Source organism: Janibacter limosus, from assembly GCF_004295485.1.
Lineage (GTDB): Bacteria > Actinomycetota > Actinomycetes > Actinomycetales > Dermatophilaceae > Janibacter > Janibacter limosus_A.
The window spans coordinates 679,266-735,708 of record NZ_CP036164.1 but is presented as its reverse complement, the minus strand read 5'-3'; the positions used below and the strand labels follow the sequence as shown (position 1 = coordinate 735,708).

Sequence of the window (56,443 nt, the reverse complement as noted above, 5' to 3'; positions counted from 1 at the left end):
GCTTGGTGCGGGCGAAGATCACGGTGCGGCCGGAGCGGGCCGCGATCTTGGCCGTCATCTGCTTCTTCACCTGCGGCTCGATGAGGAGCAGGTGGTGGTCCATGGTCGTGACGCTGGCGCCGACGTCATTGGTGTTGTGGGTGACCGGGTCCGTCATGTACCTGTCGACGAGGTCGGACACACCCCGGTCGAGCGTCGCGGAGAAGAGCAGCCGCTGACCGCCGGGCGCGCAGTCGTCGAGGATCCGGGTGACGGAGGGCAGGAAGCCCATGTCGGCCATGTGGTCGGCCTCGTCGAGGACGGCCACCTCGACCTCGTCGAGCGTGAGCGCGCCGCGGTCGAGCAGGTCCACGAGGCGTCCCGGGGTGGCGACGAGGACGTCGACGCCCTTGTCGAGGGCCGCGGTCTGGCCGGTGTAGGACAGGCCACCTGCGACGAGCTTGATCCGCAGTCCGCAGACGTGGACGAGGGGCTCCAACGAGTCGCTCACCTGCATCGCCAGCTCACGGGTGGGGACCAGGATGAGCGCACGCGGCTTGCGGCTGCGGGCGCGACCCCCGGCGAGGCGGGCCAGCATCGGCAGACCGAAGGCCAGCGTCTTGCCGGAGCCGGTCTGGCCACGGCCGAGCACGTCCTTGCCGGCGAGCGCGTCCGGCAGGGCTGCTTCCTGGATGGCGAAGGGAGCGGTGATGCCGTCGCGGGCCAGCCGCTCCACGAGCACCTCCGGCACACCGAGTGCGGCGAAGCCGTTGTCCTGCGCGACCTCGACCGGACCACTCACCGAGGTGCGGGCGGAGGAGGTCCAGGTGTCGGCCTCCTGGCGCAGCGCCTCAGGGTCCTCCGTCTGGTCGTGGCGGGGTGCGAAGCCACGGCGGTTCTGCTCGCGCTCGAAGCGCGGCGCCGGACCGCGTCGGGAGTCGTCACCGTCGCGCTGCCAGCGCGCGGGGCGGCCACCGGTCTGCTCCCGGTCGAAGCGAGGGGCCGGACCCCGGCGGCGGTCGTCCGAGCCCGAGCGGCGCTCGACGCCACCACGGCGCTCGTCACGACGCTGATATGCGCCCCGCTCGTCACTGCGGTCGTCACGACGCTGGAAGCCACCACCACGACGGTCATCACCCTGGCTGTCACGACGCTGGAAGCCACCACCACGACGGTCATCACCCTGGCTGTCACGACGCTGGAAGCCACCGCGGTCGCTGGTGCGGTCATCACGACGCTGGAAGCCACCGCGGTCGTCGGTGCGCTCATCACGTCCCTGGTAGCCACCGCCACGACGGTCATCGCCCCGGGTGTCACGCCGCTGGCCCTGGTAGCCCCCGCGGTCCTCGCGACGCTCCCAGGTGCGCTGCCCGCGGTCCTCGGTGCCGTCTCGGCGCACCCGCTTGGGGCGCTCGCCGCCGGTCGCGTCCTCCCGCTCACGCCAACGGTCCTTGGAGCGCGGCGGTGCGTCAGTGGGCGCCTGGCCTCGGTGGTGGGCCTTCTTGGGGCCCTTGGGGTTGGACTTCTTCGCCGTGTTCTTCTGGGCAGTGGTCCAACGGGGCTTCTTCTTCGCAGGCACAGGTGATCCTTCGTTCTTCTCCGAAATGGGTAAACCCGCACACAAGGGCGCGGGCGACATCTCAGGTCGGAAGCGAACGTGCGAGTTTCTAAGTGCGGCGACGCCGGAGTCGCCGAACCACTAATAGTACCCCTATTGACGAGAGCCCGACACCGACGAGATCGGCCACGACGTCCCACGGGTCCCCCGACCGGCGCGGCAGCACCACGTGCTGGATGACCTCGCTCACAGGTGCGTGCACCGCGACCAGGAGGGCGACGACGGGCCACCACACACGCCGTCCCAGGCCGGCGACGAGCACCGGTAGCGCGAAGACGAATGCGTGAACCACCTTGTCGCTGTGCGGGATCGGCGACGGCGGACCGGGAACCTCGGGCGCATAGAGGACGACGAGCTGGACGACGACGGCCATGCTCAGGGCTACGGGGACCAGCAATCTGCGGGTCGTCAGGGCAGGCACCGGGCCAGCACAGCACACCAGCCTTGGGCTTTCGTCGGTGTCTCGGCCTACAGTTGAGTTCATGAGCAAGATCACCGACCTCGATCTCGACAGCTTCCGCTCCGCCGTCACCGGCGAGGGGACGGTCATCGTGGACTTCTGGGCCAGCTGGTGCGGACCGTGCCGCCAGTTCGCCCCGGTCTTCGAGGCCGCCGCCGACAGCCGCGACGACGTCACCTTCGCCAAGGTCGACATCGACGACAACCCCGACCTGGCCTCGCTGGCCAATGTCTCGTCCGTACCCACCCTCATGGCCTTCCGCGACGGCATCCTCCTGCACCAGAGTGCTGGCGCCCTGCCCAAGGCCCAGTTCGAGCAGCTGCTCGACGCGGTCGCGGCCGTCGACATGGACGAGGTCAAGGCGCAGGTGGCCGCCAACGAGTCAGCGGGCTGACCTCCCTTCGCCGATCCTCACGTCGAGGGGTGGGGTGGCGCACCGGGCCGACCTGTGGTTGCGTGGTGGACCACCCACCAAGTGGTGGACCACCCACCAATCAGGAGGACTCCATGGGTATCGGTGACAAGATCGAGAACGCGAAGGACCAGCTGGCCGGCAAGGCCAAGGGCGCGGCTGGCGACGCGACCGACAACGAGCAGATGCAGGCCGAGGGCGAGGCCCAGGAGACCAAGGGCGACCTGAAGGCTGCCGGCGAGAAGGTCAAGGACGCCTTCAAGTGATCGCTCGGGGGCTCACGGTCGCGGCCGACCTGCGCCCCCGAGTACCCCCGAGTGATCAACGCTCGGAGCCTGCACCAAGGCACGCCGAAGGGCGGGACCGTTGCGGTCCCGCCCTTCGGCGTGGCCCCTGAGGCGGTTGCGCGGCAACCAGCTCGAAGGGTCGGTACGTGACGTGCCCACGATGGTGGAGGTGGCGGGAATCGAACCCGCGTCCACTGACAGACGAACAGGACTTCTCCGGGTGCAGTGCGCTGTGGATTTTCTCGGCCCCGGGGCTCGCGCGCACACGTTCCCCGACAGGCCCAGTCGCGTTGAAGTCCCACAGTGCCCCGCGACAAGACACTGCAGCAAGATCTCTAGCTGACGCTGGGAACTAGGTCGAGATCAAACCTAGGCCAACGGACTTCGGGCTCGCTCAGGCGGCGAGGGCGAAGTCGGTGCGCTTGGAATCGGCACCTATTGGTTTGCACGGAGCGTTTACGAGATAACCGTGCATCCTCGACCCGCTTCCCCTGAAGGACCGGCCAATGTCGAAACCGATCACCCCCATGGGGTGGACACGTCACGCTGTTGAGTTGTGCTCTCAGTATCCCCTCAACAGCGCGAGGGGCCAAACGCATTCCCGGGGCTACTCGCGACCGCGACCGAAGATGGCCCGGTCGGTCTCCCGACGATCCTGACGCTCACGCAGGGCATGCCGCTTGTCGTACTCACGCTTGCCGGTCGCCACGGCGATCTCCACCTTGGCGCGGCCGTTCTTGAAGTACAGCGACAGCGGCACGATGGTGCGGCCACTCCCTTGGACCTTCACCGCCATCTTGTCCAGCTCGGAGCGGTGGAGCAGCAGCTTGCGACGGCGGCGCGGGGTGTGGTTGGTCCACGTGCCCTGCACGTACTCGGGGATGTGCACTCCCTCGAGGTAGAGCTCATCCCCGTAGAAGATGGCGAAGCCGTCGGTCAGGCTGGCCCGACCCATGCGCAGCGCCTTGACCTCGGTCCCCATGAGCGCCAGTCCGGCCTCGTAGGTGTCCTCGATGATGTAGTCGTGGCGGGCCTTGCGGTTGCGCGCGACGACGAGCTCGCCCTGGGCGGTCTTCTTGGCCATGGTGCTCCCCCTTCGCAGGTCCGGTGTGCTGACGGGTCACGGTACCCCGTGACCCGTGCGGGAGTCCCGCCGGTTTGTCGCAGCGAGGGCTCAGAGCCATCCGCGGGGATCGACCGGCGTGCCGTTCTCCCGGGTCTCGAAGTGCAGGTGACAGCCGGTGGAGTTGCCGGTGGTGCCCACATACCCGATGACCTGACCGCGGGAGACCCTACCGCTGCGCACGGCGAAGGACTGCAGGTGGTTGTAGGTCGTGGCCAGCGAGCTGCCCCGCTTGACGCCTTGGTCGATGACGATCTGGTTGCCGTAGCCACCGGTGGACCCCGGCGGCAGCGCCGAGATGATCGTGCCGCTGTCGGCCGCGTAGACCGGGCTGCCGCAGTTGCCTGCGTAGTCGCGCCCGGCGTGCAGGCGCCAGGTGCGGTAGATCGGGTGGAAACGCAGTCCGAACTCCGAGCTGACCGGCGCATTGCTCGGCGCCTGCAGGACACCGCTGCTCGATGGTGCCGGCGGGTTGGGGTCCGGGGGACTCACGCTGGCCGTCGATGGATTGCGTGACGGGGTCGAGCGGGCGGCGCGAGCGCGAGCGTCTGCCTCCCGACGCTCCTGCGCCTCACGCGCCTTCTTGATGGCGGCCTCACGCACGCGTGCCTTGCGGGCGCGCTCCTGGAGGATCTTGGTCAGCTTGTCGGACTGGGCCTGCAGGCTGGCGACCCGCTTCTTGTCCTTCTGCTTCTCCCGGCTCAGCTTGGCCGACTGGCTCTTCTGGTCGCTCTCGAGCGACTCCAGGGCGGCCTTCTTGGTGTCTGCCTTGGTGCTGGCCCTGGTGGCCTCGGCGAGCTTGGTCTGCTTGGTGGCCTTGGCCGTGCTGGTCTTCTCGCGCAGGGCCTCGAGCCGATCCCCGGTGGAGACCAGGTTGGCGCGGGAGGTGCTCAGCTCCTCGAGGGCCGACGTCTGGGTGTCACCGGCCGACTGCGCCATGATCATCCGATCGATGAAGGCTGCCGGGGTCTCGCTCCCCACGGCGACGGCCAGGGTGCCCATCCCCTGCTGCTGGTAGAGCTGCCCGGCGAAGCCAGCGACCGCTCGACGTGAGGTCGTGATCTTGGAGCTGGTCGTCTTCAGCTGCTTCTCGGCCTTGTCCTCGTTGGCCTTGGCCAGGTCGTAGGCGGCGACGGCGTCGTCGTACTCCCCCTTCGCCGTGGTCTCCGCCCGCTCCGCCGCCGCGGCAGCACTGCGTGCACCCGGGAGCTTCTTGCGGGTGGCGGCGAGCTTGTCGTAGGCCGCGACCAGCTCCTTGGAGGTCTCGCGCAGGTCTCCCCGGGCGTCCTTGAGGTCCTGATCGACCTGGCCCTTCTGCGTCTGCGGGTCGGGGGTCGCCGCGAACGCGTGACCGACACCGGCGAGCAGGCACAGCGAGAGCGCCGCTCCCGTGAGTGCACGGGTGCGGCGGCGGGCCTGAGGAGGTGTGGGTCGCTGCATCGAGGACAACGGTAGCCACCAAACTGCCCTGACGACAGGACCCCGACGGGCTCGGCGTGCCCCGGTCAGACGCGCAGGTAGCGCCAGAGCGTCACGGTCGACGTCCCGATCGCGAGGACGACCACACCACCGACCAGGAAGGGGGCGATGACCCACACGTCCGCCGACGAGATGAAGGCGGTACCCGAGCCCTGCTGGGCGAGCAGGTACTTGTCGAAGAGTGCCCACGCCGTGACCCAGAGCAGACCGACCGCCATCACCGCCCCGATGAGTCCAGAGGCGACGGTCTCGATGATGAAGGGGGTGCGGATCGTCCGGTTGGACGCTCCCACGAGCTTCATGATCGCGATCTCCCGACGGCGGGTGAAGGCGGCCTGGCGGATCGTCGTGGCCATGAGCAGCACCGCGGACACGAGAGTGAGGACGGCCAGACCGATCATCACGCCGGTGATGATGTTGATCGCGCGGAAGAGCGGCGCGAAGACCTGGCGCAGGTTGGGCACGCTCGCGACGCCGGGCGCCCCCTCGAAGGCGGAGGCGACGGTCTCGAACTGCTCGGGGTCGGACAGCTGCACCCGGTAGCTCGGCGGGATGTCACCGACGCTGATGTTGCTGGCGAGCGGGGAGTTCTTGTAGTCCTTCTTGAAGCGGTCGAAGGCTTCCTTCTCGGACTCGTAGTAGACGTCCTTGACGAGCGGCTCCATGTCCTTCAGCTGGGCCGCGACCGAATCCTTCTGCTCGAGGGTGGCAGCGTCACCCGTGCAGTTGGGCTGCAGCGCGCCCTTGGTGCACATGTAGATGGAGACCTGGACGCGGTCGTACCAGTAGCCCTTCATCTGGTCGACCTGACGCTGCGCGAGCAGGCCGACACCGAGCAGGTACAGGGAGATCATCGTCACGAGGATCACCGAGACGGCGATGGACTTGTTGCGCCGCAGGCCCTCCCAGGCGTCGGCGAAGACGGAAGGCTTCATCGCAGCAGGTCCTCAGCGTCGTCGTCCCACTCGTCCAGGGCATGTACCTCACCGATCGGGCGGTCCTCGGGCGGGGCCCCGCTCCCTTCGTCGAGGTCGTGGTCCTGCTCCGCCGGGTACTCGTCGAGGTCGCGGGTGTCGACAGCCTTGGGCACGTAGCTGCCGCCCTCCTCGTCACGCACGATGTGACCGTGCTCGAGCTCGATGACGCGCTTCTTCAGCTCGTCGACGATGACGTTGTCGTGCGTCGCCATGACGATCGTGGTGCCCGAGTCGTGGATGCGGCGCAGCAGGTGGACGATGTCGAGGCTGGTGGCGGGGTCGAGGTTGCCCGTGGGCTCGTCGGCGAGCAGCACCGGCGGCTTGTTGACCACCGCACGGGCGATCGCGACGCGCTGCTGCTCACCACCGGACAGCTCGTGCGGCATCCGCTTCTCCATCCCGGCGAGGCCGACGAGCTCGAGGGTCTCGGGCACGAGGGCACGGATGGCTCGGCGCGGACGGCCGATGACCTGCAGGGCGTACGCGACGTTCTGCTGGACCGTCTTGTTGGGCAGCAGGCGGAAGTCCTGGAAGATCGTCCCCACCTGGCGCCGCAGCTGCGGCACCTTGCGCTGCGGCATCTTGCGCAGGTCGTGGCCCCCGACCAGGAGGCGGCCGGAGCTGACGATCTCCTCGCGGATGGTCAGCCGGACCAGGGTCGACTTGCCCGAGCCGGACGCGCCGACGATGAAGGCGAACTCTCCGCGGTCGATGTTGAGGTCGATCGCGTCGAGCGCAGGGCGGCTCTGGTTGGGATAGCTCTTGGTGACGTTCTCGAAACGAATCATCAGCTGCTCGGGGCCTCAGGGGGACGAAGGGGGTAAACGGCCGCCTGCAGGATATGCCGCTCCGCTGCACGGTCGTGACACCGACGTGACCTCGGCGCGTTATGCCTGCGGTCGCAGGGTCGCGGCATCTTCGGCGGACGCGCGGCGCTCCAGGCGCTCGACCACGAGGGTCGTGTCCGTCTCGAGCGAGCCCAGGTGGCCCAGTGTCCGGCGGGCGGTCTCGGCGATGTCGCGGGCCTGCTCCACCTGCTCGCTCTGCCATGAGGCGTGGACGGCATCGCGCCACAGGGTCTCGCTCACCGGCTCGGCGAGCAGGCCCTTGCGGGCGGCCCAGCTCGCTGCGTCGGGGTCGCCTTCACGCAGCGACCGCTGGGCGAGCTCGTGCGCGATGTCCGCGACCGCGGCACAGATCTCCAGTCGGTCCGACGCGGCCCAGCCGTATCGGTCCTGGGGCACGCCGTCGAGGGGCTGGCCCGTGACGAGCGTCAGGGCCGCGCGCACGCTGGCCGAGTCGGCGGTGGCGACCGCCGGCCCCACGAGGGTGCGCAGGCGGTTCCAGTCGAGCAGCGGCCCGCCGAGGTGGTAGTGGCCGTCGGCCTCGCGCACCACCGAGGAACCGTCCGAGCCGAGCCAGCGGTTGATGTCCTGCATGGCGGCCTGGACGGCGAGCGGCGGCAGGTCGAGGGCCGCGGCCAGCCCGTGGGCATCCGACCCCGGATGGAGGGACAGCAGGGTCACCAGCTCGGCCGCGCGCGACTCGTCGGCAGGCGCCGGTCCCGCTCCAGCCACCTGCACACGACCGAGGACGCGCACGTGGGCGGCGCCATCGACGGGAGGCGGCGAGGGAGTGGGCCGGTCGACCTCTCCGACCGGCGCGACACGGCGGCGGGGGACGGTGGCGATCGTCAACGGGTCGTGGTCGGAGCCAGCCGTCCAGGCCGGCCCCGGGACCGTCGGCCGAACGGCGGACCGCAGCAGCTCCAGGAGCTCGCCATAGCCCGGACCGGTCACGGCGGCCGGCCGCAGGGACATCCCCACCGGGGCCAGGACGGCCGAGAGTCCCTCGCGGTGGGTCTCGACCACCATCGACCAGTCGGCCAGGCCACGGGACGTGGAGACCACCGACAAGGCTCCTCGTCGAGAGGCGGCGAGCAGCGCGCGCAGGCGCTCGGTCTCATCGCGGCCGAGAGTCGAGGCGATGAGCAGGATCTGCGGGTCGAGCCCACTGCCCAGTCCCTGCTCGAGCCGAGCGAGGACCTCGGCCACGTCAGCGCTGTGGGTGACGCGGGGGTTGTCCACGGCCTCGACGAGGTCGGCCAGGGCGCCCACGACCGTCACCTGGTGACGGACGTGGTCCGAGGTCGCCAGGTCGACGGCGAGGGCGGTGAGGACGGCCTGCGACTCCTGGGCCCGTCCGTGCAGCTCGAGGGTCCCGATCTCCTCGAGGTTGACGAAGATCCGGGCTCCGGCCTCGTCCTCCCCGATCGTCACCAGAGCAGGCCACGGCGTACGGAGCGGCTGGTGGTGGGTGGGCACCTGACGGCGGCCAAGGATCCAGGTGCCACCGCCCGCCGAGATCCAGGGGGCGGGGAGCTGCAGGTGCTCCTCCACGACGTAGACCTCGATCTCGCTCTCACCGAGGCGAGCGGCACGCAGCGAGGGGAAGGACGCGGGAGAGCACCGGGCCGCGAGGTCCGACAGGGCGGCATCGAGGTCGGCGTGGCCGGGCAGGTCCGAGGCTCCGCGCAACCACCACTCGGTGCGGGTCGCCACGTCCGAGGGCAGCACCAGACGCCATCCGGGCCGCCGGCCCCTACGCTGCCGGCGGCGGCGAGCCTCGACGAAGGCGAGGACAGCGGCTCCTGCCACGAGCCCCAGTCCCGTGGCACTCGAGGGTCCGTGGCGGTCGCTCTCGCTGACCGAGTGGACGGGGCCATCCGGTGGCGCGGTGACCGAGCCGGCAGTGGTGGCGGCAGGAGGCACATCAGGAGCCGGTGCGGGGGCCGTGGTCGGGGCCGGCGCGACCACGTCCGCGTCGGCTGCCGATGCCGCGGATCCACCCTCGTTGCTCATCATCGCGTCGAGCTGTAGCGCGGCCGCCGAAGGTGCAGCCGGTGCAACCGGTGCAACCGGTGCAGCCGGTGCAGCCGGTGCAGCCGGTGCAGCCGGTGCAGCCGGTGCATGCGTGGGCGTCGGGATCATCACCAGCCACCCGGGTCGGATGTCGTCCGCTGCTGTCAGGGTCCCCCCGTCAGGTTGCGGCAGACCGGCCGACGAGGCGAGCAGCTCGGGGTAGCGCTGACCGTCGCCCAGCTCTCGGTCGGCGATGTCCCACAGGGTGTCTCCCGACCGCACCGTGACCACGTGGCCCACCGCACCGCCGGAGACGGACGAGGCCACGGCGTCGGCGCCCGTCGACGTGCTCGAGCCCGAGTCGTGCGCCAGGGCGTTGGCCCCGGAGTCGTGCGCCAGGGCGCTGGCCGGCGTCGCGCTGCCGGCACCCACCGCACCGATGGCCAGCATCGCGACCACCGCGCCGGTCATGGCGGCAGCGCGCCCCTGCTGCCACGACAGACCGGGCAGCCGAGGCGCAGGAACCCCGCGGATGGCGGCCGGGATCTCCACGAGGAAGGACATCGCGAGAGTCGCCCAGACGAGCCAGCCGACGACCGTGATGATGGCGATGATCAGGGTTCCGTCGTCCGGCCGGGTGAGCGCGTCGACCATCTCGCCCAGCGACGGGACCTCTGCCGGGAGAGGGTTGCCGCCGAGGACGATCAGCGCGACCGGCAGACCGACCAGGATGAGCACGATCCCCACGAGCGAGACGAGTCCTCGGAGCAGCACCCGCCCCCGGGACTGTCGCGCTGCCGGGGTCATGGGGCCACGCCCGGGTCGACCCGCTCCAGGTCGACGACAGAGGTCGCGGTGAGGGTGTCGGGCTGGAGCACAGGCATGATCTTGGGCGTCCACCCCTGGGAGGTCGTCACCGTCACGCTGGTGCCGCTGACGCTCACCTCTCCGTCGATGCCCGTGGCCGCGAGGTAGTCACGCGCCGCCTGCGCTGCCCGGGCGGGGTCCACCCCGGCCGAGGACCCGGCGATGACCTCGGGGCTGGCCTCCTGGGCCGCGGCCCGACCGGCCTCGTTGGCGACCATGGTCACGCGACGAGCCTCGTTGGCCTTGTCCGCGGAGTCGTAGACGACGCCGCCGGCCAGCATGAGGGCGCTGCCGATGACCACGGTCCACACGGCGACGTAGCCGCTCTCGTCAGCGAGGCGTCGGGAGAAGTGCGGCACCGCGATCACCGTCCTCGGAAGCGGTCGATGGGACTGACCGCCACGCCCGTGTACGTCCGGTCCCGCGTCGGGACGAGGGCGGCCAGGTCGGACAGCGGCACCCGGCAGGAGACCGAGGCGCGCACCTGGCTCGACGTCCCCACGGGTGCGGAGAACCCGCTCGTGTCGACGGAGACGGTGACGTCCTCGCACGCGAGGCCCTGCTGGTCGAGATAGTCGCGCGCGGCGGTCTCACCGGCGGTCTGCGCTGCGCTGCCGGATCGCTCGAGCGAGGCGGCCCGAGCAGCGCTGAAGGCCGCTCCGTCGACGTGCGAGTTGGCCATGGCAGTGCGCCCGAAGATGCCCACGAGGAGGAGCATGCCCACGAGGACGGGCGCACAGATGGCCATCTCCAGGGTGATGCTGCCGTCGTCGCCACGTCTCACGGACGGGTCACCCGCTCGACGGGGACGTTGATCTCGGACCGGACATCTGGCATGGGGACGATCGGCACGATCGCCGGCGCCGGCGCCGTCACCGTCGCCGTGACCGTGCCCCCTGACCTGGTGACGCTGATGCTGGCCTGCGCCATCGCATCGATGTCACCGAGGTAGTCACGACCGGCCCGCATCCCGTCTGCGTCCGTGGCCCCGCGCACCCGCGCCGTCTCGGCCGAGATCTGAGCGGCGTTGGTGGCGGTCGTGTTGGCCATGAAGTAGCACGCAGCCTGGACGATGATCATCGTGGCGAGGATGACGACCGGCGCCATGATGGCGCCCTCGAGCGTCACCGCACCCGTGTCGGCGCGGAGCCGATGGGGGTGATGCGTCACTGCTGGCCGTCCCGGAGTCACCGTCGTGCGCTCTCTCAGGGGCTCGGGATCTGGTTGGCCCAGCTCTCGAGGTTGCCCGTGATGACGGCAGCGACCGTGACCACGACCGCCAGGACGAGGGCACCGAGGATGACGTACTCGAGGGTGGTCAGGCCGGCCTCAGGGTCCTGGCCGCGTGCCTCGAGCGCGCGATCGAGGTGACGGACAGGTGCCATGCAGAGCATGGAGATGACGACGATGAAGCGAATCACAGGTTCCTCCTGGTGTGTTGATGTCTAGTGTGCCGAAGGTCGGATGGTTCAGCCCGGGGAGAGCTGCATGGCAGCGGGGATCAGCATGGCGATGAGGAAGAGGACGGCCAGAGCCGCGAGGGGGACGCCCATCGAGCTCGTGGCGGAGTTGGCGGCGGTCTGCTCCCGGGTGAGCAACCGGTCACGCATAGAGGCGGCGCGCGCCAGCAGGTTGTCGCTGACACTCGCCCCGGAGTCGTTGGCGAGTCGGATGATGTCGGCGACCTCCTTCAGCTCGGGCACCTTGGTCCGACCGGCCAGGCGCTCCAGCGCGTCCCACGAGGTCTCGCCGGACCACCGGGCCAGGCGCAGCTCCTCGCGGATGCGCAGGAACATCCACGAGTCCGACTTGCGGGCAGCAGAGTCGAGCGAGGCGACGAGCCCGAGTCCCGCGCGACGGGCGATCGCGACCAGACGCAGGTAGGACACCGCGGCGTAGGCAAAGTCCTCACGACTTGCCTTGGCGCGATCGCGGGCCGTCAGGTCGGGCACGAACCACGCGAAGACGGCGAAGGCCAGGCCGATGCCGAAGGGGATGACGAAGCCGAAGCCCAGGACCATCGGTAGCAGTGTGCAGCCGACGAGAGCGGCTCCGGCCGCGATCGCCTTCTTGCCGTAGTGCTCCTCGACCGGGATCTGCAGTAGCTCGAGGTCCTCGAGCGGTGCCTTGAGGACGGTGTACCGGTCGGTCCGGCGCCTCGCCCACGCTCCGATGACCTCGGTCCGGGTCCAGTCGGTCGACGCGGCATCGGCGCCCCGGCTCTGCCGCATCGTCTGCGGGCGCATCCGGTCGACAGCCGCGCCCAGGTCGGGTTTGGCCGGGACGAGTCCTGCGATGACGAGTGCCACGCCGAGGCCCGCGATCGCCGAGATCGCCATGGCCAGCGCCAGCGGGCTCATTGCTGCGGCCCTGTCGTGGCGGGACGGACGAGGAATCGGGCGAGGGGCTTGACCGTCGCCACTCGCTTGAGCCAGTAGAGGGCCCCGAGGAAGAGGAAGGACAGGATCAGCAGGCCGGCCTGGCCGTTGGGCGTCCGGTACTGGGCACCGATGGGGGTGAAGAAGACGAAGAGGGCCAGCACGCCGATGACCACGATGGTGATGAGGCGGGCCTGCGTGCGCGCCCCAGCGCGCGAGGCCTCGATGTCGCGCCGTGCCCGCACCTCCTCGGTGACGTCGGCGGCGATCCCCCCGAGCGCCTCACGCAGGCCGGCGCCCTCGTGCTGGGCAGCCTGGATCAGGGCTGTCGCGACGAAGTCGCCGATCTGGTTGTCGACGTCGTCGGCGAACGCGTACAGGGCGTCCGCCAAGGGTCGGCGGGCATGGATGCGGCTGATCAGCAGGTCGACCTGCGGTCGGATCTCGTCGGGGCAGGACACCCGGGTCGCGATGATCGCACCGGAGATGCCCTGCCCTGCGCCGATGACACCCGAGAGGGACCGGACCCACTCCTCGACCGCCTCGAGCTGCTCGGGGGTGGTGCCCCGGTCGATCCGCATCAGCCACGGGAGCGCCACGGCGAAGACGGGCAGGATGATCAGGGCGATGACCCATCCGTAGAGGGCCAGCAGTAGGCCGACGACGCCACCGATGGCGAGGTTGCGACGGTCGACCGGGCTGAAGGTGGCGCTCTGCCTGCGCCGGGCCCGCGGACGCGTCGGGGCCGGCGGCGGCGTGGTCAGTCCCGCGGCGATGAGGGTGATGGCCACGGCGAGACCGAGTGCGGCAATGATCGCCAAGCCGGTCATCAGGCCGTCCTGTGCCGGATGAGCAGCTCGGGCGGAGGGCCCCAGGTGCTCGCTGACGGATCGAGCCAGCCAGCGTCGAACCCGTGCCGCTCGATGTCGCTGATCCACTGCGGCAGCTGACCCGTCGGGCGGGCTCGACCGAACTCGTCCGCCTCGAAGATCCGGGTGTGGGCCACGTGCGTGTCACGCGAGACCTCGAGCGCCACGACCTCGTCGACGTGACGCCACTTGCGCCCGCCCGGCAGGTGCGACTCGTCGACGAGTCCGACGTGGACGACGAGGTCGACGTTCTGGGCGACCAGGCGATAGCCGAAGGAGGTGTCGACATTGCTGCGGGCACGGGTGATGAGGGTGACGAGGCGCTCGACCGTGTCGAGGGCGGAGTGGGCGTGCACTGTCGAGATCGAGCCGCGACCGCCCTGCATGGCCTCCATCATGGCCATGACCTCCTCGCCGACGACCTCGCCGACGACGATGCGGGTGACGTTCTTCTGCAGGCTGAGCTCGATGAGCCGCGTCAGCGTCACCTCGCCGACGGGTCGCCCGTCGGCGCCCACCTCTCCCCCGCCCTGTGCCTCGGCCGCCCACACGCGGTGGTGCCGCTCGGGCAGGCGGTGCATGAGCAGCTCGTACTGCGCCTCGATGGTCGCCAGACGCTCTCGTGGGTCCAGCTCGTTGAGCAGCGCTCGCACGAGGGTCGTCTTGCCGGACCCTGCGTCGCCCGAGACGATGACGTTCTTGCCCGACCGGATCGCCGCCGAGAGGAAGGCGTGGAGCGAGTCGTCGATCGCACCGAGCTCCTTCATCTGCGTGAGATCGGTGTCGATGTACGGGTGCTTGCGGATGGTGATCGAGGGCCGGTGCGACAGCCACGCCTCGGCCGCCATGCGGGAGCCGTCGGGCAGGGCGAGACGCAGCCACGGCCTGACCATGGAGAACTGCTGCTCCCCCGTCGACGACGTGCGCGCCAGGTGCTGGATCTCGGTGATCAGGTCGGCATCGCTGTCGGCGACGGGAGGCCCGGTCTCGAGCGAGCCGTCGCTGAACTCGAGGGTGACTCCGTCGTGGCCCTCGATCTCGATGTTCTCGATCCCCGGCAGGTCGAGGAGCGGTTGCAGCCGCCCGGCACCGAACATCGAGTCGAGCACCGCCTCGCGCAGCGCGGCCTGGCCGTCGAGCGAGACGAGCCCCTCGCCGCGCGCGATGCGGTCCTGGGTCCAGTCGTCGATGGCCTGCGTGGTCAGTCGGGCGACCGCCGTGCGGTGGCGGGTCTCGTCGAGGACGGTGTCCTCGGACACGAGGGTCAGGGACGCGCTGACCTGGCTGCGCAGGTGCTGGACCGCCGCCCAGTCCACTCGCTCGAGTCGCTCGAGTGCCGCGCGGATCTGCGACTGACGCCTTCCGGTCGACCGGTCCACCCCGTCGACGTCGGCGATCTCCCCCGGTGGCGGCGGTGGCTGGCTCGCCGGCAGGGTCGAGCGCGGAGCGGTGGACTCGGGCGCCTCGTTCGGGAGGGCATGGGGCGCCTGTGGCGTGGCGCCGTGGCGTGCCGGTGGCGGCGGTGGGGGCATGGCTCCCTGGCGCTGGGCGAAGGGAGCTGCCCCCCCGAGTGCCCGCGAAGGGGGTGCCGGACGCTGGGCGAAGATCGGCAGGTCCGTCGGCTGGGTGGGGTCGGGCGTCGACTTGGCGCTCATGCTGTCGCTCCCGCGACGCCCATGACGTCGTTGGCCGACCGGGCGTGCTGGTCGACGCTGGCGATGAGCCGCTTGACGCTGACCGGGTACCGCCCGCGCTTGCCCCACGTGCGCGATCCTGCGGCCTTGGCATCGCGTGCGACGCCGGACAGGACCGGGATCCCGCCCGTGATGCCGCTGATCTCGCGCGTCCCGTACGGCCGGTTGGATGCCCCCTTCTCGTCGCCGAGGACGGGGACGACCGCCAGCCGGTGGCGTGCACCGACACCGTCGAGCTCGTCGGCGAGCGAAGGGAGGCCGACCGCAAGGGTGTTGAGGGCCTGCAGCGTGCTGTCGGTGAAGACCAGGACGGTGTCGGCGTGCGCCCACAACTGGGTGGAGGAGCCCGCTGCCCCGAGTCGCCCGAGGTCCACGAGCACGTCGACATTGCTGTCGAGGCTGATCCGCGCCAGCGCCTCGCCGAGCGGGCCGAAGACGCCCATCAGGGACCGCATCTGCGCGGTCATCCCGACCGTCGGCACCAACCAGGCTTCGCGCTCACGCCCGGGAAGCGGGATCGCCAGCTCCCAGACCCTCTCGACGTACTCACCGGGGGGATGGACGGCCAGGTCGAGGATCGATCGGTTGTGCGGGTGCGCCCCGCCCCACCCGATGCACAGCATCGGTGAGCCGCCCGCCGGGTCGGCCTCCACGAGGAGGGTCGGCCGGTCGCTGACGTGTGCCCAGGTCATGGCCGTCGACGTGACGCCCGGCGCTCCGCTGAGGGAGGTGAAGATGTGCAGGGCCACGAGTCAGCCGTCCTGACCCGTGCCGCCCGGTGCGACATTGATGATGGCGATCCGGCCGGTACCGGCGGCCGCGGCCGCGGACGGGGCGTCGGCCGAGGAGATGGAGACGTCGACCGTCATGCCGCCCTTGTCGTCGGGGTCGCCCAGGGCGAGGATGACGCCGCTGAAGGCGGTGCCCGGCTCGAGCCCCTCGATGTTCTGACCGCCACCCGTGACGACCACGCGCACGACGTCCCCTCGCTGCAGGCCACTGGCGGGGAACTGCCCGGAGGTGACGGCGATCGGGACGATCGCATCGCCGGATCGGGGCGTGATGCGGTTCTCGAAATCCGACTCGGTGACGAGTGTCCCGGCAGGCATGCCCTGCTCGGCTCGCTTGCCGATGAGGGAGTTGAGCTTGGACGACGGCACCGTCTGCACGTCATCGCCACCACGCAGCTGGGTCGTGGCCAGGTCCGAGGACGCGATCTGGTCGCCCGCGCGGATGTCCTTGACGACCACCACGACGCTGCGGGCCTCGCCAGCGCGGTTGACGGCCCAGACCGCGAGCAGAGCGAAGACGACGGCCAGCGCCACGCCGAGGAGGACCAGACGCATGTTGCGACGGGGCTTGATCGCCGTGACCTCGTCGCGCGCGGCACCCCCCGCGGGAGGCGCCGGAGCCTCGATACTCGGTGCTGCAGTCATGTGTGTCGTGTCCCCCTGCGTACGTCTGCCAACGCGCTGACGGTAACCAACACAGCGCTTGATTGCGAGTCGACACTGCTCACGAACGTGCGCATCGTACGGTGGATGTGGTGAACTGGAATTGTCGCCAGTCCACGATCCTCCAGGAGACAGACCGTGATTGCCCCTCGGATGATGATCACCGCTGGCGTCATCGCCGCGATCGGTCTCGCTGCGAGCGCGTGCGGAGAGGACGCGGAGCCTGCCGAGTCGGCGACCTCCCCCCTTCCCTCGAAGGATGCCGGAGAGGCCCAGGTCACGGAGGTGTTCCGCGACTACTGGCGCCTGAGCAACGAGTCAAACCCGTCCGAGCCGCCGAGCAAGGAGCTCAAGGCGGTTCTGGGAGCCGAGTCGTACAAGCGTCAGGTCGAGTCGTCGAAGGTTTTTCCCGACGTGACCGTCAAGGGCAAGGACGAGCTCACGGCCAGTGAGACCAGGACCTCGTCCGACACCAAGGCCACGGTCGAGGTGTGCTACGAGGTCCATCGGCAGCTCATCGCCACGAAGGCCTACGACAACGGAACCGACACGATCCCCGCCGGGACCAACATCCGCACCGATCGCAACGGCAAACCGATCGCGGACGGCACCGAGGTGGTCAACCTCATCACCTTCGAGCGTGCCACGACGTCGTCCGACTGGCAGGTCAGTGCCACCGAGGTCGGCTACAAGTCGACCTGTGACCTGGAGAAGGCAGCATCATGATCACGTTCTCCAAGGTGACTGCGTCCGTGCTCCTACCTGCAGCGATGGCACTGGCCACGGCTGCGCCCGCGCAGGCCGATCATCAGACGAAGCAGGTCTGCGACGAGCAGAACAACTGCACGTCGATCGCCGTGTCCCACGAGGAGACACGGACCGAGGAGCCCGGGTCCGAGGGACATCAGTCCGAGGGGCAGTCCACGGGCAATGCCCCGAGCGGCCCCTCCGAGCCCGGGTACGAGGTGTCGTTCGACATGGGCGACTACGACCGGGAGGCAGCGTTGGCCGAGTGGGAGAGGCAGGAGCCCGGCGCCTTCGACCCGACCACCGGCCAACCCTCGGGTCCACCACCGTGCGGCGTCCTCGTCGTGCCATACGTGTACGAGCCCTGCGAGGCGACGCCCGCGACACCCGGGACCCCCACGCCCCCGAGGGTGACCATCGAGCAGGTCATCTCGATGGCCATGGCCAAGATCTCGCTCCCCAAGCCCGACATGGGCTCTGCGCCCTGCACTGGCGTCAACTGCAAGGGCACCGTCGGTGTCCCCGTCTGGTTCTGGTTGGAGGGCGACCAGTGGAAGACCTACAGCGACAGCGCCAGCGCAGGAGGTCTCACCGTGAGCGTCAGCGCGAAGCCGTCCAAGGTGGTGTGGTCACTCGGTGACGGCCAGTCGGTCACCTGCACCAGCGCCGGTACGACCTACACCTCGAGCATGGGTTGGGCCTCGAGCCCCGACTGCGGCCTGCCCAACGGCTACACCAAGGCCGGCAACTACACCACCACCGCGACCATCACCTATGCCGTGACCTTCGGCGGGGACGCGACCGGCAGCACCACGGTCACCAGCACCTCGAGCGAGCAGATCACCGTGGGCGAGTATCAGGCCGTCACCTCCAAGAGAGGCTGACGGCGACCGTCGGCCAGTCGTGGCCACGCTCTGCAGCTCCCCGACGTATGACGCCGTCACCGTGTACCTACCCGCGGCCTTCCACCCTTGCCCATCCTGGTCCGACTGCACAGGCGCCCCCAGGAGGCACGCACTGGGAGGAGACGATCAGCCTGTCGTTGCCACGCTCTGCAGCTCACCCACGGTAACCCGCTCGGTCGAGGTCAGTGTCTGCGTCATCGACCCCGTCGCATCACCCGAAAACGAGATCTCCCAGACATACGACGCCGTCAACGTGTAGGTGCCCGCCTGCGTCCACCCTGCGTCAAAACCACACGCCGGCGAAGACCAGCCATCACGCTGCGGGTCGTACTTCGTCCCCACGCTGTGACAGGCCACGCTCTGCCCATCACCCAGAGACCACTTCACCTTCGACACCTTCGCCGTCGCCGTGATCGTGTAGGGCCCCGCCGTCACCGTCGCCGAGTCAGATGGCAACGAACCCGTGCCGTCACCGACCCACAACCACACCGGCACACCCACCGTTCCCCGACAGGCATCCGCCGCTGTCAGGCAGGGCGAAGCACCGATCTCCGGCGCACCCATGTCGATCTGAGCGATCGCGCTCTCCCGCACCTGCTCAACCGTCACTGCCGGCGCATCGGGTGCCGGCGCGTCTCCCTCCCGATCTGGCAGCCCCGCCACGCACTGGATGGAGAGGGCGTCAAGGTTGGGTCCCCGCCGACACCTCTCCCAGAGTTCCCAGTACACCTTGTCCGAGACCGTCCGCCTGGTCGGTCCCGAGGACTCACCCGACGTGGAGTCGTCCTCAGCGTCGCGCTGACCTTTACCGTCACGCTCATGGTCCTCATCACGGTTGTCGTCCCCGGTGCAATGATCTGCCTCGATCACGATCTGGTTGTGGTTCACCGTGCGCGTGGTGCCATCAAGGCATTCCGTGGTGCTCGCCACCGCTGGTGCCGCACCCACGCAGAGCGTGAACAGACCGATGGTCGCAATCAGCCGCCTCGTCGCAATCAGCCGCCGCATCGCGCCTTCTCCCCATCTGTCCCCGTCAGTACCTGCGAGTCGTCAAGCTGCCATGTCCTGCCACCATCAGGCGTCGTGAAGCTCTCGAGGAAGGCGCTCGTCCGCGGCCCCTTGGGCAGTGGCTTGCTCGAGTCCTCGGGATCCGCGGAGACGTCTTCTCCATCGATGTACGCGCGCACCGTGCTCGTGGCGCAGAGGTAGACGGTCACATTCCATCCGCCCGGTGCATCCGGCTCGGAGTCGGCGAGACAAAGGGAGTCCGTCGTGACCTTGCCCTTCAGCTTCGCTCCGGCGTCTTCTGTCGCCGCGACCCCTTCGTTGTATGCGGTCCGGTAGCCGCTTGTCGCCCACGCCGCATCCGCCGAGATCTTGTCGTTCGGGCCAAGCTTCCTCAGCTCCTTGTCCACCCTGCGGACCTCATCCATGATGTGGTTCTCGTCGTAGGTGGGCTGCGACGACGTGCTGCTGGAGGACGTGGTCGAGGGCTCCGTCGTCTCACCGCCGCCGCTGTCGCCACACCCGGCCACCGTCATCATGAGGGCAGCGCACAGCGCGGTCATCCCCATCAACTCGCGCACTTCGCGCATCAGCATCCTCCCCGATCTCGACCGAGGATACAGAGGCCCCGAACTCGGTCCAACCCATCACACGCGGACTCCAGCGCACCTTGCACGTCGCGGACGTCGGGTGATCGAGCCTGCTGCCAGCAGATTGTTGCTCCCCACGCTAGGGGCAATCAGGCAAATGCGCAGTGGGGAGGACTACCCGTCTGGCGAGGGGCCAGCCGGCTCAGTCCTCGGACTTGGCCTGCTCGATGCGCCAGCGGATGCCAGCCTCGATGAAGGCGTCGATCTCGCCGTCGAAGACCGGGGACGGGTTGCCCGTCTCGTGCTCGGTGCGCAGGTCCTTGACCATCTGGTACGGGTTCAGCACGTAGGAGCGCATCTGGTCACCCCAGCTCGCCTTGACGTCGCCGGCGAGCTCCTTGCGCTCGGCGGCCTCCTCGGCCTTCTTGGCCAGCAGCAGTCGCGACTGCATGACGCGCAGAGCAGCCGCACGGTTCTGGATCTGTGACTTCTCGTTCTGCATCGACACGACGATGCCGGTCGGGATGTGCGTCATGCGCACCGCGGAGTCCGTGGTGTTGACCGACTGGCCGCCGGGGCCCGAGGAGCGGAAGACGTCGATCTTCAGCTCGCCGTCCGGGATGTCGATGGAGTCGGTGCTCTCGATGAGCGGGATGACCTCGACGGCGGCGAAGGAGGTCTGGCGGCGGCCCTGGTTGTCGAAGGGCGAGATCCGCACGAGGCGGTGGGTCCCCGCCTCGACGGAGAGGTTGCCGTAGGCGTAGGGGACGTTGACCTCGAAGGTGGCGGACTTCAGCCCTGCCTCCTCGGCGTAGGAGGTGTCCATGACCTTGGTCGGGTAGCCGTGCCGCTCGGCCCAACGCAGGTACATGCGCATGAGCATCTCGGCGAAGTCCGCGGCGTCGACACCACCGGCGCCAGCGCGGATGGTGACGACGGCCTCGCGCTCGTCGTACTCCCCGGCGAGCAGCGTGCGGACCTCGAGCTGGCCGACGGACTTGGCGACCTTGGCCAGCTCCTCCTCGGCCTCGGCGAGCGTGTCTGCGTCCCGCTCCTCCTGGCCGAGCTCGACGAGGGCCTCGAGGTCGTCGATGCGGGCGTCCATGGTGTTGATGCGCTCGAGCTCGTGGTTGGCGCGGGACAGCGCCGAGGTCACACCCTGCGCCTTGTCCGGGTCGTCCCACAGGTCGGGAGCGGCTGCCTGCTGCTCCAGGTCCGCGATCTGCGTCTCGAGGGCAGGCACGTTGGTGACCTCACGCACCGATCCCATGGTCGTGCGGAGGTTCTTGATCTCGGTCTCGAAGTCGACAGCCACAGCAGGTCACCCTACGGCAGGGGGCCGCCCCTCCCCTACGTCGGCTGCGCGCTCGTCCCCTCCTCCGGGGAGCTCGCGATGAACTGGTTGACCCACCGCGCGCTGGGGTCGCGATCGATCAGCAAGCTCTTGAAGAGGAGGGTGAAGGGGATGGCAAGCAGGGCCCCGAGCGCGCCGAAGACATAGGCCCAGAACATCAGCGACAGGAAGGCTGTGCTGCCGTTGATGCCGACGGCGTCGCCGGTGAACTTCGGCTGCAGGATCGTCTGGATGAGGAAGTTGGCGACGCAGTAAATGGCGATGACCCACACCATCGTCGACACCCCTCCGGAGAGCAGCGCGATGAAGGCCGGTGGGATGAGACCGAGGACGAAGCCGATGTTGGGGATGTAGTTGGTGACGAAGGACAGCAGGGCGAAGGTCATCGCCAGCGGCACCCCCAGCCACATCAGCGCGATGTAGTCGATCACCGCGACGATGACACCGAAGACCGTCGAGACGATCCAGTACTTGCGCACCCGGTAGCCGAAGTCGACGAGCGCATCCGCCACGTCAGGCTTGTGACGGTGGATCGCCGCGAGCCGCCGCGCGAAGCCGCCGGCGTCCATGACGAGGAAGATCATCACGGTCAGCAGGAAGAGCATGGTCGTGGTCAGCCCGGTGACCGTGTTGGCCAGCGAGCTCGCGAGACCGGTCAGGTTGCGCAGGTCGAAGTTGGCGATGGCATCATCGATCTCCTGTGCCTCGATCCCCTTGGAGGTCAGGAAGTCACGCCCGTCGGAGACGAGGCCGGTGAAGGTGCTCGTGTACTCGGGCCTGGCCAGCTCGGACGCGAACTTGCTCGCCGCGATACCGATCGAGGCGCCCAGGGCCGCGAGGATCCCGTAGAGGATGACGATGAGCAGCAGTCCGGCGATGGCTCCCCCGAGGAATCGCCGCAGCGTCTTGTAGATCGGGTAGACCGCGATGATCAGCGTCGCCGCGAGGAAGGTCGGGGCGATGATGCCGGCGACCTGCTTGAGACCGGCGATCGCGATGACCGTGGCGGCCAGACCGAGCAGAAGGGTGAGGGTCGGGGGCAGCGAGACCCGCGCCTTGATCGGGAGCTCGTCGTGCTCGTGCTCTCGCTCGGGTGTGCGCAGCTCGCTCACCGGGATCGTCTCCGCGTCGGGCGCCGCCTCGTCCTCGGGGATGACCTCACCGTCGCTGGTGTGGACGACCTCGTCGGTGGATCCCCGGTCGGTGTCGGCTGGCTCAGCTGCTCCTGCATCGGTGCCGCCCGGCTCGTCCGTGATCTCGGACTGGACCGTCGTGCCAGAGGTCGACCTGGCCTCGGTGGACTCGCCCTTGTCGGCCGACTGGGTCGGGGACGATTCCCCAGACAGTTGTTGCTCCACGCGCGTGCCTCTCCCGAACGAATGGTGCGGTCACCCCGCGCCGTCATCGTGTCACCTCGGCCTGTCAGGTGGGAGCGCAGCAGGCTCGAGGTTGGAGGCTGCGATGAACGCGCGCGGTGGAGGGGCGTTCGCCAGCCGACGGGACCGCTCACTGCGGGGCGGTGACCACGCCAGCTCGGGCCCTCGACTCGACGGTGAGCGTGACCGACCCACCCATCGACTGCAGCAGCCCGCCGATGAGGGGCAGATCGGCCTCACCCGTGAGCACCACGACCGCAGTGCGACCGTCAGGGCTCCCGGTGCCCGGCGCGACGGCCCAGCTCTCCAGTCCGTGAGGCCGTGACCGCTCGGACAGATGCGTCGCGGCGCTCTCCCGGACGCTGGCGTCATCGAGGGGCAGGTCGGCGCCCACCCCGTCGTCATAGATCCGCTCGGCACCATCATCGGTGGCGCCGAGCGCGGCCGAGTCGGCCGCGTCGAGCAGCCGCATCCGGGAGATCTGCACCGATGTGACGGCCAACCCCCCGATGATCAACGTCATCGCGATGACGGTCAGACCGAGCACGAGGACGCTCAGCTGCCCACTGTCATCGCGCCAACGCTGACGCACAGCGGCTCGAAGGGAGGTCATCGGACCTCGTACTGCGGTACCGGAGCAACCTGGGTCGCCGAGACCGGGATCTGCAACGGCACCGAGTCACCGAGGAAGGCCGGGACGAGGGGAAGGGGGACACTCACCGCTGCCTGCGTCGTCACCGACTCCCCCGGCGAGAGACACGGAGCTGCCGAGCAGCTCACCGAGAGGGACCCACCGGCGGTGAATCCCTGGTCCTCGAAGGCGATGTCCGCAGCCGCCTGCGAACGAGCCCGGGCCGACGGGTCATCCTTTGCCGTGACGAATGCTCGGGCCGACTCCCGAGCCGCCTGGGTCACTGCATAGGACCCGGCCTGAAGACGAGCAAGGCACAGGACCAGGTAGATGAGCGGGACGAGGAGCAGGACCGCCAGCCAGACGAACTCGATGACGGCAGTCCCCCCTTCGTCGGCCAAGCGGTCACGGGCGGACGGGAGCGCGCCACTCACTGGGACTCCACGAAGGCGCGGCCCGAGACGTCGAATCCTCCACCGGGCCCGAAGAGCCCGACCACGGGTACCGGGGCCGAGACGTCGATGACGAGCACCTCCACGCCGGAGCCCGTCGTGGCGATGCTCGACCCCACGCTGCGTGCGTACCGAGGAGACAAGGACCGGCCGATGAGGTCCCTCGTGCGGGCCTCCCCCTGCTGCGCCGACGACCCTTCGCGGGCGCCGTACCTCGCACCCTCGCTCGCGCACGAGATCAACGTGTTGCGCACATGCAGGGCCAGCCCCAGCTGGAAGACCGCGAGGAAGACGAAGAGAAGCAGCGTCGAGGTCAGGGTGAAGTCGACGACCGCTGAGCCGCGGTCGTCGTCCAGCCGCACGGCACCGATCAATCGTGGACCTGGTCGGGCCCGGTGACGCCGTTGAGCGCGCTCTCGAACATCGTCTTCAGCTGCTCTCCCGCGATCGCCCAGATGCCGGTCACGAGGGCCGCGGTCATCAGGGTGATCAGGACCCAGCCGGGGACGTCACCCCTCTCGTCGTCGAGTCGCACCGCCGCGCGCCGGATGCTCCCGGCCAAGCGGACGTGGGCCTTGATGAGTGGGTCGGTCATGTGAATCTCCTTGGTGGCATGGTGCTGTGTGGTCACATCTGGAACTGGAAGAAGCCGAGCCCCGGGAAGAGGGCAAAGAGGATCGTGACCGGGAGGACGCCGAAGACAACCGGCACCATCATCGCGATCTCCTTCTTGCCGCCGGCCTCCATGATCAGCCGGCGGCCTTGCTCACGGACGTCCTGGGCCTGGGCCCGCAAGACGTCCGACAGTGGGGTCCCGCGCTCGACCGCGACGACGATGCCGTCGACGAACCGAGCAAGCGAGGTGAGGCCGGTGCGCTCCGCCAGCCCCTGCAGCGCTGTCGGCAGGCTCGCCCCGGCGCGGGCGTCGGCGAGGCAACGCCCGAGCTCGTCCGACAGCTCGCCGTCGGAGAGCCGGACGACGCGCTCGAGGGCACCAGCCGCTCCCTCGCCCGCCCCGACTGCGAGCGCGAGCAGCTCTGCCACGGTGGGGAACTCGGCGAGCATGCGGGCCTCTCGGCGGTCCGCCTCACGGCTGAGCAGGGTGTCGCGGACGACGACCCCGATGGCGAAGCCGAGCAGGACGAGCACGACCAGGAAGATCGGCGAGCGCCCCTGACCGGTCACGTAGACGGCGCCGAGGACTCCTCCGAGCACCGCGCCCGCGAAGCCGTAGACGACCTGCTCGGCCCGGAAGTGGTCGGTGTCCGGCGTCCGGCCGGCGCGCAGCAGCCGGCGACGCACCGAAGCGGTGCCGCCCAGGACCGACTCGACCCGGCGCGCCAGATCGGTGACCAGTGGCCGCAGCACGGTCGGGATGACGGCGATGAGGGAGACGTCCTCCGTGGCCAGCAGCCGCGAGGGTCGGGGAGTGTCCCGCAGGTACGGCGCGAGGCGGTCGTCGAGGGTGGCGCGGCGGTGCCGGGGCAGTCCCTGGTGGACCAACGCGAGGCCGAGGGCGAGGAGCAACCCGAGCAGGGCGCCGCTGCGCCCGAGGCCGATCGAGTGCACGAGGTCCGTCATCGCAGCACCCGCTCTTCTTCGGGGAGCCGCCCGATCCGGACCATGACCCGGTAGGCCACGAACGTGGCAGCCGCACCGACGGCGAGGACCAGCGCGCCCGTCGAGGTGTTGTAGGCCTGGACCGACTCCGGCCGAGTGGAGAGCATGGCCAGGACGAGCCATGGCGCCGCGACGGCCAGGCGGGCTGCGTTGACGGTCCACGACTGCCGGGTCTCGAGCTCGCTGCGGGTGCGCGCGTCCTCGCGCAGGAAGGTCGAGAGGGTCCGCAGGAGCGAGCCGAGGTCCGAGCCGCCCACCTCGCGCGCGATGCGCAGCGACTCGACGAGTCGATCACCGACGGGGTCGGCCAGGCGGACCTTCAGCCGGTCGAGGCAGTCGTTGAAGCGGCCCGTCGTGCGGTAGTCGCTCGCGAACTCGGCGAAGGGCGGACGCAGCTCCTCGGGGCCGCGCACCGACAGCTGTGACAGGGCTTCTGGCAGAGCCAAACCGGCTCGGACGGCCGAGGTGACGTTGTCCACGGCATCCGGCCACAGGTCCCTCAGATGCGCACGCCGCGCCCTCGCCCGCATGCTGACGACGGCGACCGGGGCCCAGCCGGCCATGACCGCGAAGCACAGGGCGATCGCCGGGACGCGGGTGAGCGCGACGCCGGTGACGAGGGTCAGGACGAAGGCGAGGGCGCAGGCCGTCAGCAGACCGGCCGGGCCGATCCCCCGATAACCGGCCTGGGCGAGCTCGTCGCGCAAGCGCCGGATCACCTTGTGGTCGCGGTGCGGAGCGACGCGCTCCTCGTCACGCGGCCACATCGACCACCAGATGAGGAAGAGCCCGACCCCCAGGAGTGCCCCGACCATCACCCCGGTCACGAGGGACGCCCCCCGAGCAGCGCAGCCACGTCATATCCCGCACGAGCGAAGCGGTCACGGTGCGGCGGGTAACCGTCGGCCCGCACGAGCCGGCCCTCGCGCGTGGTGAAGATGTCACTGATCTCGACCACGTCGTTCTCGATCCGCCCCGGCAGCGCCACGATCTCCCGGACGCGCCGGACTCCATCGGCCTCCAACGCGGCGTGGACGACCAGGTCGATGGACCCGGCGACCGTGGGCACCACGAAGCGCGACCCCACGTTTTCGCCGGCCAGCAAGGGCAGGGTGCACATCTTGGTCACGGCCTCGCGGGCCGAGTTGGCGTGGATCGTGCACATCCCCGGAAGCCCGGAGTTGAGGGCGATGAGCAGGTCGAGGCTCTCGGCCTGACGCACCTCACCGACGATGATGCGTGAGGGGCGCATGCGCAGTGCCTCCTTGACGAGCCGGCGCAGCGGGATCTCGCCCATGCCCTCGAGGTTGGACTGGCGGCACTGCATGGACACGACGTCACGCATGGGGATCTTCAGCTCGAAGACCTCCTCGCACGTCACGATCCGCTCACGGGCCGGGATGGCAGCCGAGAGGCAGTTGAGCAGGGTCGTCTTGCCGGCCTGGGTCCCTCCCGCCACGAGCACGTTGAGACCTGCCGCCACCGCGGCCTGCAGGAAGACCGCGGCCTCCTTGGTGAGCGTGCCGAGCCGCACGAGGTCGTCGAGGTGGTCGGCCTTGACGACGAACTTGCGGACGTTGACCGCCCAGTGCTCCCGCGTGATGTCCGGGATGACGACGTGCAGGCGGCTGCCGTCGGGGAGCGTCGCGTCGACGAAGGGCGACGACAGGTCGATCCGCCGACCCGACGACTTGAGCATCTTCTCGACGAGGTCGCGCACCTCGTCGGCCGTGAGGACCGTGCTCGTCAGCTCCGAGACGCCGTTGCGGGCGACGAAGACCTGACTGGGACTGTTGATCCAGATCTCCTCGACGAAGGGGTCGTCGAAGTAGCGCTGCAGGGGACCGAAGCCCGCGACCGTGTCGAGGACCGACTTGACCGCTGCCTCGAAGTTGCCCAGCAGGGGCAACCCACCCTGGGTGGCCCGCTCGTCGTAGTCGCTCACCGCGGCGCGCACGAGGTCGGCGACCTCCGCGGTCTCGCGGACCGGGTCCACACCCGAGCGTCGGATGAGCTCGCGGACCTCGGCCTCGACGGTCTCGACGGCGTCCAAGTCCAGCCCCCTTCGTACGATCGTGCGGTGACGTGAGCGGGTCCTCCCTCCGGCCCACCGACCAGAAACGCTAGCGACTTCGGCGGATTTCGCATCTCGAGAAATTTCTGACCTGTGGACAACATCTCCTGAACACTGTTCTGCTGAGGGCCCGATCCATGTCATGATCGGGGTCCCCTCGACCGGAAGGCACCCCCGTGTCCCACCAACGCCACACCGGCCGCGAGCTGGCCCAGATCGCCACCTTCGCCGGCATCATCGCCGTCCTCGGACTCATCCCCGCGGTCGCTCCCTTCGGCAATGCCGTCCCGATCACCGCGCAGTCGCTGGGCATCATGCTCGCCGGCGCGATCCTCGGCGGCCGACGTGGCGCACTGGCCGTCCTCGTCTTCCTCGCCCTCGTGGCCCTGGGCCTGCCGTTGCTGGCCGGCGGCCGCGGCGGCCTGGGCGTCTTCGCCGGCCCGAGCGTCGGCTACCTCATCGGCTACCCGATCGCGGCCTACGCCGTCGGCGTCATGACCAGCGCGATGGGCACGCCCTACCGGGTCGCACCCGGCATCGGCGTCACCCTCCTCGGAGGCGTCGTCCTGCTCAACCTGCTCGGCATCATCGGGATGATCCTGCGCGCCGACCTCGGCGTCGGTGCCGCGTTCGTCGCGGCCGCCCCCTTCGTCCCCGGTGACATCGTCAAGGCCGTCATCTGCGCCTTCGTCGCCAAGGGCGTGCACGCCGCCTACCCCGGCCTGATCCGCACCCGCCGCACCAAGCGTGCGGATGCCCTTGCCTGAGGTCACCGCGCGGGAAGTCGTCGACGTGCTCGCCACGAACGACCCGGTCGCGGCCTTCGGCGACGCGCAGCACAGGGGGCTGCGCGTCGCCCTGCCGACCTCCGGCACGTCCGGCCACCCCCGGACGATCGTGCGCACGACCGCCTCGTGGACCGACTCCTTCGCCGCGGTCAGCGACCTGACCGGCACCGCCGCCGACAGCCGTATCTGGATCCCCGGACCGGTGACCGCGACGATGAACCTCTTCGCCGCCGTGCACGCCCACGCTGTCGGCGCGACGCTCGTCGACCGCCTCACCGACGCCACCCACGCCCACCTCACCCCGGCCGCGCTGCGCCGGCTGCTCGCGGACGACGCCGACCTCACCGGTCGTGATCTCGTCGTCGCCGGCGACCGGGTCGACGCGACCGAGGCAGCCCGGGTGCGCGCCGCCGGCGGTCGCCTGCACCACTACTACGGCGCCGCCGAGCTGTCCTTGGTCGCCTGGGGCGAGCACGCGGACGCGCTCCGCCCCTTCCCCGGCGTCGACGTGCAGGCGCGCGACGGCCAGCTGTGGGTGCGCTCCCCCTTCGTCAGCGAGGGCTACCTGCAGCCGGAGCACGTCCTCCGGAGCGAAGGGGGCTGGACCAGCGTCGGTGATCGCGGCGAGGTCGTGGACGGCCGGGTCGTCGTCCTCGGCCGCTCCGGCGGCATCACGACCGCAGGCGCGACGGTCAGGGTCGCGGACATCGAGCACGTGCTGCGCCCCCTCGCCATCGGCGAGGTCGTCGTCGTCGGGCTGCCGCACCCCGACCTCGGCGAGGTGGTCGCCGCGGCCGTGACCGATGCTGGTGACGTGTCCCGCCTGACCGCCCTCGCCCGCGAGCAGCTCATCCCTGCGCAGCGGCCACGCCGCTGGGTGCACCTCGACCCGATGCCCACGACCAGCCACGACAAGGTCGACCGCAGCGCCGTGCGCGCGGCACTCGAGGCGACACGATGAGCCACCCCGTCATCATCGCCGCGACCCGCTCCCCCATCGGCACCGCCGGTCGCTCCCTCTCGCACCTGACCGTCGACCGCCTCGCCGGCCCCGTCCTCGCGGCCACCCTCGAGCGCTCCGGCCTGGTCGCTGACGAGGTCTGCGACGTGGTGTTGGGCAACTGCATGGGCCCCGGCGGCGACATCGCCCGCGCCGCAGCGCTGGCCGGTGGGCTGCCCGTCGGCGTCCCCGCCCTCACCGTCGACCGGCAGTGCGCGAGCGGGCTGGCCGCCATCGACGTCGCGGCGCACCTCGTGCGCGGCGGTGCGCATGCCGTCCTGGCCGGCGGGGTCGAGTCGGTGAGCACCGCCCCGTGGCGCTACTGGCCACCCGTCGACGGCGCCGACCCCGTGCGCTACGAGCGCGCTCCCTTCGCCCCGGCGGGCTGGGACGACCCCGAGATGGGCGTCGCCAACGACCTGCTCGCCCAGGAGGCCGGCGTGACCCGCGAGCGCCAGGACGAGTACGCCGCGCGCTCGCACGCCCGGGCCGTGACAGCTCGCGACGCGGGACGGTTCGACGGTGAAGTGGTCGCCGTCGACGAGGTGGTGCGCGACGACCGACCCAAGCGGGCACTCACCGTGGACAAGCTCGCGCGACTGCGACCGGCCTTCCGCGACGACGGCTCGGTGACCGCCGGCAACTCGTGCGGCATCAGCGACGGCGCCGCTGCCGTGGCGGTCGTCGACGAGGCGACCCGGGCTCGGCTCGGAGTCCCCGGCCTGCGCATCCTCAGCACCGCCACCGCTGCCGTGCCGCCCGAGCGACCCGGTCGAGGGCTCGTCCCCGCCACCCGCATCGCCCTCGAGCGCGCCGGTGTCGGTCTGGACCAGATCGACGCCATCGAGATCAACGAGGCCTTCGCCGGGCAGGTCCTCGCGTGCTGCGACGAGCTGGGGCTGGACCCCCTTCGCGTGTGTGCCGACGGTGGCGCCCTCGCCCTCGGCCACCCGTGGGGCGCCTCCGGGGCCGTGCTCGCCGTGCGGCTCTTCCACCAGCTCGTCACCCAGCGCGAAGGGGGCGAGCTCGGCCTCGCCGCCATCGCCGCCGGCGGCGGTCAGGGAGTCGCGATGGTGGTGCAGGCATGCTGATCGACGTCAGGGACGTGACGCACGGGTTCGACGGTGGCACACCGGTGCTGCGCGACCTCACGATCCGCCTCGAGGAGCCGCGGATCGGGGTCATCGGGGCCAACGGGTCCGGCAAGTCGACCTTCGCCCGGATGCTCAACGGACTCGTCGTCCCCGAGCACGGCACGGTCACCCTCGACGGGCTCGACACCGCCCGGCAGGGACGCCAGGTTCGGGGCCGGGTGGGCTTCTGCTTCACCGACCCCGACGCGCAGATCGTCATGCCGACGGTCGCGGAGGACGTCGGCTTCTCGCTGCGGCGCCGCGGGCTCAGCAAGGCCGAGATCGCTGATCGCGTCGACTCCGCCCTGGCGGCGCACGGGCTCGCCGGTCGGGGCGCCCACCCCGCGCACCTGCTGAGCGGTGGGCAGAAGCAGCTGCTCGCTCTCACCGCCGTGCTCGTCACCGAGCCCGACCTGCTCGTCATGGACGAGCCGACGACGCTGCTCGACATCCGCAACGCCCGCCGGGTCGCCGACGCGGTCCGGGACCTGCCCCAGCAGGTCGTCCTCGTGACGCATCACCTCGACCTGCTCACCGACTTCGACCGGGTGCTCGTCTTCGACAACAGCCGGCTGGTGCACGACGGCAGCCCGTCGGACTCCATCGCCCACTACCTCGACCTCATGGACCACGACCGGTGATCGGCCTCTACCGCGAAGGGCACTCGGTCATCCACCGCCTGCCCGCCGGAGCCAAGCTCGCCGGCCTGCTGCTCGCCGGGCTGGTCTCCCCCTTCGTCCGGTCGACGGTGGCGACGACCGCGGCGCTGATCCTCGTCCTCGCGGGCTACGCCCTCGCCCGGATGCCGGTGCGGGTGCTGCTGCAGATGCTGCGGCCGCTGCTCTTCGTCATGGTGCCGCTGGCGGTCTTCCAGACCGTGGTGGCGGGCTGGCAGCGAGCCTTCGTCATCGTCGGTGTCCTCGTCGCCCTCGTGCTGCTGGCCAACCTCGTCACGCTCACGACCCGCACCAGCGACCTCATCGACGTCGTCGTCCGCGTGTGCGGGCCGCTGCGTCGGGTCGGGGTCAACCCGGAGCGCGTCGGGCTGATGCTCCAGCTGGCGATCCGCGCCGTGCCGCTGGTCATCGACCTGGGCCGTCGCGTGCGCGAGGCGCAGCACGCCCGCGGGCTGGGCGCGAGCCCGCGGGCCTTCGCCGTCCCGCTCATCGTGGGCGCCCTGCGCAGGGCCGATGCCATGGGAGACGCGCTCGCCGCACGCGGATTCGACGACTGACCCGACGGCCTGTGGACAACTCCCGACATCGATGACGCGGATCGACCTACCGTGCCCACATGCAGCTGCGGATGAGCATCATCGACTCCCGCGGCGGGGGCACCGAGACCATCGACGTCCGCGCCGAGGAGCACCACACCCTCGGTGACCTGCTGGACGCAGCCGGCCACCCGAGCTCGACCGTGCACGTCGGCCGGGAGCGCCTCACGCACGACGCGCCCATCGGGCTGCCGCCCCTGCTCGGCGGGGCCACCCTCGTCCTCGGCGACGCCGGCCCCGGCGCGGGAGGGCCGCGGCGCCCCCCCCTTCGCCTGGTGACGACGTGCGGCCCCGATGCGGGCCGGACGCACGACCTCACTCCCGGCCGGCACACCATCGGCCGCGGTGAGGCCGCCACGCTGCGGCTCGCCGACGACGCCCTCTCGCGGGAGCACCTCGAGCTGACCGTCGACCGCGACGGCATCCACCTGCGCGACCTCGACACGACCAACGGCACCCTGCTGGACGGCGCGCCCGTACCGCTCGATGGCGTGCGCGTGCGCTCCGGCTGCCACCTGCGGGCGGGCCACAGCAGCCTGACCATCGAGGCCCACCGTCCTCGACCCGCCAGACGCACCCCGACCGGCGAGGGAACCCTCGGGGTCAACCCGACCCCGCACCTGCCCCGCACCGCGCCGCCCGTGACCATCCGCGTGCCCCCGGAGCCCACGGTCCCACCTCGTCGTCGCATCCCGTGGGTCATGGTGCTGCTGCCGCTGCCCTTCGCGGGCGTGCTCGCCTTCTTCTTCGGACCCAGGATGCTGCTCTTCGGCCTCCTGTCCCCCCTGATGGTCCTCGGCTCGACGCTCTCGGACCGCACCAGCTCCCGGCGGGAGCACCGCGAGGCCCACGCCGAGTGGGTGCGTGAGCGCGCCCGGACCAGCACCCGACTCACCGCGGCGCTGGCTGCCGAGCGGCGTGAGCGGCTCCGGGTGGCACCCGACCCGGCCGCGCTCCTCGACGCGGTCCGTGGGGAGTCGACTCGCCTCTGGGAGAGGCGCTCCCAGCACGCGGAGCATCTCGCCCTACGACTCGGCCTCGGCGCACAGCCCGCCCGGTTGGAGGTCGAGCACGGCCCGGGCGCGCGCGGCCACCCGGTCCTCGACGACGTGCCGCTCACCGTCGACCTCGCGCAGGCAGGAGTCCTGGGCGTCGCGGGGCCGCAGTGGTCACGCGACCGACTCGCGCGGCACCTGCTCGGCCAGCTCGTCGCACTGCACTCCCACCACGACGTGCGCGTGAGCCTGGTCGCTGACGACGGGGGGTGGTGGACCCCCTTCGCCGGGCTGGTCCACCTGCGCGCCCACGACGACCTCCCGGAGTCCGCCCGCGTGGCGACCAGCCCCGAGGACGGCGCCGCCCTGCTCGCTGGGCTCGCCCGCCTCACCACGGAGCGCGCCGCCGGCGCCCTCGATCGTCGCCGAGAGGGCGAGCAACCGCTCGTGACCCACGTCGTCATCGTCGACGGGGTCGGCACCTGGCGGGCCGACCCCGGCCTGCGGACGATCATGAGCGAAGGGGGACCGCAGCGCGTCCTCGTGATCGCCCTCGCCGACAGCCCGGCCCAGCTGCCCCACGAGGCCGGTGCCGTGGCAGCCCTCGACGGTGACGACCTGCGGCTGCTGCTCGCCGGGGAGCAGGCGGCACGCGGGGTCGTCGACGGGACGGGCGAGAGCTGGGGGCGACGGATCGCCACGGCGCTCGCGCCCCTGCGGGACGCGACACCCGACGCCCGGGGAGGCAGCCTGCCCTCGGCCGCTCGGCTCGTCGACCTGCTCGACCTCTCCCCCGACGAGCCGACCGCGATCCACGACCGGTGGCGGGAGTCCGGCGCGCAGCGCCCCACCGACCTCGCCGTCGTCGTCGGGGCAGCCGGCGAGGGGTCATTCCGCATCGACCTGCGGCGGGACGGTCCGCACGCCCTCGTCGCGGGGACGACGGGCTCCGGCAAGTCCGAGTTCCTCCAGAGCTGGGTGGCCTCGCTCGCGGCTCGTCTCTCACCGCGCGAGATCACCTTCGTCCTCGTCGACTACAAGGGCGGCGCTGCCTTCGCCGAGTGCTCCCGGCTCCCACACACCGTCGGCATGCTCACCGACCTCGACCCGGCCGCTGCCGAGCGGGCACTGACCAGCCTCGACGCCGAGCTGACCCGCCGCGAGCACGTCCTCGCCGCCTCGGGTGCCAAGGACATCGACGACCATCGCGGCGAGCCGCTGCCCCGGCTGATGATCGTGATCGACGAGTTCCGCATGCTCGCCGAGGAGCAGCCCGACGCCCTCGCCCATCTCATGCGCATCGCCGCCGTCGGTCGATCGCTCGGTGTCCACCTCGTCCTCGCGACCCAGCGGCCGGGCGGCATCGTCTCCGCGGACATCAAGGCCAATGTCAACCTGCGCATCGCCCTGCGCGTGCGTGACCGCGTCGACAGCGACGACGTGATCGGCTGCGCCGACGCGGTGGACATCCCGGAGTCCTCGCCGGGCCGGGCCCTGGCGAGCACGGGCGGGAGCCCCGCGCGGCCCTTCCAGACCGGACGGGTCGCCGGGCACGCCGCAGGTGTCGGCGGTGCGCTGCTCGTGCGCCGGGCCGACGAGCCGTGGCCCAGTCCCCCGGCGGTCGACGACGCCGGGCCGACCGACCTGCAGCGCCTCACGCGCACGATGACCCGGCTCGCCGCGTCGCTGGACCTGCCGGCGCCACACCGCCCGTGGCTGCCTCCGCTGTCCGAGACGATCGAGGCGCAGGCCCTGCCCGCTACGGTGGTGGGCGAGGCGCCCTTCGGCCTGGTGGACCTGCCCGCCGAGCAGCGCCAGTCGTCGCTGGCGTGGTCGACCACCGACGGCCACTGGATGGTCGTCGGGGGCCCGGGCTCCGGGCGCACGAGCAGCATCGCCTCGCTGGTCACCGCCGCCGCCGGTCGTTGGGGTCCCGACCGCCTGCACGTGCAGGTCCTCGGTGACGGCTCCTCGCGACTGGCGTCCCTGACGAGGCTGCCGCACGTCGGCAGCGTCGTCGACGGCGAGGAGAGCACCGTGGTCGGGCGCTTCCTCGACCGGCTCGAGGACGACATCGCCGAGCGACGCTCGCTCCTGCGGACCAGCGGCCACTCGACGCTCGACGCCTGGTGGGCCGCGCACGACACCGACCCGGCGCCCGTGGCACCACCGCCCCACCTGCTGCTCGCGATCGACGGCTGGGGACGCATCACCCGCCCCAGAGGGTCGATGGACCTCGGGGAGAGCGCCGAGGTGCTGGAGACGCTCATGCGTGACGGGATCGCGCTGGGCCTACGGGTGCTCGTGACCGGTGGTCGCGAGCTGCTCTCCGGTCGGGTGTCCTCTCTCGTCACGACCCGTCTCGTGCTGCACCTGGGCGACCGCGGTGACGCAGCCCTCGCCGGTCTCGCACGGGGCGAGGTCTCAGAGCGCCTCGTCCCCGGTCGAGGTCGGCTCCAGCCCGGCGGCCACCTCGTGCAGGTGGCCCTGCCGCGACGTCCACCAGAGGTGTCACCCGGCGAACCGCCGCCCGTCGTCCCACCATGGGTCGTGGAGGCGCTGCCCACGTCGGTCCCACTGGACCTGCTGAGCAGCGCCGACCGCGAGCGCGTACCCCTCGGGCTCGGGGGCTGCGGCACGGAGCCGATCATCTGGCGGACCGACGGAGCACGCCGCTTCCTCGTCTGCGGCCCTCCGCGCAGCGGTCGCTCCACCACGTTGGCGGCACTCGCGCACCAGCTCGTGGCGGCAGGCCACCCCTTGGTCGTCGTCGGCTCCGCCGAGGTCGCCGCCGGGCTCGACTGCCCCGTCATCGGGCCTGATGATCACGACTCCCTCATCGCGCTGCGTCAGCGCCACCCGGACCTGGCCGTCGTGGCCGACGACCTCGAGCGGCTCGACGGGTCCCCGGTGGCCGACGTGCTCAAGGAGATCGTGCGCCGGCTCGACGCCGACCGGGGCCTGCTCATCGGGTCGACATCGACGCAGAGTGCCGCCAGCCAGGTCCGGGGGCTGATCTCCGAACTCGCCCGCGCCCGCACCGGCCTGCTCCTGCAGCCCTCGGCGCGCTCCGACGGCGATGCACTGGGTCTGCGGGTCCCCCCGCTCGCGCGCGTCCCGGGGCGTGGGTACCTCGTCGTCGACGGACGAGCGCTGGAGGTGCAGGTCGCCCACCCACGGGTAGGGATGCTCACGACCGGCCCATGACCTCGGCAGCGCCGCCGGGCCGGCCGAGGCCGACGCCCGCTCACCCCAGGCGCGGGGTGCGCGGTGGCTCCGTGCGGCGCCGCCCGGTCGACTCGAATGCCGCAGCCATCGTCAGCAGCCGGTTGTCGTCCCAGCCGCGCCCGGCAAAGGTCAGGCCGACCGGCATGCCGATGTCGGTCATCGTGCCCATGGGGACGGTGACCGTGGGGATGCCGAGGTGCCGTGGCACGAGGTTGCCGTTGGCCACCCACACGCCGTTGCGCCACGCGATGTCGGCCGACTCCTCCCGCACGTCGGCGTCGGCGGGCGCCACGTCCGCGACGGCGGGGAAGATCATCGCGTCGAGGCCGAGGTCGTCCATCCACTCCTCGAGGTCGACCCGTCGGGTCTCCTCGAGGCCGCGCAGACCCCCTTCGAGCAGGGGCAGGGTCGTCACGTCCTCGACGACACCCATCGCACGGGCCCGGGTCACGTAGTCGGCGAGGTCGAAGTCGAGCTCGCCGTAGCGATATGGCAAGGAGCCCTCGGGGTGGGGGAAGATCCGCGGCCCGTCGACGTCCGCGAGCCGGTGGAGCGCCGGGTCGCCGTTGGCCTGCAAGAAGGTCTCCCAGCCCCACATCGACTGGTCCCAGATCTCCTCGTCGAGGTAGCCCCGCGGCAGCAGGCCGCGGGTGCGCACCGTCGGTGCGCCGGCGCGGTCCCCGTCGTAGTTGGACACGACCGGGAAGTCGGTCTCGACGACCTCGGCGCCCGCGGCCTCGAGGTCGGCGCGCGCCGTCTCGAAGAGTGCCAACGAGCTGGGCCGTGGCACGATCCGTTGACCGATGGGCCCGCCGAGGCCGACTCCGGTCCCGGCCTCGTCATCGGTGCCGAGGTACATCCGCGGCACCGCCAGCCGCAGCCCGCGAAGGGGGGCCGCGTCACGCGGGTGCAGCTGCGGGTAGGACCTCGGTCGCACCGTCGACGCGGCCGGCACCGTGATCCAGGGCTGGGTGCGCCACAGGTCACCCGTGGTGTCGGGGTCGTCGTCGACGATGACGTCGAGGACCTCGAGCAGGTCGGCCATCGTGCGCGTGTGCGGGACGACGACGTCCATCGAGGGAACCAGCGGCCAGTTGCCGCGCACCGAGATCACCCCGCGCGACGGCGTGTAGGCGCACAACGCGTTGTTGCTCGCCGGCGCCCGACCGGAGGACCACGTCTCCTCCCCCAGCCCGAAGGCCGCGAAGCTTGCTGCCGTCGCCGTCCCCGACCCGTTGGACGAGCCCGAGCCGAAGGCCGCTGTGAGGTAGTCACCGTTGTAGGGGCTCTCCGCCCGGCCGTAGACGCCCCGCTGCATGCCGCCGTTGGCCATGGGCGGCATGTTGGTCAGCCCGATGAGGACCGCACCACCGCCACGCAGCCGCTCGATGGTGAAGGCATCTCGCTGGGCCACCAGGTCGGCGAAGGCGGGTGACCCGCTCGCGCAGGTGAGCCCGCGGGCGAGGTAGGAGTCCTTGGCCGTGTAGGGGATGCCGTCGAGAGGGCCGAGGGCCGCTCCCTTCGCCCGGCGGGCATCGCTGGCCCTCGCGTCCCGCAGCGCCTCCGGGTTGGGGACGACGACGGCGTTGAGCCGGATACCGCCACTGTCGTAGGCAGCGATCCGGGCGAGGTAGGCGGTGACGAGGTCCTCGCTCGTCGTCTCTCCGGAGACGAGGGCTGAGCGAAGGGAGGCGATGTCCGCCTCGACGACGTCGATGCTCCCCACGTCAGAGCGTCCGGTCCGTCAGGTCTGCGGAGGGAGCGAGCAGGGACGCGACGTCCCCTGCCACGGCGACCACCGCGAGGGCCAGGCCGACCCAGATGCCGTTGGTTGCCGTCAGCGTCCAGGCTGCCGGCAGGAGGAGGACATTCCAGACGAGGGTCGGCGTCCGCGGCCACAGCGCCGACTTGCGCCAGGCCGCAGCCAGGACGGCGAGCAGGATGGCGAAGATGAGGCAGACCACGAGGGACATGGAGGCGGTGCTGGCGTCGACGGCCCGGCCGTCGGCCAGCTCGAGGCCGTAGAGGAGCGCCGTCACGACGAGCGCGAGCGCCTCGACGAGGCACACCGCCGCGGCGGCGATCGCGGGTCGGGTGGGCGGGGGAAGGGCGCTGCTCGAGGTCACGACCAGCAGCGTAGGTGACCGAACACACGCGGAGAAGGAACAAGCCGTTCTCCCACACCGTTGGCATACCGAGCAGTATCTTGGACAATGGTGTGTGTATTGAGTCGTGGCTCGCCCACGTCTTGGTGCACACCCGGTCGTCCACGGCACCGTTTGCCATGCATAGACCTCCCCGACAACAAGGAGCACCACCCTCATGGATTGGCGCGACCGCGCAGCCTGTCTGGACGAAGATCCGGAACTGTTCTTCCCCATCGGCAACACCGGCCCCGCGATCGCACAGATCGAGGAGGCCAAGAAGGTGTGCCGCCGATGTGAGGTCGTCGACACCTGCCTCAAGTGGGCCATCGAGTCCGGCCAGGACGCCGGGGTGTGGGGTGGTTTGTCCGAGGACGAGCGCCGCGCCCTCAAGCGCCGCAAGGCCCGCGCCCGCCGCGCCGGCTGACCTCACCGCACCTGACCGCCGTCTCCGGGCACTCGCTCGGGGGCGGTTTCGTCGTCTGTGGGGTCAGGTCTCGACGCCGCGCAGCCGCACGCTGAACCGCACCCGAGTCCCATGGGGCTCCACGTCGTCCCACCTGATCTGCCCCCCGAGGTCGTGCACCATCGAGGTGATGATCCTGGTCCCGAGGCCCGCCCGGCTGGGCCGGAACCCGGTGGGCAGCCCGACGCCGTCGTCGACGACGGTGACCCGCAGGATGTCGTCGTCCTCCTCCTCGCCGGTGCGCTGGGCATCGACGTGCACGCTCCCGCCCTCGGGGATGCCGTGCTCCACGGCGTTCTGCACCAGCTCCGAGAGGATGAGCGCGATCGCGGTGGCGTCCTCTGCCCGGACCAGCCCGAAGGAGCCGGTGAAGCGCGAGTCGATGTCACCGCTCGTGCGCGCGACCTCGACGATGGCGCGCAGGCCACGGATGGCGACCTCGTCGAACTCGAGGGCCTCGGCGAAGCCGGTGCTCAGCGCCTCGTAGATCATGGCGATGACCCCGACGCGGCGCACCGCCTCGTCGAGAGCCTCCTTGGCCGACTGGTCCGGCACCCTGCGCGACTGCATGCGCAGGAGCGCCGCGACCGTCTGGAGGTTGTTCTTGACCCGATGGTGGATCTCGCGGACGGTCTGGTCCTTGGTCATCAGCTCGCTGCCACGACGGTGCAGCTCGGACACGTCCCTGACGACGACGATGGCGCCGTGCCGGTCTCGCCCCCGCAGGAGCGGGATCGCCCGGAGGGCCAGCGCAGCGTCCCCCACCGACATGTCAGCACGCCAGGCCGCCCGGCCCATGGCCACCAGGGACAGTCCCTCGTCGAGGTGACCGCTCTGGTTGGGCAGGCCGCTGAGGACCTGGATGAGGACCTCGCCCTCGACGGGTCCCGGGTGCCCGAGCTGCCGGATCGCGCTCAGCGCATTGGGTGATGCGTACTCGACGGTGCCGGCCGCATCCAGGCGCATCACGCCGTCGCCGACCCGTGGCGCACCACGGTGCGGCCCGCTCGGCGAGGCGGACGCCGGCCAGGTGCCGTCGGCCACCATGGCGAAGAGCTCGTCGCCCATGCCCGCGTAGTTTTCCTCGAGACGGGTCTGCGGGCGACCGCTGTCGAGCTGGTCGTGGATGCTCAGGATGCCGATCGTGCGGCCGGCCCGGCGCACGAGGCGGGCCCGCTCGTGGATCAGGTCCTGCCCGCGCTCACGCACGTGCTCGCTCTGCCCGGCGTCGGCCGCCCGGGTGATCAGGTCCCCGAAGACTGCGCTGGCCTCCTGGCCGGCGACCTCCTCGACGAAGACCATCGGGCCCGTCATGGGACGGGTGTGCGCCGCAGCGACCCAGCCCCCGTCGTGGGCCAGCCAGAGGACGAGGTCGCTGAAGGACAGGTCGGCGAGCAGGTGCCAGTCCTCCACGAGCAGATGCAGCCGCTCGTCATCGGCCGCGTCGAGGCTCGGGGTGATCCGCAGGAAGTCCGCCAGTGTCCGCACGTCGCGATCCTAGTGACGCACGGACACCGGCAGCGGCCGCCCCGGGTCAGCGCGTGACCGAGCGCAGGGTGCGCAGGGCCACCGACAGCGCCGCCACCCCCGGTGAGGTCAGCTGTCGGATCCCCGCCAGCTGGGTCTGCACGCGCTCGACGGCCTCGTCGTGCTCGCGGGACCACTCGGCGAACCGCCCTGCCGCATCGCTCCCGTCGCGCTCCAGCACCGCGCTCGTCAGGGAGTGGAGCGTCGCGTAGAGGTCGTCACGGAGGGCGCCGCGTGCCATGGCATCCCACTGCTCCTCGCGGGGCAGCCGGGTGACCATGATCAGCAGCTCGTCGATGCCGAAGGTCTCGGAGAGCAGGTAGTAGCACTCAGCGACCTCGAGGGGGGTGTGCCCACCCTGCTGCGCCGTGTCGACGATGTCGAGCACCGAGTACAGGTCGAGCAGGATCGCCGTGCGTCGAGCGAGGTCGGTCGGCACCCCGTCGTCGACGAGCTCCTGGGTCTTGCGGACCAGTCGCTGCGCCTGCGAGCCACGCAGCAGCTCGGGGATCTGTGGCGCGATCTGCGCGACCGGCTCGGCGAAGCGCTCGATCTCCTCGCTCACGTTGAGACGACCGGGGCGATTGCCGAGGAACCACCTGACCGACCGGTCCATCAGCCGGCGCAGCTCGAGGTAGAGCCTCGTCTGCACCATGGTCGGGACGACGTTGTCGAGCGCCTCGACCCGGGCGACGAAGTCGTCGAGGCCGAAGACCTCGCGGCTGACGAGGAAGGCGCGAACCACCTGGGCGGACGTCGCGCTGGTCTCCTCGGCCGCCCGCTGGACGAAGGTGATCCCACCCCGGTTGACGAGGTCGTTGGCGACGGCCGTGGTCACGATCTCCCGACGAAGGGGGTGGGCCCGCAGCGCCTCGCCGTAGGTGCCCCGCAGCGGCGTCGGGAAGTACTCGGTGAGCTGGCGCTCAGTGGCCGGGTCGTCGGGCAGGTCGGACTCGAGCAGGTCGGCCTTGAGGGACATCTTGGAGTAGGCCAGGAGCACCGCCAGCTCGGGCGAGGAGAGTCCCTCGTGCTCCGCCATCCGCTCCGCGACCTGCGACCGGCTCGGCAGGAACTCCAGCTCACGGTCGAGGTCACCGCGCTCGACGAGCGACTCCATGAGCCGCTCGTGCACGACGAGCATCGCCCCGTCCTGAGCCCGGGCATTGCCCAGGAGGACGTTCTGCTCGTAGTTGTCGCGCAGCACCTGCTGGGCGACCTCGTCGGTCATCGAGGCGAGCAGTGCCACCCGCTCCTGCGGGTCGAGGCTGCCCTGCCGGATCGCCTCACCGAGCAGGATCTTGATGTTGACCTCACGGTCCGAGGTGTCGACGCCGGCTGAGTTGTCGACCGCGTCGGTGTTGATCCGCACCCCGGCACCGGCCGCCTCGATGCGTCCTCGCTGAGTGGCCCCCAGGTTGCCCCCTTCGCCCACGACGCGGGCGCGCAGCTGCGCTCCGTCGACCCGGATGGGGTCGTTGGCGCGGTCGCCCACGTCGGAGTGCGACTCGGCACCCGACTTGACGTAGGTGCCGATGCCGCCGTTCCACAGCAGGTCGACCGGCGCCTGCAGGATGAGGTGGATCAGCTCGTTGGGGGTCATCGAGGTGGGCCCGTCGAGCCCGAGCGCTGCGGCCGCCTGCTCGCTGACCGGCACCGACTTGGCGCTGCGGGAATACACTCCCCCTCCCTCGCTGATGAGGGAGCGGTCGTAGTCGTCCCAGGTGCTGCGGGGCAGGTCGAAGAGCCGCCGACGCTCGGCGTGCGACGGGCCCGCCTCGGGCTGCGGGTCGATGAAGATGTGCAGGTGGTTGAAGGCTGCGACCAGGCGGATGTGCTCGGAGAGCAGCATGCCGTTGCCGAAGACGTCGCCACTCATGTCACCGATGCCGACGACCGTGAAGTCCTCGCTCTGGGTGTCGTGTCCGAGCTCGCGGAAGTGCCGCTTGACGGACTCCCAGGCGCCGCGGGCCGTGATGCCCATGCCCTTGTGGTCGTACCCGACGGATCCACCCGAGGCGAAGGCGTCGTCCAACCAGAACCCGTACTCGCGGGCGATGGAGTTGGCCAGGTCGGAGAAGGTCGCGGTGCCCTTGTCGGCGGCGACGACGAGGTAGGAGTCGTCGCCGTCGTGCCGCACCACGCGCTCGGGCGGGACGATGCCCCCGTCGACGCGGTTGTCGGTCACGTCGAGCAGCCCTGAGATGAAGGCGCGGTAGGCCGACCGGCCGGCCTCCATCCACGCCTCACGGTCGAGCGTCGGGTCCGGCAGCTGCTTGCCGAAGAAGCCGCCCTTGCTCCCCGTCGGGACGATGACGGCGTTCTTGACCATCTGGGCCTTGACCAGACCGAGCACCTCGGTGCGGAAGTCGTCGCGCCGGTCGCTCCACCGCAGACCACCGCGAGCGACGGCGCCGAAGCGCAGGTGCACCCCCTCGACCTGCGGGCTGTGGACCCAGATCTCGAAGGCAGGGTGCGGCTTGGGCATGTCCGGCACCTTGGCCGGCTCGAGCTTGAAGGACATCCGCGGGAGCGGCTCGCCCCGCTCGTCACGGACGAAGTAGCTCGTGCGCAGGGTGGCGCCGATGACCCCGAGGAAGGCCCGGACGATCCGGTCGTGCTCGAGCGAGCTGACGTCCTCGAGCTGGGCGTGGATCCGGTCGGTGATCTCCTGCTCGACGGCCGCACGCGCCTCGTCGGCGAGCCCGTCATGGGTCTCGGGGTCGAAGCGGGCCTCGAAGAGGGCGACGATGTCCGCCGCGATCTCGTGGTTGTCGACGAGCGCGGACTCGAGGCTCGTCTGGCCCCAGGTGCCCCCGGCCTGCCGCAGGTAGCGGCCGATCGCGCGCAGGAGACCGACCTGTCGCCAGGTGAGGCCGGCCCGGATGATGAGTGCGTTGAAGCCGTCGGACTCGGTGCGCCCACCCCGCACGGCCATGACCGCCGACTCCACCAGGTCGCGCAGCTCCTCGTGGGTGTGGACCTCCCAGACCGCGGGGTCCTCGGTGCGCAGGCTGAAGTCGTAGATCCCCACGACCATCCCGTCTGCCCGCGTCAGCGTGTAGGGCTCCTCCTCGATGACCTTGACCCCGAGGTCGCGGAAGATCGGCATGAGGTCGTCGAGGATCAGCTCCTCGGAGCTGAAGAGCTTGAACCGCCGGATCCGCGGGTCCTCTCCCCCACCGGAGCCGCGACGCGGCTTGTAGAGCGCGCAGGCGAAGGGGGTGGCCTCCCCCAGCGTGGCGAGGTTCTTCAGGTCGGCGACCGCCTGCGCCACGTCGAAGTCCTCCTCGTAGTCCACGGGGAAGCCGTCGACCCAGGGTCTGAGCAGCGTCGTCGCGATCTCGGGCCCGACGATCTGGTGCGCGGCGCGCACCAGTCGTTCCTGCCAGGTGAGGACCGCGTCGGCCACCGCCTCGTCGAGCTCACGGTGCGCGTCGCCCTCCGGGAGCACGACCTCCGACGAGCTGCGCAGGATGTAGTAGAGGCGCGCCATCGGTTCCTCGGACACGTGCGCGGTGAAGGAGACCTCGTCGGCGCCCGTCGCCTCGCACAACCTGTCCTCGATGCGGTGCCGCACCACCGTGGTGTAGCGGTCCCGGGGCAGGTAGACGATCGCGGTGACGAACTGCCGTCCGGCATCCAGACGCAGGAAGGTCGCGGTCTGCATCCGGTGGGCCATCTGCTGGATGCGCGTCACGACCTCACGCAGGTGGTCGACCGGCGCCTGGAAGAGCTCGTCCCGCGGGAGGGTCTCGAAGAGACGCATCACGAAGGCACCCGAGTGGCTGTCGCGAGCCCAGCCCGCATCGTCGAGCACCCGCTGCACCTTGTCGGCGATGAGCGGGATCGACAGGACCGAGCTCGTGTAGGCCGTCGACGAGAAGAGGCCAGCGAGCCGACGCTCGATGACACGCCCCTGCTCATCGGTGAACCGCACGGCGACGAGGTCGGGGTGGGTGACCCGGTGGACCGGCAGCACGGCACGCGACTTGCCGATGGACAGGCAGCTCATCCCGTGGTCGGTGTGGCCGAGCGAGCTCCCGAGGGGCGTGATCGACTCGGCGGTCGAGTCGGAGCGCAGCATGCCGAGACCGCTCCCGGGGATCGGTGTGACGGTCGCGTCCTCATCGACGACGTGGTCCCGGGAGCCGATGAAGGTGAAGTGGTCGTCGCCGAGCCAGTGCAGGAACTCTGCAGCGGCTCCCTGGGACTGCTCGCTGCCGATGCCGCGCCCGCCCTCCAGGAAGGCTGCGGCCTCGAGGGTGGCCGCCTTCATGGCATCCCAGTCGTCGACCGTGGCGGCGACCGCGTCGACCACCTCCACCACCCGCTCGCGGAGCAGCGAGACGTCGACCCGGTCGGCGAACTCGATGCGGATCCAGGACTCGTCGTGGAGGTGCGGGTCGGTGTGCCCCGACCGCGGGTCCTGGTCCACGACCTCGACGAGGGTGCCGTCGTCATCCCGGCGCACGGCGAAGAGCGGGTGGATCAGGAGAGCGACAGCCACACCCTCGACCCCGAGCTCACCGAGGACGGAGTCCACGAGGAAGGGCCGGTCGGCGGTGACGACGTGGAGCACCCCGTCGACGATCTCGACGATCGTCTCGTCGGGCGCACGCCGGGCGGCGACGCGCCGGTGGGTGGTCGCCATCGCGACGAGCTGCTCAGGGCTGCGCTCCTGCAGCACCGTCTCGTCGACGTGTCGGAGGTACCGCTCGACGAAGGGGGGCTCGACGCCTGCCGCGGTGGCGGCGGTGACGAACTCCTCGGCGAGCCCTGGGGCGGTGGCGGTGTGGGCAGGCAGCTGAGCCATGTGTGGGGCGTCCTCGATCTGCATTCGCGACTGGTCACGGGACCTCGCGGTCCCGTCCCTTCGAGGGTAGCGGTCATGATCTGCATCACGTCACCACCTCGCGGACGACCACCGCTGTGGACGACTCAGGTGGACCGCGAACCATCCTCGTTAGGCTGAGTCGCACCATGCCCCCTTCGCATCCTCGGCCCGAGGACCTCGACGAGCTGGGTGCCGCCATGTCCGCCGTGGCCGAGCACGCCGCCGCCGTCGGGGAGCACCTGCTCGACCACATGGTCACCGTCGGCGACCACACGGCGCAGTCGGCCGTCGATGGAACCATCGACGCTGCCATCGACACGCTGCGTGAGATCGGCGCCAGCAGCCGGGAGATCGCTCTCGGCCTGGCCGCCCTGGGACCGCTCGCGACCGGGACGACCCGGGCCGAGGAGAGCGTCCACGCCCCACGGGTCAGGCCGCTGCGATGAGCCATCCCGGGATGGGCGACCCGGCCTCGCTCAGCGCCCTCGCCGCGACCGTGCGCCGAGCCGCCCTTCAGCTGCGCACGGATGCCGAGCGTCTGGCGTCGGCACTCGAGCACGCCTCGCCGGGATGGACCGGACCGACGGCCACGACGACTCGCCGTCGCAGCGCCGCCGTCGTGGCCTCGGTGGAGACGGTCGCGACCGCCCTGGACGCGTGCGGAGGGTCCCTGCAGCGCGCCGCCACCGACCTCGCGGGCTGCACGGCCGACCTCCGCGCGATCGAGGAGCAGGCGGGCGCCGCAGGCTTCGAGGTGCAGGACGGCCGGCTGCTGCGCGCCTGGGGCATCACCGGTGTGGCCGACCACGGCGCGGAGGCCGACGGAGACCGGGCCCGCCAGGCACTCCAGGGTCGGCTGCACCTGCTCGCCTCCGCCGTGGGCCGGCTGCGCGCCCAGCTCACCGCCGAGTGCGAGCAGGCCACTCGACTGCTCGGCGAGACGAGCGCGGCGCTGCGTCGGTAGGCGCACGAGCGCTAGCGTGTGCCCATGAAGATCACGCGCAGCGCCCCCCTGCCGGCCGGCGTCGAGGACGCCTTCGCCGTCGTCTCGACGCAGGAGTACCAGCAGGCCAAGGTCGAGGCACAGACGCCGCGCGCGACCGCGACGGTCACCGACCGCGCCGGCAGCACCGTGGTGCGCTCCGAGCGCCACCTGCCGACTGCGGGCATGCCTGGACCGGTCGTCTCCATGGTCGGCGACACCCTGTCGATCATCGAGCAGCAGACCTGGGGTCCGGCGAGGAGCGACGGGTCACGTCACGCCGACCTCGCACTCACCGTCACGGGGGTCCCGCTCAAGCTCGTCGGGACGATCGCCCTCTCCCCCACCGCCTCGGGGTCGACCTTGGTGATCGACGCCGACCTGTCGTGCTCGATCCCGCTCTTCGGCAAGAAGATCGAGGAGGCTGCCAGACCAGCGATCGACGACTCGATCGACCACGAGGTCAGCCAGCTCGGCGCTCGGCTGACCTGAGTCCCGACACGGGTCAGTCGGTGGCGCGGGCCAGCTGCGACAGCTCGGTCACGTCGTACCAGAGGAGATCGTCATACCCGGCTCCGACCGCGCCTTCCTCCTCCTCGACGTGGAAGCACACCACGTCGCGAAGCGGCACGTCGAGCAGCGAGTCGAGACTGGCATCGGGTGACGTACCCGCCGTCTCGGCCACGTCCGCGGAGGCGACCACACGTCGGCCGGCACCCAGCGCGCGAGCGGCGTCGAGGGCCTGGCACATGGCCTCGAACTCGAGGTCCTCCTCGTCTGCGGTGGCATCCCACGAGCGAAGCGCCGCGGTGACCGCACAGCCATGACGCTGCGGCAAGCGACCCTGCTCCACCACACCGGTGAGCTCGGGCAGCAGCAGGGGCAGGTAGGCCCGCACGCTCACGCACCCCTCGATCGCTGGGCCGACTTCAGGTCGGACAGGGCATCTTCGATGGCCTGCGCGAGCAGGTCCAGGTCACTCATCGAGTCGCGGTCGCCGTTGAGTCCGTAGTAGACCCGGCCGTCGTAGGACGTCAGCCCGATCGCCAGACCCTGACCGCGACCGAGGGGCATGACGGGATAGGTCTCGACGAGTCGGCACCCCTCGACGTGCAGTGCCTGCTGCGGACCCGGGACATTGGTGATGACCAGGTTGAAGAGCCGTCGCGTCATGGCGCTGCCCAGCCGGGCGCCCAGGGTGTGCAGCGTCGGCGGCGCAAACCCACCGATCGACGCCAGCGAGGTGGCCCCGACCCCTTCGGCAGAAGCAGACTCGATCTGCTGGCGCATCGCGAAGGAGATCTGGTGCAAGCGCATCGAGGGGTTGTTCTCCCCGATGGGCAGGTCGACGTAGCACGCCGTCATCGCTGCGTCGGTCAGCGGATCGCCCGAGCCGTCCACGATGCTGACGGGGACCATCACCCGCAGCGCCGAGGTCCCGGTCACCGGGAGGCCGCGCGTCTGCATCCAGGCACGAAGGGCGCCGGTCAGCGTGGCGAGGATGACGTCGTTGACGGTGACGGCCTCGACATACTTGCCCCGGGTGAGTCGACTGCGGATCTTGCGGTAGTCGTCGAGGTCGGTGTCGACCATGACGTAGCGGCGGGCGGCGCCCACGGGCGTGTTGAGCGGCGAGCTGGGGGCCGGTCGGGTGCCCACCTTGGCCAGGGTCGAGACGACCCTGCCGGCGGTCTCGGTGGCCCGACGACCGGTGGCCGACACGTCCTTGAGCCCGTGGCTGACGCTCGAGACGAGCCGTGCGGGGTTCAGGACGGAGCCGAGCAGGGCGTCGGCCACCAGGCGCAGGTCAGAGGGCTCCTTGCGCCGCACGGAGGTGGCGTCGTCGACGGGGACGGCATCCGGGTCGACGAGCAGGTGCGCGAGGTCCACTGCATGGATGCCGTCCACCATCGCCTGGTGCGCCTTGGTGACGACGGCGAACCGACCGCCCTCGAGACCCTCGACGAAGTAGGCCTCCCAGAGGGGCCGGGCCTGGTCCAGACGGCGGGCCATGATCCGCGCGACGAACTCCTCGAGATCGCCACGCGTCCCCGGCGACGGAAGGGCGGCCCGGCGCACGTGGTACGTGAGGTCGAAGTGCTGGTCGTCGACCCACACAGGGGTGTCGAGTCGTCCCGGGACCTGACGGATGCGCTGCCGGTACCGGCCGTGACCGGCGATGCGATCGCCGACGACGGCCACGAAGCGGTCGTAGTCGAATCCGTCTGCCGGAGGCTCGAAGACCATGACCGAGCCCACGTGCATCGGGAGCGTCGCCTCCTCGAGGTAGAGGAAGGCCGCGTCCAGGGCACTGAGTTTGTTGACCACGAGGACATGGTGGCACGGGCGGGGGTGACGGGCACCCCCTTGGTCATGTGACCGGTGCCGCGATCACGGTCGACGTCTCCGCAGGACACGACCCGATGCTCGTCGGGCTGGGGCGACGACCCCGCTGAAGGTCCCCGCGAGCTGCGCGATGGCCCGGCGCAGCTCGCTGTCGGGGTCGCACTCGGCCAGCGTCATGCCGGCCAGCAGAGCAGCGTCGGTCGCGGCACGGTCCTCGGGGAGGAAGGTGATGCCCTCCACCCCGGCGAAGCGGGCCAGCGACTCCTCGACGCGACGCCTCGGGTCGGCGCCCACCGACGAGGCGCGCAGCCGGTTGACCACCGGTCGCGGCGTCGGGGAGGCCACCTGCCCGACCCCCTGCACGGCCCGCACCATCCGCTGCAGCCCCACGGGGTCGGCCGAACCCACGAGGAGCAGGTCGTCCGCCTCGGCGAGACCGGAGAGCGTCGCGGCATTGCGCCGCGGCGCAGCGGTGTCGTAGCTGAGCTCCTCGTCGTCCTCGATGGCGAAGCCGAGGTCGAGGACGACGAAGGCGCCGAGCGAGCGGGACAGGTCGATGATCTGCTCCACGGCCGCCGGACGGATCTCCGGCCACCGGTTGGGTGTCGGGATGCCCGTCAGGACACGGAAGCGGGGCGAGACCTCGACGGCGAGCCGGGCCAGCCCCATCAGGTCGAGGGTCCCCAGCTCGGACGCGCGCGCGGCCGAGGCCAGACCCGGCGCCTCGTCGAGGACGCTCAGCAGCTGGGCGACCGCTGCGCCGTAGGTGTCGAGGTCGATGAGGACCGTCGGTGCGCCGGCGGCCGCGAGCTCACTCGCCAGGTTGACCGCGACGGTGCTGCGCCCGGGTGCGCCGGTCGGTCCCCAGACCGCGATGACCCGTCCGCGCACCGCCTCGGCCGGAGCCACGGGTGGCGGGGTGGAGTCGGTGACGAGCGCCACGGGGGCTGTCGGCGGGTCCTGGCCGGGCCACGTCTGCTGCGGTCCCGAGGCGACGGCGACGCCTGCAGCAGCGTGCACGGTCAGACTCTCCACGAGGTCCTCGCCGGGGGTGGCGAGGTGGACGTGCCGCTGGACACCGAGCTGGCGCAGCCGGCGCTCCTGCTCCTCGTCCCCGTCGGGGCTCGCGCCGACGACGGCGACCCCGTGCGCGCCCAGGTGCGCCAGTGCGTCCCGATCCAGCCCCCGAAGGTCGGCGGAGACCAGGGCCACGTCGCCGTGGCCGGCGGCGGCAGCAGCGAGCAGGTCAGCGAGGTCGACGCAGCGGCGTCCGACGGCGATCCCCGGGAGCCGGTCGACGATCTCGACCATGCGCCCCTCCCACGCGTGGGAGAGGGCAGTGAGCACGGTGACGGACATCAGTCCTTCTTCTCCGGGCTCCCGGCCTCGATGACGAGCTTGATCGGATGGTCCTTGTCGTCCAACGACAGCAGCTCGGCCACGAGGTCCTTGGGGACGACGAGGATCGCGGCAGACCCTGACCCGGTCCCCATGACCCCGCCCGAGGACTTGGGCAGCGCATAGACGGTGACCCGGCGGGCGACGACCTCGTAGGTCGGGCGCTCGTCCGACCGCCGTCGCTCAGCGGACGGCGCAGGCGCAGGGGGCGCCAGCACGGTCACTCGTGAGCCCTTGGTGAGGTTGCTCAACGAGACCGGGTCGACGCGCACCGGGACCCGTTGCACGTCGAGCTCGAGGGGGCTGACGACCGCTGAGCGCGGCAGCAGCTCACCCGCTCGCAGCTCGCGGTCGACGACCGCGCCCTCGGGGAGCTCCTGGTCCGAGCGGAGGTACGTGGCCGACCCGTCACCCAGCTGGACATCGACCCTCTTCAGGTCGCTCTCGTCGATCGACTCGCCGGGCGTGAGCGGTGCGTTGGCTGCCCACACCCCCACCCGGTCGTCGGCCGCGCGGAAGGCCAGGGCCCCGATGACCACGGACAGGAGGACCAGCAGGATGCCGATCAGCAGGCGGGTGTCCTTCCACGACGGTTTGGTCAGTCGCCGTGCGGTCGGCGTGGGCAGCGAGCTCACGGCGCTCCTTCGGAGTCGAGATCGGGTCACGAGCATCATGCACCGATGCGGCCGACAGTGCTCGGCGATCATCCACAGGGGTGCGGTCGATGCGCGTGGCTCACCCGGCCCGATGGCAGACTTGGGGGCATGGCCCGCAGATTCGTCCCGCTCACAGAGGTCTCCGAGGTCCTCGGCGTCTCGGCTGCACAGACCTATGCGCTCGTGCGCAGCGGCGAGCTGCCCGCCATCAAGGTCGGCGGGCGCGGCCAGTGGCGGGTCGAGGTCGACCAGCTGGACGCCTACATCGAGCGGATGTACGCCCAGACGCGCGAGTTCGTCCAGCGTGGTGGCCCCGAGGAGTGACCCGCGGGCGCACCCATCAGGACGAGCTGATGAGGGCGACCGCGGCGAAGGGGACGACCCGCTCGCCGCGCACGTTGGCCGCCCTGCGCGGGCTGTCCAGCGGGTGCTCGGTGATGTCGAAGGCATCCGCTCCCACACCGTCGATCGTGCCGTGCACCGTTCCGCCGTCGACATCGATGACCGCGACGGCCCGTCGGTCACGGCTGATGCCCCGCACCGCCGACCCGATGCCGAAGCGTCGCGCTCGGGTGTCGTCCCGGGGGCGGCCCAGCCCTGAGGCACCAAGCACCGCAGCGACGGACACCAGCTGCTGACGACCACCGTCCTCGACCAGCAGCAGCCACCCGTCGCCGCAGTCGTCGAGCCGACCGCGCGCCACCGACCCACCCCGCAGTCGGATGACCAGGTGGGCGCCCACCGCACCCGAGATCCGCTCCCCCAGAGTGACCTTCGACCGCTCGGTCCTGGTGCGCTCGGCCACCTCGGCGTCGAGCTCCAGACGGGTCTGGGCAGCCAGCTGCGCCTCGAGGTCGTCGAAGAGTCGGTCCCAGCGCACCCGCCCAATGTAGGCCGTCCCCTCCACATGCGCCCGACATCACCTGTTGCCACCATCCAGATCACGTGATTTGCTATGAACCACATCAAACACACACAAACAGCATCAAAATATATTGATCGATACATCGGACCACCGAAGGGATGGACATGCGACACCTGCAGAGGAGCATCTGGGCCTTCGTCGCCACCCTCTGCGGAGTCCTGCTCACCCTGGTCCTCGCCGTCGGCGCCCACCGGATGGCGCTCGACGGCCTCGCCACCGGCGGCGACCCCGCCGCGGCCGTCGTCGGCGTGGCCGCCCTTGGCGCCACGCTCATCGTCGGGTGGCTGACGCTCGCCCTGCTCCTGTCACTGCTGGCGCAGGTGCCAGGAGGCATCGGACGCTGGGCACTCCACCTGCGCGACCGGGTGACGCCGGCCATCGTCCGACGATGGGCAGCCGTCGTCATCGGCGCCTCGGTGACCGCCTCGGTCCTGCCCGGCACCGCAGTGGCCGCCGTCCGCCCTTCGCAGGTCCGGATCGATGCGCTGGCACCCGGGTGGCTGCCGTCGGCGCCGGAGAGCGCCCACGCACCGACCCCGCTCACCGCACCCACACCACGCACCTCCCGCCCCGCGCCCACCCCGGGCACCTCGCCGGGCTGGAGCGCCACGACCGAGTCGAGTGCGCCGACCACGACACCGGCCGCACCCGGGTGGACTCCTCGACGCCCCGGGCCCAGGCACCGCACCGACCCGAGCCTCCTGACCGGCCACCACCGAGCGGACTCGGGCGACGAGGTCGTCGTCCGACGTGGCGACAGCCTGTGGTCGATCACCGCCGCCCACCTCGGCCCGGATGCCACCGCCGCGGAGATCGCGCAGGCCTGGCCCCGGTGGCACGAGGCCAACGCCGATCGCATCGGCCCCGACCCTCACCTCCTGCTGCCCGGGACTCGCCTGAGTCCGCCCGATCACCACCACGACCCGGGGGCGACCTCGGCCACGAAGGGGACACGATGACCGCCACGCCACCACTGCGGGTACTCCCGGCACCACGTCACTGCCCGGAGGGCGTCCCGCTCCCGACCCACGCACAGGGTCGCGAGGAGCGGGCTCGGGCCGCGACTCCCTACGTGCAGGACGCTCTGGCCGTCGACTTCGCGGCAGCGACCGACCAGCAGGTCTTCGGTCCGCAGACGAGCCTGGCAGCCGAGCTGCCCGATGCCCGCGACTGGGCGGCACACATCGCCCAAGGCCTCGTCGAGGTCATGCACGGCGTCCGCCCGCCCAGCCAGGTCATGCGCTGGACCAGCCCCGAGGTCTACGCGGTCGTCGCCCGGCGTGGCTCGCGTGCGGGGCGGCGCCGGACCACGCGTGACTCGGCGCACCGCACCCGGGTGATCCGCGTGCACCTGTGCGAGCTCTCCCCCCACGTCGCCGAGGCCTCCGTGGTGCTGGTCGACGGTGGACGGGTGCGGGCACTCGCCCTGCGCCTGGTCGGCCGTGACCGTCGTTGGGTCGTCGACGCGCTCCAGGTCGGCTGACCCCGACATTCGTCGGCCCGGGCCCCCTCACGGGGACCCGGGCCGACACGAGCCGTCTCGATCAGCGGCTCTTCTTGGCCTTCTTGACCTTCTTCGCCGCGGCGCGACGCTCCGAGCGCGAGCCGCTGTCGGTGGAGCCGCCGTCGTCGCGCTCGTCGACACCGCCGTCCTCGGACGGTGCCGAGTAGTGCAGCTGGCGTTGCCGCGACCCGTCCTCGAGCCCCTTGGCCATGACCTGGGGTCGAGCGCTCTCGGCGCCCTCCGTCTCGCCGCCGAGGAGTGCGTCGACGCTCTTGGGCTGGGTGGTCGACTCGGGCAGGGTCGGGACCTGGACCTCGGAGTTGAAGAGGTAGCCGACCGACTCCTCCTTGATCGCCTCGTTCATCGCCTCGAAGAGCTGGAAGCCCTCACGCTGGTACTCCACGAGCGGGTCCCGCTGGGCCATCGCCCGCAGACCGATGCCCTCCTTGAGGTAGTCCATCTCGTAGAGGTGCTCGCGCCACTTGCGGTCCAGGACCGACAGGACGACCCGACGCTCGAGCTCGCGGGCCACCGGCTCGGTGAGCTCCTGCTCGCGACGGTCGTAGGCCTCGTGGATGTCGGTGACGATCTCCTCCCGCAGGCCGGCAGCCGACAGGCTGGCGAGCCCCCCGGCCCCCTCGATCAGCTCCTGCGGGGTGAACGACGCGGGGTAGATCGCCTTCAGCGCGGTGAAGAGCCGATCCAGGTCCCAGTCCTCGGAGAACCCGTTGGTCGTCTCAGCGTCGACATAACCGCCCACGACGTCCGTCATGAAGAGACGGATCTGCTCCTCGAGGTCCTCTCCCTTGAGCACCCGGCGACGCTCGTCGTAGACCACCGTGCGCTGCCGGTTGAGGACGTCGTCGTACTTGAGGACGTTCTTTCGGGTCTCGTAGTTCTGGCCCTCGAGCTGGCTCTGCGCGCCCTCGATGGACCGGGTGAGCATCTTGCCGGCGATCGGCGTCTCGTCGTCGATCTTGGCCGTGGTCATGACCCGGTCGACGAAGGCGGCGTTGAAGAGCCGCATCAGGCTGTCCTCGAGCGAGAGGTAGAAGCGGGACTCGCCCGGGTCACCCTGTCGACCGGAGCGGCCGCGCAGCTGGTTGTCGATGCGACGCGACTCGTGCCGCTCGGTGCCCAGCACGTACAGACCACCGAGCTCGGTGACCTCCTCGTGCTCGGCCTCGACGGCCTTCTCCGCCTCGGCGAGCGCGTCGTCCCACGCAGCCTCGTACTCCTCCGGCGTCTCCTCGGGGTCCAGACCACGGGCTCGCAGCTCGGCGACGGCACGGAACTCAGGGTTGCCACCGAGCATGATGTCGGTGCCTCGACCAGCCATGTTGGTCGCCACGGTGACGGCGCCCTTGCGGCCGGCGTCGGCGACGATGCTCGCCTCGCGCTCGTGGTGCTTGGCGTTGAGGACCTCGTGCTTGATCTTGCGCTTGGACAGCTCGTGCGAGAGGTACTCGCTCTTCTCCACGCTCGTCGTGCCGACGAGGACCGGCTGACCGGCAGCGTGCCGCTCGGCGATGTCGTCGACCACCGCGTTGAACTTCGCTGCCTCCGTGCGGTAGACGAGGTCGGCCTGGTCCTGACGGATCATCGGGCGGTTGGTGCGGATCGGGACGACCCCGAGGTCGTAGATCGAGTTGAGCTCGCCCGCCTCTGTCTGGGCGGTACCGGTCATGCCCGACAGGGTCTCGTACATGCGGAAGTAGTTCTGCAGGGTGATCGTCGCGAGGGTCTGGTTCTCGTTCTTGATCTCCACACCCTCCTTGGCCTCGATCGCTTGGTGCATGCCCTCGTTGTAGCGACGACCGGCGAGCATGCGTCCGGTGTGCTCGTCGACGATGAGGACCTCGCCGTCCATGACGACGTAGTCCTTGTCGCGGGTGAAGAGCTCCTTCGCCTTGATCGCGTTGTTGAGGTACCCGATGAGCGGGGTGTTGACGCTCTCGTAGAGGTTGTCGATGCCGAGGAGGTCCTCGATCTTCTCGATACCCGGCTCGAGGATGCCGACCGTGCGCTTCTTCTCGTCGACCTCGTAGTCGCCCTCGGCCTCGATCCCCTTCATGAGATCGGCGCCGTGGCCCTTCTCCAGCTTGCGGACCATCTTGGCGAACTCGGTGTACCACTTGGTCGGCTGGTCGGCCGGGCCGGAGATGATGAGCGGCGTGCGTGCCTCGTCGATGAGGATCGAGTCGACCTCGTCGACGATCGCGAAGTTGTGACCACGCTGGACGAGCTCGTCGGTGTTCCACGCCATGTTGTCGCGCAGGTAGTCGAAGCCGAACTCGTTGTTGGTCCCGTAGGTGATGTCCTTGAGGTACTCGACGCGCCGCTGCTCGGGGTTCATCGACGACAGGATGACGCCGGTCTCGAGGCCGAGGGCGCGGTGGACGCGACCCATGAGCTCGGCCTGGTACTCGGCGAGGTAGTCGTTGACCGTGACGACGTGGACGCCCTTGCCCTCGATGGCATTGAGGTACGAAGGGAGCGTCGCGACCAGGGTCTTGCCCTCACCGGTCTTCATCTCGGCGACATTGCCCTGGTGCAGGGCCGCCCCACCCATCAGCTGCACGTCGAAGTGCCGCTTGCCGATCGTGCGACGACTCGCCTCGCGCACGGCGGCGAAGGCCTCCGGGAGGATGTCGTCGAGCGTCTCGCCGTTACCCAGCCGCTTGCGGAAGACATCTGTCTCGGCACGCAGCTCGGCATCGGTGAGCTTCTCGAAGTCCTCCTCGATGGCGTTGACCTGGGCGGCGATGCCTTCGAGCCGCTTGACGGTGCGGCCCTCTCCAGCGCGGAGGATGCGCTCGACGATCTTCACGAAATGAACTCCTGACGTGGTTTGTCCGGGCACGGCAGAGCACCGCTGCCCGAAACAGTCTGCCCACAGGCTAATCGTTTGCGGGCCCCGCGGACGACGGGGCACCCTGACTGGCATGAACGAGCGCGCCCTCCTCCCGGTTCCCGTCGGCGGGTTCCCCGAGGTGGTACCGGACCTCACGCAGGGGGCGGTGAGGCTGCGGGCGATGACCGAGACGGACCTCCCCTTCGTCGTCGAGCAGAGCAACGACCCGGCCACTGTCCGCTGGACCACGGTCCCGCAGCCCTACGGCCTCGAGCAGGCGCGCGCCTTCCTCGACCTCCACCGGCGCGGGTGGAGCGAGCTCGGCGGGACCAAGCACTGGGCGATCGAGCTGCTCCCCCACGACGGCGAGCCCGGCCTCCCCTTCGCCGGGATCATCGACCTGCGGCCGGGGGCGAAGGGAGGCGCCTGGGAGACCGGCTTCGTCCTGCACCCGGGTGCACGCGGGCGAGGTGCCATGTCCGGTGCGCTCCGGATGGCGGCCGGGTGGGCCTTCGACCACGGTGCGCCGAGCCTCTACTGGTGGGCAGCGCGCGGCAACTTCGCCTCCTGGCGGGTGGCGCACGCCTGCGGGTTCACGCACCACGGGAGCCTGCCGGGTCGGGTGCCCCACCGGGCGCTCGGGTCCAGCGACGCCTGGGTGGCCTCGCTGCTGCCCGAGCACCCCATGACGCCGCGCCAGCCGTGGTCCGAGCCGCCCGTCATCGAGGGCGACGGGCTGCGGCTGCGGCCGATCCGTGACGACGACTCCGCGATGGCAGAGCCCCACGACCACCCAGCACACTTCGTGCCGGCACGGGCGGTCCCCACACCGCAGACCTTCGACGACTGGCTGCTGCGGCGACGGGAGGGGATGTCGCTGGGCAGGGGCATCAACTGGTGCATCGCCGACGCGGCCACCGACGAAGCCCTCGGCGAGGTGCTCCTCTTCGTGCACGACGCGCACCTGGTCGTGGGCGGCACCGCGGAGCTCGGCTATGCGATCCGGCCCACCGCGCGGGGTCGTGGCCTGGCCCGACAGGCCGCTCGACTGGCGGCCGACCACGCCCTGCTGCCGGTGGCCGAGGGCGGTCGTGGGCTGCGGCGGCTCCTCGCCGAGACCGCTGCCGACAACGAGGCGAGCAACCGGGTCCTCCAGGAGGCCGGCTTCACCGTGTGGG

General features: G+C 70.7%; 55 protein-coding genes and 1 other RNA gene (2 of these 56 only partly in view). 18 read left to right on the top strand and 38 right to left on the bottom strand.

What is annotated here, in order from left to right; all coding sequences use genetic code 11:
• Together EXU32_RS03555 and EXU32_RS03550 are read right to left on the bottom strand one after the other, a co-directional pair.
• On the bottom strand, positions 1-1,558 hold the 5' portion of the coding sequence (locus tag EXU32_RS03555; protein WP_242612871.1) for a DEAD/DEAH box helicase. It extends 560 nt beyond the left edge of the window; the window shows 1,558 of its 2,118 coding nt (coding positions 1-1,558); its start codon is at positions 1,556-1,558; its stop codon lies beyond the left edge, outside the window.
• Between the two features lie 88 nt (positions 1,559-1,646).
• On the bottom strand, positions 1,647-2,018 hold the full coding sequence (locus tag EXU32_RS03550) for a VanZ family protein (RefSeq protein ID WP_242612870.1): 372 nt from the start codon (positions 2,016-2,018) through the stop codon (positions 1,647-1,649).
• A gap of 61 nt (positions 2,019-2,079) precedes the next feature.
• Between EXU32_RS03550 and trxA the strand changes: the two genes are divergently transcribed.
• Positions 2,080-2,451, top strand: a complete 372-nt coding sequence (gene trxA, locus EXU32_RS03545) for a thioredoxin (RefSeq protein ID WP_130628660.1) — start codon at positions 2,080-2,082, stop codon at positions 2,449-2,451.
• Between the two features lie 113 nt (positions 2,452-2,564).
• Positions 2,565-2,735, top strand: a complete 171-nt coding sequence (locus EXU32_RS03540) for a CsbD family protein (RefSeq protein ID WP_130628659.1) — start codon at positions 2,565-2,567, stop codon at positions 2,733-2,735.
• 182 nt (positions 2,736-2,917) lie between these two features.
• Here the strand turns inward: EXU32_RS03540 and ssrA are convergent.
• The 15 genes from ssrA to EXU32_RS03465 all read right to left on the bottom strand — a co-directional run bounded on the left by ssrA (position 2,918) and on the right by EXU32_RS03465 (position 16,440).
• Positions 2,918-3,283: a transfer-messenger RNA gene (gene ssrA, locus EXU32_RS03535) on the bottom strand.
• A gap of 80 nt (positions 3,284-3,363) precedes the next feature.
• A complete protein-coding gene (smpB, locus tag EXU32_RS03530) occupies positions 3,364-3,840 on the bottom strand; it encodes an SsrA-binding protein SmpB (protein ID WP_130628658.1) in 477 nt (158 codons plus the stop codon).
• 90 nt (positions 3,841-3,930) lie between these two features.
• The gene (locus EXU32_RS03525; RefSeq protein ID WP_130628657.1) at positions 3,931-5,319 is read right to left on the bottom strand and encodes a peptidoglycan DD-metalloendopeptidase family protein; all 1,389 of its coding nucleotides are present in this window, start codon (positions 5,317-5,319) and stop codon (positions 3,931-3,933) included.
• 65 nt (positions 5,320-5,384) lie between these two features.
• Positions 5,385-6,293 (bottom strand): permease-like cell division protein FtsX, encoded by a 909-nt coding sequence (gene ftsX / locus EXU32_RS03520; RefSeq protein ID WP_130628656.1) that lies wholly within the window; start codon positions 6,291-6,293, stop codon positions 5,385-5,387.
• Positions 6,290-7,123 (bottom strand): cell division ATP-binding protein FtsE, encoded by an 834-nt coding sequence (gene ftsE / locus EXU32_RS03515; protein WP_130628655.1) that lies wholly within the window; start codon positions 7,121-7,123, stop codon positions 6,290-6,292. The genes ftsX and ftsE overlap by 4 nt, the downstream gene beginning before the upstream one ends.
• Positions 7,124-7,222: 99 nt before the next feature.
• Positions 7,223-10,003: a hypothetical protein gene (locus tag EXU32_RS03510; protein ID WP_130628654.1), complete on the bottom strand. Its 2,781-nt coding sequence runs from the start codon at positions 10,001-10,003 to the stop codon at positions 7,223-7,225.
• Positions 10,000-10,422, bottom strand: a complete 423-nt coding sequence (locus EXU32_RS03505; protein ID WP_130628653.1) for a hypothetical protein — start codon at positions 10,420-10,422, stop codon at positions 10,000-10,002. Before EXU32_RS03505 ends, EXU32_RS03510 begins: the two co-directional genes overlap by 4 nt.
• A 5-nt stretch (positions 10,423-10,427) precedes the next feature.
• A complete protein-coding gene (locus EXU32_RS03500) occupies positions 10,428-10,847 on the bottom strand; it encodes a TadE/TadG family type IV pilus assembly protein (RefSeq protein WP_130628652.1) in 420 nt (139 codons plus the stop codon).
• A complete protein-coding gene (locus EXU32_RS03495; protein ID WP_130628651.1) occupies positions 10,844-11,233 on the bottom strand; it encodes a TadE/TadG family type IV pilus assembly protein in 390 nt (129 codons plus the stop codon). The genes EXU32_RS03500 and EXU32_RS03495 overlap by 4 nt, the downstream gene beginning before the upstream one ends.
• A gap of 35 nt (positions 11,234-11,268) precedes the next feature.
• Positions 11,269-11,484, bottom strand: coding sequence for a hypothetical protein (locus tag EXU32_RS03490; RefSeq protein ID WP_130628650.1), 216 nt, complete (start codon positions 11,482-11,484; stop codon positions 11,269-11,271).
• 48 nt (positions 11,485-11,532) lie between these two features.
• On the bottom strand, positions 11,533-12,423 hold the full coding sequence (locus EXU32_RS03485) for a type II secretion system F family protein (protein ID WP_130628649.1): 891 nt from the start codon (positions 12,421-12,423) through the stop codon (positions 11,533-11,535).
• The gene (locus EXU32_RS03480; protein WP_130628648.1) at positions 12,420-13,271 is read right to left on the bottom strand and encodes a type II secretion system F family protein; all 852 of its coding nucleotides are present in this window, start codon (positions 13,269-13,271) and stop codon (positions 12,420-12,422) included. Before EXU32_RS03480 ends, EXU32_RS03485 begins: the two co-directional genes overlap by 4 nt.
• A complete protein-coding gene (locus EXU32_RS03475) occupies positions 13,271-14,965 on the bottom strand; it encodes a CpaF family protein (RefSeq protein ID WP_130628647.1) in 1,695 nt (564 codons plus the stop codon). The genes EXU32_RS03480 and EXU32_RS03475 overlap by 1 nt, the downstream gene beginning before the upstream one ends.
• Positions 14,962-15,753 (bottom strand): hypothetical protein, encoded by a 792-nt coding sequence (locus EXU32_RS03470; RefSeq protein ID WP_130628646.1) that lies wholly within the window; start codon positions 15,751-15,753, stop codon positions 14,962-14,964. The genes EXU32_RS03475 and EXU32_RS03470 overlap by 4 nt, the downstream gene beginning before the upstream one ends.
• Positions 15,754-15,756: 3 nt before the next feature.
• Positions 15,757-16,440, bottom strand: a complete 684-nt coding sequence (locus EXU32_RS03465) for an SAF domain-containing protein (protein WP_130628645.1) — start codon at positions 16,438-16,440, stop codon at positions 15,757-15,759.
• Positions 16,441-16,596: 156 nt separating this feature from the next.
• Between EXU32_RS03465 and EXU32_RS03460 the strand changes: the two genes are divergently transcribed.
• Both EXU32_RS03460 and EXU32_RS03455 read left to right on the top strand, forming a co-directional pair.
• Positions 16,597-17,184 carry a hypothetical protein gene (locus EXU32_RS03460; RefSeq protein ID WP_130628644.1) on the top strand — a complete coding sequence of 196 codons (588 nt, stop codon included), beginning with the start codon at positions 16,597-16,599 and terminating at the stop codon, positions 17,182-17,184.
• The gene (locus tag EXU32_RS03455) at positions 17,181-18,089 is read left to right on the top strand and encodes a hypothetical protein (RefSeq protein WP_130628643.1); all 909 of its coding nucleotides are present in this window, start codon (positions 17,181-17,183) and stop codon (positions 18,087-18,089) included. The genes EXU32_RS03460 and EXU32_RS03455 overlap by 4 nt, the downstream gene beginning before the upstream one ends.
• Before the next feature lie 147 nt (positions 18,090-18,236).
• On the opposite strand, the gene EXU32_RS03450 is transcribed toward EXU32_RS03455, so the two are convergent.
• The 11 genes from EXU32_RS03450 to EXU32_RS03400 all read right to left on the bottom strand — a co-directional run bounded on the left by EXU32_RS03450 (position 18,237) and on the right by EXU32_RS03400 (position 27,191).
• A complete protein-coding gene (locus EXU32_RS03450; protein ID WP_130628642.1) occupies positions 18,237-19,118 on the bottom strand; it encodes a hypothetical protein in 882 nt (293 codons plus the stop codon).
• Positions 19,106-19,705: a hypothetical protein gene (locus EXU32_RS03445; protein ID WP_130628641.1), complete on the bottom strand. Its 600-nt coding sequence runs from the start codon at positions 19,703-19,705 to the stop codon at positions 19,106-19,108. The genes EXU32_RS03450 and EXU32_RS03445 overlap by 13 nt, the downstream gene beginning before the upstream one ends.
• A gap of 202 nt (positions 19,706-19,907) precedes the next feature.
• Complete coding sequence (prfB, locus tag EXU32_RS03440) at positions 19,908-21,020, bottom strand: peptide chain release factor 2 (RefSeq protein WP_130628640.1); 1,113 nt, start codon at positions 21,018-21,020, stop codon at positions 19,908-19,910.
• Between the two features lie 35 nt (positions 21,021-21,055).
• Positions 21,056-22,417 (bottom strand): AI-2E family transporter, encoded by a 1,362-nt coding sequence (locus EXU32_RS03435; protein ID WP_130628639.1) that lies wholly within the window; start codon positions 22,415-22,417, stop codon positions 21,056-21,058.
• A 148-nt stretch (positions 22,418-22,565) separates the two neighbouring features.
• On the bottom strand, positions 22,566-23,048 hold the full coding sequence (locus EXU32_RS03430) for a pilus assembly protein TadG-related protein (RefSeq protein ID WP_130628638.1): 483 nt from the start codon (positions 23,046-23,048) through the stop codon (positions 22,566-22,568).
• Complete coding sequence (locus EXU32_RS03425; RefSeq protein WP_130628637.1) at positions 23,045-23,500, bottom strand: pilus assembly protein; 456 nt, start codon at positions 23,498-23,500, stop codon at positions 23,045-23,047. Before EXU32_RS03425 ends, EXU32_RS03430 begins: the two co-directional genes overlap by 4 nt.
• Positions 23,497-23,892 carry a TadE/TadG family type IV pilus assembly protein gene (locus tag EXU32_RS03420; protein WP_347400290.1) on the bottom strand — a complete coding sequence of 132 codons (396 nt, stop codon included), beginning with the start codon at positions 23,890-23,892 and terminating at the stop codon, positions 23,497-23,499. Before EXU32_RS03420 ends, EXU32_RS03425 begins: the two co-directional genes overlap by 4 nt.
• Positions 23,889-24,113 (bottom strand): hypothetical protein, encoded by a 225-nt coding sequence (locus EXU32_RS03415; protein ID WP_130628636.1) that lies wholly within the window; start codon positions 24,111-24,113, stop codon positions 23,889-23,891. Before EXU32_RS03415 ends, EXU32_RS03420 begins: the two co-directional genes overlap by 4 nt.
• Before the next feature lie 32 nt (positions 24,114-24,145).
• Positions 24,146-25,099, bottom strand: coding sequence for a type II secretion system F family protein (locus EXU32_RS03410; protein ID WP_130628635.1), 954 nt, complete (start codon positions 25,097-25,099; stop codon positions 24,146-24,148).
• The gene (locus EXU32_RS03405; RefSeq protein WP_165399563.1) at positions 25,096-25,965 is read right to left on the bottom strand and encodes a type II secretion system F family protein; all 870 of its coding nucleotides are present in this window, start codon (positions 25,963-25,965) and stop codon (positions 25,096-25,098) included. Before EXU32_RS03405 ends, EXU32_RS03410 begins: the two co-directional genes overlap by 4 nt.
• Positions 25,962-27,191: a CpaF family protein gene (locus EXU32_RS03400; RefSeq protein ID WP_207233869.1), complete on the bottom strand. Its 1,230-nt coding sequence runs from the start codon at positions 27,189-27,191 to the stop codon at positions 25,962-25,964. Before EXU32_RS03400 ends, EXU32_RS03405 begins: the two co-directional genes overlap by 4 nt.
• Before the next feature lie 197 nt (positions 27,192-27,388).
• On the opposite strand from EXU32_RS03400, the gene EXU32_RS03395 reads away from it, so the two are divergent.
• The 6 genes from EXU32_RS03395 to EXU32_RS03370 are packed head-to-tail and all read left to right on the top strand — an operon-like array spanning position 27,389 to position 35,608.
• A complete protein-coding gene (locus EXU32_RS03395) occupies positions 27,389-27,979 on the top strand; it encodes a biotin transporter BioY (RefSeq protein WP_130628633.1) in 591 nt (196 codons plus the stop codon).
• A complete protein-coding gene (locus EXU32_RS03390; protein WP_165399562.1) occupies positions 27,972-28,961 on the top strand; it encodes an AMP-binding protein in 990 nt (329 codons plus the stop codon). Before EXU32_RS03395 ends, EXU32_RS03390 begins: the two co-directional genes overlap by 8 nt.
• Positions 28,958-30,091, top strand: a complete 1,134-nt coding sequence (locus tag EXU32_RS03385) for a thiolase family protein (RefSeq protein WP_130628631.1) — start codon at positions 28,958-28,960, stop codon at positions 30,089-30,091. The genes EXU32_RS03390 and EXU32_RS03385 overlap by 4 nt, the downstream gene beginning before the upstream one ends.
• Positions 30,085-30,774, top strand: a complete 690-nt coding sequence (locus EXU32_RS03380) for an energy-coupling factor ABC transporter ATP-binding protein (RefSeq protein ID WP_130628630.1) — start codon at positions 30,085-30,087, stop codon at positions 30,772-30,774. Before EXU32_RS03385 ends, EXU32_RS03380 begins: the two co-directional genes overlap by 7 nt.
• Complete coding sequence (locus tag EXU32_RS03375) at positions 30,771-31,367, top strand: energy-coupling factor transporter transmembrane component T family protein (protein ID WP_130628629.1); 597 nt, start codon at positions 30,771-30,773, stop codon at positions 31,365-31,367. The genes EXU32_RS03380 and EXU32_RS03375 overlap by 4 nt, the downstream gene beginning before the upstream one ends.
• 59 nt (positions 31,368-31,426) lie before the next feature.
• On the top strand, positions 31,427-35,608 hold the full coding sequence (locus tag EXU32_RS03370; protein ID WP_130628628.1) for an FtsK/SpoIIIE domain-containing protein: 4,182 nt from the start codon (positions 31,427-31,429) through the stop codon (positions 35,606-35,608).
• A gap of 40 nt (positions 35,609-35,648) precedes the next feature.
• Here EXU32_RS03370 and EXU32_RS03365 read toward each other — a convergent pair whose 3' ends face one another.
• Positions 35,649-37,355 carry an amidase gene (locus tag EXU32_RS03365; protein ID WP_130628627.1) on the bottom strand — a complete coding sequence of 569 codons (1,707 nt, stop codon included), beginning with the start codon at positions 37,353-37,355 and terminating at the stop codon, positions 35,649-35,651.
• Position 37,356: 1 nt separating this feature from the next.
• Positions 37,357-37,755, bottom strand: coding sequence for a hypothetical protein (locus tag EXU32_RS03360; RefSeq protein WP_130628626.1), 399 nt, complete (start codon positions 37,753-37,755; stop codon positions 37,357-37,359).
• A gap of 196 nt (positions 37,756-37,951) precedes the next feature.
• Between EXU32_RS03360 and EXU32_RS03355 the strand changes: the two genes are divergently transcribed.
• Complete coding sequence (locus tag EXU32_RS03355; protein WP_007925026.1) at positions 37,952-38,200, top strand: WhiB family transcriptional regulator; 249 nt, start codon at positions 37,952-37,954, stop codon at positions 38,198-38,200.
• Positions 38,201-38,263: 63 nt separating this feature from the next.
• Here EXU32_RS03355 and EXU32_RS03350 read toward each other — a convergent pair whose 3' ends face one another.
• Positions 38,264-39,727 (bottom strand): sensor histidine kinase, encoded by a 1,464-nt coding sequence (locus tag EXU32_RS03350; RefSeq protein WP_130628625.1) that lies wholly within the window; start codon positions 39,725-39,727, stop codon positions 38,264-38,266.
• A 46-nt stretch (positions 39,728-39,773) separates the two neighbouring features.
• Positions 39,774-44,579, bottom strand: coding sequence for an NAD-glutamate dehydrogenase (locus EXU32_RS03345; protein WP_130628624.1), 4,806 nt, complete (start codon positions 44,577-44,579; stop codon positions 39,774-39,776).
• 167 nt (positions 44,580-44,746) lie between these two features.
• Between EXU32_RS03345 and EXU32_RS03340 the strand changes: the two genes are divergently transcribed.
• Genes EXU32_RS03340 through EXU32_RS03330 form a run of 3 tightly spaced genes read left to right on the top strand, consistent with a single transcriptional unit; the run spans position 44,747 to position 46,074 of the window.
• The gene (locus EXU32_RS03340; RefSeq protein WP_130628623.1) at positions 44,747-45,046 is read left to right on the top strand and encodes a hypothetical protein; all 300 of its coding nucleotides are present in this window, start codon (positions 44,747-44,749) and stop codon (positions 45,044-45,046) included.
• Positions 45,043-45,564 (top strand): WXG100 family type VII secretion target, encoded by a 522-nt coding sequence (locus EXU32_RS17110; protein ID WP_165399561.1) that lies wholly within the window; start codon positions 45,043-45,045, stop codon positions 45,562-45,564. The genes EXU32_RS03340 and EXU32_RS17110 overlap by 4 nt, the downstream gene beginning before the upstream one ends.
• A gap of 24 nt (positions 45,565-45,588) precedes the next feature.
• Complete coding sequence (locus EXU32_RS03330; RefSeq protein ID WP_130628622.1) at positions 45,589-46,074, top strand: DUF2505 domain-containing protein; 486 nt, start codon at positions 45,589-45,591, stop codon at positions 46,072-46,074.
• 13 nt (positions 46,075-46,087) lie between these two features.
• On the opposite strand, the gene EXU32_RS03325 is transcribed toward EXU32_RS03330, so the two are convergent.
• From EXU32_RS03325 to EXU32_RS03310, 4 genes are all read right to left on the bottom strand, one after another.
• On the bottom strand, positions 46,088-46,486 hold the full coding sequence (locus tag EXU32_RS03325) for a DUF6912 family protein (RefSeq protein ID WP_130628621.1): 399 nt from the start codon (positions 46,484-46,486) through the stop codon (positions 46,088-46,090).
• Positions 46,483-47,910, bottom strand: a complete 1,428-nt coding sequence (locus EXU32_RS03320; RefSeq protein ID WP_130628620.1) for a WS/DGAT/MGAT family O-acyltransferase — start codon at positions 47,908-47,910, stop codon at positions 46,483-46,485. Before EXU32_RS03320 ends, EXU32_RS03325 begins: the two co-directional genes overlap by 4 nt.
• Before the next feature lie 63 nt (positions 47,911-47,973).
• Positions 47,974-49,287 (bottom strand): AAA family ATPase, encoded by a 1,314-nt coding sequence (locus EXU32_RS03315; RefSeq protein ID WP_130628619.1) that lies wholly within the window; start codon positions 49,285-49,287, stop codon positions 47,974-47,976.
• The gene (locus tag EXU32_RS03310) at positions 49,287-49,961 is read right to left on the bottom strand and encodes an SAF domain-containing protein (RefSeq protein WP_130628618.1); all 675 of its coding nucleotides are present in this window, start codon (positions 49,959-49,961) and stop codon (positions 49,287-49,289) included. Before EXU32_RS03310 ends, EXU32_RS03315 begins: the two co-directional genes overlap by 1 nt.
• Positions 49,962-50,090: 129 nt before the next feature.
• On the opposite strand from EXU32_RS03310, the gene EXU32_RS03305 reads away from it, so the two are divergent.
• Positions 50,091-50,306: a helix-turn-helix domain-containing protein gene (locus tag EXU32_RS03305; RefSeq protein WP_055993531.1), complete on the top strand. Its 216-nt coding sequence runs from the start codon at positions 50,091-50,093 to the stop codon at positions 50,304-50,306.
• Between the two features lie 16 nt (positions 50,307-50,322).
• On the opposite strand, the gene EXU32_RS03300 is transcribed toward EXU32_RS03305, so the two are convergent.
• On the bottom strand, positions 50,323-50,862 hold the full coding sequence (locus EXU32_RS03300) for a hypothetical protein (RefSeq protein ID WP_130628617.1): 540 nt from the start codon (positions 50,860-50,862) through the stop codon (positions 50,323-50,325).
• A gap of 149 nt (positions 50,863-51,011) precedes the next feature.
• Here EXU32_RS03300 and EXU32_RS17310 point away from each other — a divergent pair, with 149 nt between their 5' ends.
• Complete coding sequence (locus EXU32_RS17310) at positions 51,012-51,866, top strand: LysM peptidoglycan-binding domain-containing protein (RefSeq protein ID WP_207233868.1); 855 nt, start codon at positions 51,012-51,014, stop codon at positions 51,864-51,866.
• Complete coding sequence (locus tag EXU32_RS03290; protein ID WP_130628616.1) at positions 51,863-52,390, top strand: Rv3235 family protein; 528 nt, start codon at positions 51,863-51,865, stop codon at positions 52,388-52,390. Before EXU32_RS17310 ends, EXU32_RS03290 begins: the two co-directional genes overlap by 4 nt.
• Before the next feature lie 61 nt (positions 52,391-52,451).
• On the opposite strand, the gene secA is transcribed toward EXU32_RS03290, so the two are convergent.
• Positions 52,452-55,241 carry a preprotein translocase subunit SecA gene (gene secA, locus EXU32_RS03285; protein ID WP_130628615.1) on the bottom strand — a complete coding sequence of 930 codons (2,790 nt, stop codon included), beginning with the start codon at positions 55,239-55,241 and terminating at the stop codon, positions 52,452-52,454.
• A 115-nt stretch (positions 55,242-55,356) separates the two neighbouring features.
• On the opposite strand from secA, the gene EXU32_RS03280 reads away from it, so the two are divergent.
• Positions 55,357-56,443: the 5' portion of a GNAT family N-acetyltransferase gene (locus tag EXU32_RS03280; RefSeq protein ID WP_130628614.1), read on the top strand. Its footprint extends 71 nt past the window's final position; 1,087 of the gene's 1,158 nt are visible here — the first part of the coding sequence; its start codon is at positions 55,357-55,359; its stop codon lies off the right edge, out of view.

What these genes read in the sequence shown, in the direction of transcription:
- EXU32_RS03410 (WP_130628635.1), bottom strand. Translation starts at nt 25,099, where the DNA reads ATGACGGACCTCGTGCACTCGATCGGCCTCGGGCGCAGCGGCGCCCTG.
- EXU32_RS03315 (WP_130628619.1), bottom strand. Translation starts at nt 49,287, where the DNA reads ATGTCCGTCACCGTGCTCACTGCCCTCTCCCACGCGTGGGAGGGGCGC.
- EXU32_RS03340 (WP_130628623.1), top strand. Translation starts at nt 44,747, where the DNA reads ATGCCCCCTTCGCATCCTCGGCCCGAGGACCTCGACGAGCTGGGTGCC.
- EXU32_RS17110 (WP_165399561.1), top strand. Translation starts at nt 45,043, where the DNA reads ATGAGCCATCCCGGGATGGGCGACCCGGCCTCGCTCAGCGCCCTCGCC.
- EXU32_RS03480 (WP_130628648.1), bottom strand. Translation starts at nt 13,271, where the DNA reads ATGACCGGCTTGGCGATCATTGCCGCACTCGGTCTCGCCGTGGCCATC.
- EXU32_RS03485 (WP_130628649.1), bottom strand. Translation starts at nt 12,423, where the DNA reads ATGAGCCCGCTGGCGCTGGCCATGGCGATCTCGGCGATCGCGGGCCTC.
- EXU32_RS17310 (WP_207233868.1), top strand. Translation starts at nt 51,012, where the DNA reads ATGCGACACCTGCAGAGGAGCATCTGGGCCTTCGTCGCCACCCTCTGC.
- EXU32_RS03330 (WP_130628622.1), top strand. Translation starts at nt 45,589, where the DNA reads ATGAAGATCACGCGCAGCGCCCCCCTGCCGGCCGGCGTCGAGGACGCC.
- smpB (WP_130628658.1), bottom strand. Translation starts at nt 3,840, where the DNA reads ATGGCCAAGAAGACCGCCCAGGGCGAGCTCGTCGTCGCGCGCAACCGC.
- EXU32_RS03450 (WP_130628642.1), bottom strand. Translation starts at nt 19,118, where the DNA reads ATGCGGCGGCTGATTGCGACGAGGCGGCTGATTGCGACCATCGGTCTG.
- EXU32_RS03525 (WP_130628657.1), bottom strand. Translation starts at nt 5,319, where the DNA reads ATGCAGCGACCCACACCTCCTCAGGCCCGCCGCCGCACCCGTGCACTC.
- EXU32_RS03465 (WP_130628645.1), bottom strand. Translation starts at nt 16,440, where the DNA reads ATGACTGCAGCACCGAGTATCGAGGCTCCGGCGCCTCCCGCGGGGGGT.
- EXU32_RS03305 (WP_055993531.1), top strand. Translation starts at nt 50,091, where the DNA reads ATGGCCCGCAGATTCGTCCCGCTCACAGAGGTCTCCGAGGTCCTCGGC.
- EXU32_RS03540 (WP_130628659.1), top strand. Translation starts at nt 2,565, where the DNA reads ATGGGTATCGGTGACAAGATCGAGAACGCGAAGGACCAGCTGGCCGGC.
- EXU32_RS03475 (WP_130628647.1), bottom strand. Translation starts at nt 14,965, where the DNA reads ATGAGCGCCAAGTCGACGCCCGACCCCACCCAGCCGACGGACCTGCCG.
- trxA (WP_130628660.1), top strand. Translation starts at nt 2,080, where the DNA reads ATGAGCAAGATCACCGACCTCGATCTCGACAGCTTCCGCTCCGCCGTC.
- EXU32_RS03370 (WP_130628628.1), top strand. Translation starts at nt 31,427, where the DNA reads ATGCAGCTGCGGATGAGCATCATCGACTCCCGCGGCGGGGGCACCGAG.
- EXU32_RS03290 (WP_130628616.1), top strand. Translation starts at nt 51,863, where the DNA reads ATGACCGCCACGCCACCACTGCGGGTACTCCCGGCACCACGTCACTGC.
- EXU32_RS03455 (WP_130628643.1), top strand. Translation starts at nt 17,181, where the DNA reads ATGATCACGTTCTCCAAGGTGACTGCGTCCGTGCTCCTACCTGCAGCG.
- EXU32_RS03445 (WP_130628641.1), bottom strand. Translation starts at nt 19,705, where the DNA reads ATGCGCGAAGTGCGCGAGTTGATGGGGATGACCGCGCTGTGCGCTGCC.
- ftsE (WP_130628655.1), bottom strand. Translation starts at nt 7,123, where the DNA reads ATGATTCGTTTCGAGAACGTCACCAAGAGCTATCCCAACCAGAGCCGC.
- EXU32_RS03430 (WP_130628638.1), bottom strand. Translation starts at nt 23,048, where the DNA reads ATGACCTCCCTTCGAGCCGCTGTGCGTCAGCGTTGGCGCGATGACAGT.
- EXU32_RS03380 (WP_130628630.1), top strand. Translation starts at nt 30,085, where the DNA reads ATGCTGATCGACGTCAGGGACGTGACGCACGGGTTCGACGGTGGCACA.
- ftsX (WP_130628656.1), bottom strand. Translation starts at nt 6,293, where the DNA reads ATGAAGCCTTCCGTCTTCGCCGACGCCTGGGAGGGCCTGCGGCGCAAC.
- EXU32_RS03345 (WP_130628624.1), bottom strand. Translation starts at nt 44,579, where the DNA reads ATGGCTCAGCTGCCTGCCCACACCGCCACCGCCCCAGGGCTCGCCGAG.
- EXU32_RS03510 (WP_130628654.1), bottom strand. Translation starts at nt 10,003, where the DNA reads ATGACCCCGGCAGCGCGACAGTCCCGGGGGCGGGTGCTGCTCCGAGGA.
- EXU32_RS03355 (WP_007925026.1), top strand. Translation starts at nt 37,952, where the DNA reads ATGGATTGGCGCGACCGCGCAGCCTGTCTGGACGAAGATCCGGAACTG.
- EXU32_RS03415 (WP_130628636.1), bottom strand. Translation starts at nt 24,113, where the DNA reads ATGACCGACCCACTCATCAAGGCCCACGTCCGCTTGGCCGGGAGCATC.
- EXU32_RS03385 (WP_130628631.1), top strand. Translation starts at nt 28,958, where the DNA reads ATGAGCCACCCCGTCATCATCGCCGCGACCCGCTCCCCCATCGGCACC.